Raw genomic sequence first — 57,030 nt, 5'->3', positions numbered from 1 at the left:
CCGAGCAGGTCGGTCCGCTGCTGCCGGGCGGGTCACCGTCTCTGACGATCATCGCCAGCCGTCGTCATCTGAGCGGTATCCCACAGGCGTTGTCGGTCCCGCTCGACGTTCTCTCGAAGGAGGACGCGATCACGCTCTTCTGCGGCTTCGCGGGCGAGGAACGCACCCGCGACCTCGAGGAGACCGCGCGGATTGTGAGCCTGTGCGGTTACTTGCCCCTCGCGATCGAACTGGTGGCGCATCGGTTCCGGGCCCGTACGTCCTGGACGCTGGGTGTCCTTGCCGAGCGCCTCGCGCGAAGTCCCGGGCGACTGGCGGAAATTCGCACCGCGGATCAAGAACAGGAAATGACCCGGGCGTTCGCACTGTCCTACCGGACCCTCACGGCGCAGCAACGCACCGCGTTCCGCCGTCTCGGGCTGCATCCCGGACCTGATTTCACGGCCGACGCGGCGGCTGCCCTGCTGGGCCTGCCGGCGGACACGACGGAGCGATTACTGGAGGGCTTGCTGGCATTTCACCTGCTCAGAGAGCCTGTGCCCGACCGGTATCGCTACCACGATCTACTGCGTGAATATGCCTACGGCCTATCCCATTCGGAGGACAGCGAGCCCGAACGCCGCCAGGCCGTCGCCCGCTTGACGGATTTCTACGTCGCGACGGCCGGCCTCGCGGACCGCGTGGCATATCCCCGACGTATACGCCCGGACGTCCCGGCGCCGCGTCCGTCGACGCCACCGCCACCCCTGCCGGACTCGGCCGCCGCGCGTTCTTGGCTGGCCGCGGAACGCGGAAACCTCCTGGCGGTCGAGGACCACGCCCGACGCGAGGGCGCCTCCGAGCGCGCGGCCCAACTCGCCTGCGCACTGGCGGGATTCCTCGTAGCGGAGTGCTACTGGCGGGACGCCAAGAAGCTCCTGCGGCACGCTGCCGTCCACTGGGACCGAACGGGCAACGAACCGGCGCTCTGCCGCACCCTCATCGACCTGTGCGGGGCGTACGCGAGCATCGGGGACTACGCGGACGCCGCGGAGGCGGGGGAGCGTGCGCTGGAGCTGGCGCGTGCGCTGGGCGACGAACCGGGCGAGGCGGAGGCGCTGCGTGTGCTCGGCGTGCTGAACTGGCACCTCGGCGAGAACCGCAAGGCGCTTGTGCTGCTTCAGAAATCCCTGGCCATCAAGTCGCTATCGGGTGACGTCTGGGACAAGGCGCGCAGCCGAAACAACGTAGCAGTGGCTCTGCTGTTCCTCGGAGAACACGAGCGGGCGCTGGGGCATTTTCGGGGTGCCCTCGAAGGGTTCAGAGAAGCGGGTGACGAGACCGCGTCCGCCCAGACGCTCAACAATATCGGCGAACTGCAAATGGGGGCCGGAGATTTGACGTCGGCCCGGCGTTCGTTCGAGGAATCGCTGTCATTTCTGGAATCCGCCGGAAGTCGATACGACCGTGCGACGGTACGCAGGAATCTGGGCGCAGTCCTCGCGGAGTCGGATGAATCTGCCGCGGCTCTCGCCCTTTTCGGGGAGACGCTTTCGGAGTTTCGGTCCCTTGGTGATCGGAAGAGTCAGGCCGAGGCTCTGATCGGGATCGGCGAGGCGCACTGGCGTCTGGGAAACGCGGAGGAATCCGTCGGGTACCACCTCGAAGCGCTGAAGATCGCGCAAGACATAGGAGCAGCTCGACACGAGGTCCAGGCCCTGCGGCACCTCGGAGGCGCGGACTTCGCCGACGGCCGACTGGCCGACGCGACGGACCGCCTCCAGGCGGCTGTGGCTGTCGCCTCCCGCACCCATGACGTCGACGAAGAATGCGCCGCGCGAATGCTCCTGGCGGAGGTGCAACTCGCGGCGGGAGATGCCAATGAAGCGCGCATGACATTGCGTCAAGCATTCGAACTTGCTCGACATCGAGACACCGTTGTCGCGCGGAGGATCGGGCGTCGCCTGGATGACATCGAACGCGTGGGCGAGGATGGTCGTTCCTTCTTGCGCGACAGATAGGATGCGAACGCTGGCTCGTTTGACGGGCAGGTGTTTGATTTTGGTAGCCTTCCGACTTCGAACTTCGAAGATCACGCGGAAGGACACCCTCGAAAGTGCGGAAAATCCTGACGGTTACCAGCCTCACTGCTTGTTTTGCCGTCATGGGACCAGTGGCGACTATGGATGCTGAGGTGGCATCCCCGAAGGCTGCCACGACGGCAGGAGTCGTGCTGGTAGCCCCGAAAGCCGCCCAGAGCAACGGCTGCATCATGATATGAGCGGCCCGCCGGGGTGACTGTGCGGCCACCCCGGCCCAGGGCCCTCCCCGCCCCTCAGGGCCGGCGGCCGAAGAACTCCACCTCCGCCAAGGCGACCCGGCGGTCCTCCCCCGTGCCGTACGCCGAGTCCACGGTGAGCCGCGCCCGTACCGTGTCCGTGCCCCGCAAGTCGAAGGTCTGCTCGCCCGCCTGGTCGCGCAGGCGGAGAGTCCGAGTCGTCAACTCGCCGTCCTGCGACGTCAGCTGGACGGTGATCCGCGCCGGGCGGGCCTGAGTGAGGAATTCGTCCTTGCGGGCCGAGGTACCCGAGAACACCAGCAGCTTCAGCAGCCGCACCGGCTCGGTGAAGTCGCACTCCAGGAACTCGCCGATGCCTTCCCCGGTCTCCTTTGGCGCCCAGAATCGGTTGTTATAGCCGTCTATGGCAGCACCCGCGGGGTGACCCGACTGCGCGCTGGACGCCCGGCACTCCGCAGGCGGTACAGACTCGGGCTTCCCCGTCTCCTCCTTCGCGAGCCCGAACAGGCCCGACATGTGCGGCAGCGCGAACCAGATACCCACCGCCAGCAGGATCAGCACGATCGGGAGCCCGACCCGTGGCCTGCGCCATCCCCGCCCCGGCCGGGTGCCGGCGACGGGGGACTGCCGGGGGCCGCGGTTGAGGATTCGCCGCCACCAGGGTGGGCGGATCGCCGGGGGCGGGCCCGGGTCCAGGAGGAGGGCGCAGCGGACGCAGAGGGTGCGGTCCGGGGTGTTCTCCGTGCGGCAGTGGGGGCACACGATCGGCGGCCCGGTGACGGTGGGCGCCGTCGCCGGCTCGGTGTCGGGCACATCGGGGAACGCGTCGGGTCCCGGAGCGGGCTGGTCCGCGTCCTCACCCGGGCGGCGCGGCGCGGCAGCGGTCGTCGCGGGTACGGGGGTGGGCTCGGCGGGCACGGACGGTTCCCGCACCGACGGTTCCGGCGCAGGAGGATCCGGCACGGACGGCTCCGATGGTGCCGGCGTCCGTTCCCCCGGCTCCCACGCCAGGAACGCCTCGCACGAAGCGCAGAACTCCCGCCCCGGCGCGTTCCGGTGGCCGCACGTCTCGCAGATCACTCCGCACCACCTCCGGCACCCGCCGACAACAATTCCAGCGTGAATCCGACATGCGCCGGGATCTCCGTGGCGATCAGTTCCTCCAGCCGCACCCGGTCGAACGGCCGGCCCGCACCTGCCCTGAGCCGGATCGTCACCCATGGGACGGCCTCACCCGGCAGCGGAGTGTTGGGAGTTGTCGACCAAATGGCGCCACCGCTCTCGACGATCTCCGGCTCCGTCCCTCCGGTCTCCAGCCGAAGTGCCTCCGCCAGTCCACCGACCGTCCCGCGCCGCGCGTGCCTGGCCACGGCCCCGCGTATCTCGGCCCGCCGTTGGTCGGCGGGGCTGTCCTCGTGCGGCTCCACCGCCACCCAACCCGCCAGCCACTCCAGGAAGTCGTCGGGGGCGCTGCGGTGGTCCAGATACGCGGGCACGTTGTCGATCGTGAGCAGGACCGGGGCGAGCACGTCGTCCAGCGCCGCGAGGAAGCGCCGCAGGAAGTCCTGTTCCAGGTAGAGGGCGGGCAGTTGCTCGATCAGGGGATGCGGGGTCGGCAGGCCGGGAACGTCGGCACGCATCGGGTCAGGCTCCTCTCACCCGGATCTCACCCGGAGTTGGTGTTCATAGCTGAAGACGAGCGCGTGCCGGTCCAGCTGGATCTTCGTGGTCGCGTCGGTGCGTTCCCCGGTGACCGGGTCGGCGCGGTAGAGCCGTACGTCCTCCACCAGGTCCACCCCGGGCACCCGTTGGAGCACGGCGAACGCCTCGCCCGACTGCACCGGCCTGCCGAACGGCCAGCCCTGTCCGCCCGGCCCGCCGGTGAGCGGGTTGAAGTACCCGTACAGGGCGGCCAGTGCCGTCTCGCGCACCTTCTCGGCGACCGCCCCGCGCTCGGTCTGGACCGAAGCGACGACGGTGACGCCCTGGTAGAACGGCGGCTCGACCGCCAGCCGGGTGCCGATCGGCCGCCGCGCGTCCAGATGGTCCTTGATCAGAGCGAGCGTCTGTGCGGGCGGGACGAGTTCGTCGAACTCGATCCGGCCCTGCTCGTCCCCGCGCCCGGCGGGCACGATGAGCAGCCGCACCCCGCCCGCGTCCGAACCGTCGTCCGCACCGGCCCGGATGCAGTGCACGCGCGCCGCGTCCGGTGCGATCTCGCGCGCCAGGAGTTCGTAGTCGTGCGGCACCACCGCCCGGTGCAGCGTGCGCAGTGTCATCGGTCCGCGCACCCGCGCGCTGCCGACGCTCTCGCCGTCGACCCCACCGAGCGCCGGCCGGCGGTTCTCGACCCTGGCCACGTACGGGATCGCGCCGCGCAGGACCCGCAGCGTGGAGCGGGCGACGTTGCCGCGCAGCCCGCCGCCGGTGCGGTAGGACCGCACCCGGACGGTGGCGCCCTTCGCGGGGACCGCGCCGTAGTAGCGGATTCCGCCGTCCCGTTCACGTACGGCGGGACCGAACTCGACCCGCCCGGAGTTCGCGTCCAGGGTGACGTGCCGGTCCTCGGGCCCCGAGTGCGCGAAGTCGTCCACACGGGTCCACCGCTCAGCGTCCGCGCCCGACCCGGGACCGGTCACCTCGACCACGAACTCACCGGGTACGACGGGCGGCCGGGACAGCCCGAACGCCTGGCCGGGCACCCCCTCCGCCTGCCCGAGCACCTCGTCGGTGACGGTCTCCGCGTGCTCGGCCGGGACGGTCGCGCCGATCGTGAACGCGGTGACCCCGCGGACCACCGGCGGCGCCAGGTACGTCGGCTGGCCCGGCTCCGCGGCGATCAGACGGCACCGCACCCAGCCCCCGGTACGCCGTACAACCGCGGCCGGGGCGTGGGCCTTCGGCAGATGCAGGATCAGCTCGCCCGACCGGTTGAAGCCCCCGGTGTCGTCCTTCTCGATCTCGCAGACCGTCCAGGCCGCACCGTCCCACGCCTCCCAGAGCACCGGCGGCCGGCGCGGATCGACGCCGACGCCCTCCACCGTGCAGTCCAGCCGCAGGACGAGAACGCCCGCCGGTACGGCGGCCGACAGGCCCACATACAGGCAGTCGCCGACCGTCGGCGTGGCCCCGAAACAGGGCACGTCCCGGCCGAGCGCCAGCTCCTCGGTTCGGTCGGCCGCCTCCCCGGAGGACGGCCAGGTGGCGAGATGGGCGTAGGCGCACGGCACGATCGACAGGGGTTCGGAGGTCGTGAAGACGACCGCCTCCTCCGTCTCCGTACGGACCGTGGCGATCTCCGTCCCCGCCCGGACCACCACCGGGTCCGGGCGCGGCGCGGAGAGCCGGAACGTCACGTCGGTGTGCGCGGCCGTGGGCGGGTGGAGCCGTACGCCGATGAGATCGAGGAAGGCCAGATAGTTCTTCTCGGGTACCCGGTTCACCCGGTAGACGAGCTGGTCGACCATGGACGCGAACGCCTCGATCAGCGTCACACCGGGATCAGAGACATTGTGGTCGGTCCACTCCGGGCAGCGCTGCTGCACCCGGCGTTTGGCCTCGTCCACCAGGCCCTGGAAAGTGCGGTCGTCCAGATGCGGACCGGGCAGCGTCACGCGCCCGCCTCCTCGTCGTCGGCCGGTTCCTCGGCGTGCTGCGGGATCACATAGAAGGGGAAGACGAGATTGCGGGGGTCGTTCGCGCCCCGGACGGTGTAGCCGATGTCGATATAAAGCACCCCGTTGTCGGCTTCGTCGAACCGGACGACGACCTCGGTGACATCGATCCGGGGCTCCCAGCGCTCCAGCGCCAGCCGTACCTCGTACGCGAGTTGGCCGGCCGTGCCCGCGTCGGCGGGGGCGAACACGTAGTCGTTGATGGCGCAGCCGAACTCCGGGCGCATCGGCCGCTCGCCCGGCGAGGTCGCCAGAATCAGCCGGATCGACTCCTCCAGCGCGTGCCGGCCACGCACCAGGGCGATGGACCCGGTGGCGTCCGTACGCGGCGGGAACGCCCAGCCCGCACCGATGAATTGCTGTCCCATACGGCGCGCTCACCCGCCGATCAGTACGGTCGCGCAGCCCGACACCACCGGTGAGCCGCACCCCGCCAGATCGCCGGCGCGGGCGGCCGGGCTGCCGCCGATCAGCACGCTCGAACTGCCCGGCGGCGCGATCGTCGACGGCGGGTGGGCGGCGGGCGACGCGCAGTTGTGCGCGGTGCCGACCGTCGCGGCGGGCTTCCCGCCGATCAGCACGGACGGCACGCCGGGCGGTCCGACCGTGCCGGGGTGCCCGGTGGGGTCGCCGACCCTCGCTGCCGCGGCTGCTGCTGCCGACATGCGGTCCACTCCTGTTCGTTGCCTTCTTTGCCTTTGTTGCCTGCGTTTCCTGACGTCGCGTCAGTTGAGCTTGATCATGGGGGCGTTGACGGACACCGAGCCGCCGCTCTTGATGTCCGTGCGCCGTGTGCCGTCCACCGTGACCTGGCTGCCGCGCACCTCCACCGAACCGCTGCTGGAGAGCGCGACCTTGCCGTTCCCGCCGTCGACCTCGACACCGCCGCGAGAGGTCAACGTGACTCTGTCCCCGGTGAGTTCGAGTGCTCCGCGGCCGGCGTCCAGCGCGACGCCGCCCGCCGCCTTGATGGAGACCCGCTCCTTGGCCTCGATCGTCACGCTGCCGTCGCTGTTGATGACGACGGCGGTGCTCGTGCGGTCGAGGTCGATCGTCAACTTCCCGTCTCCGGTGCGGAGCCGTACGCCCTGCGGGCCGTTCGCCGCGTCCAGCAGCTCCAGTTGGTTTCCGCTCCGGGACGCGAAGGCGCGCCGGTTCACGGCGCCGCTGGTCGGGTCGACCAGCTCACCGCCACCGCTCGGGGGGCCGGACGCGCTGGACGCGCCGGGAGCGCCGGACACACCCGGAGCGCCCGGCGCGGAACCGCCGCCACCCGAAGCCGCGCCCCCGGCCCCGTCCCCTCCGCCACCGCCGGGTCTGTCCTTCCCGTTGTAAAGCCCAGCCAGTACGAACGGTCTGTCCAGATGCCCGTGCTCGAAGCCGACCAGCACCTCGTCCCCGACCTCCGGGATGAACGCCTCGCCCCCACCCGTCCCGCCCGACTGAGCGGTACGCGCCCAGTCGCTCGCGTACTCGTCCGACAGCCAAGGGAAGCGGACCTTCACCCGCCCCGACCCCTCCGGATCCTGTGTGTCCGTCACCGTCCCGCTGACCAGCCCCGCACACCGCCCGCCCCCAGCCGCACCACCGGATCCCGGACCGCCGCCGGTCAGCCCGAATAGCGAACGCTCCTGCTGCCCCGAGACCGTGATCCACGTCTCGTACCCGCGTACGGCGTCGAAGACATGGCGCGACGATGTGACGGTGTACCGGCCCTCGAACGGCGCGCCCACCGCGTTCAACGCCACCGCGCTGCCCGCCCGGACCGCCGGATTCCCGCGGATCACCGCCTCCAGCTCCGCGAACGACCCGGCGATCCGCTCCGCCAGGGCCTTGGCCGCCTGGTCCACCTGGGCCTGCGTCCCGTACGCCGCGTCCGTCACCACGAACCGCGCCTCGCCGAACGGGGCGGACACCTCCGCCGCCGTCACCCCCAGCTCCAGCGTCGACGACGCCCCCGCCGGGGCCTTGCCCACCAGCGGTTCCTTGGCCTGGACGTCCCAGCCGCGCACCTCCACCTCCGAGACCTGCTCGGCGGCGGACACCCCGGCCCGGCAGCGCAGCAGATTGCCGCCCAGCTCCAGCACGAGGGGATCGCGGTCCGCGCGCGCCGAACCGTCCGGCGCCGAACTCGCCTCCGCGGGCCGGGTGATGTGCAGCGCCCCCTCGCGCACGTACGCCTGGGCACCCGCCTCCTCGGCGAGCCCGCGCACGAACTCCCAGTCGGTCAGGTTGGGTTGGGCGATGTGTTCGAGTACGGGCCCGGCGACGTCCACCGTCCCCGGCTTCAGCCCGGCGCGCTGGGCGACCTGACCGCAGATGTCGGCGAGCGTCATGTTCTGGTAGCTGGCGACCCGCCGTCCCCGGAACAGCCGGTGCGACTCGTCCAGCCCCCGTACGACGGTGAACGTGCCCGTCTCGTCCAGCTCCACCTCCAAGGCGGTGACCACACCGTCGAGCAGCGGTTTCGGCGCCGAGTCCCCGCCCGCGCGGGCCAGCAGCCGGGCCTCGCCGCCGATCTTCAGGCCCGTCTGCTCCAGCAGCATCCGGTCGGGGTCCCGGAAGCGCAGCAGGAACAGGTCGGGCAGCGTACGGCTGTCGTCCACATATCCCTCGACCAGGGTGTTCGCGAACTTCGCCGGGAGCGGTGTGCCGCCGAACTCGACCACCAGCGCGGTGGCGACGCCCTGTTGGGACATCAGCCCCGCCTCCCGAGGGCCGGTGGGACGACGATGCCGGCGTCGTATCCGCCCCGGTCGCGGTCCGTACCGTCCTGGAGCCGGTTCAGCTCGTCCAGGGCAGGCAGCAGGAGCTGTGTGCCGGGGGCGAGGCGCATCGGGTCGTCTATGCCGTTGGCCTCGGCGATCACACGCCAGGCGGCGGCGTCTCCGTACTCCCGGTGGGCCAGCGACGGCAGCGAGTCCCCGGCGTCGACGCGGTGCACGCGGCGGGCGGCCAGCGCGCCTGAGGTCGGGTTCTGCCCCGGAGTCTCCCCGCTGATCTCCTCCATCGTGACCTGGCAGACCGCCCGGATCGGCACCCCGGAGGTGGTGAACAGCGTGTATTTCGCGGCCACTTGGCTGACGTAGCCGGGAAATCCCGTGAGTCCGCCCCAGTGGAAGACCACCCATGGCGGCGACGCCCGCTGCTGTTGCCGCGTCTCGCTCGTCGGCACGCAGCACGCGAAGAGCTGTTCCACCGATGTCACCACGCGGGTGTCCTGGGTGTCGCTGGCGTCGAAGAACATCTCGACGGTGAGCTTGCTGGGCTGCGAGCCCTGGTACTCCGGCGGGCCCGAACTCTTCGCGCCCTTGGCCGGAGTCCGCTTCCAGGACGCGGCCTTGGTGAGGCTCAACTCCTTCGGGTTGAACTGGAAGTCGATCCGCCCGCACGGACCGCCCGGTGTGAGACCGCCACCGGTGGGCGGCGTGCGCAGCTCCAGATAGGCGTGCTCCAGCTTGGGCCGGGCCGATCCGCCCTTCGCGGCCGAGGCCACCCCGGACGTACCGGCGGCGCTGAAAGCGATGGGTCCCGCACCGCTCATGCCGCTCAGCCCTCCATCACATAGCCGTGATGGGCGATCTCGATCGTCTCCATCGCGACCTTCGGCGACTCGGGCGTGAACGAGGGCCCGGTCCACCGGACGGGTACGACCTCAAGCAACCCCCACTGGGCCACCTTCCGCCCGTCACCGGTGCGCGCCTCGATGTGCGCGGTCTTGCGGCTGAACCCGGTCGTCATGGTGGCGAACCAGCGCGCCACCTTCTCGGTCTCGCGGGTGAGCGGCCGTGACAGCTTCACGTTGGAGTACTTCAGTCGGGTCGGCAGCTGCCACACATGCCCGTTGTTGCCGCCCTCCTCGCGGGTTTCGAGCACCACTTCGCAGCCCAGGCCGTCACAGGTGTTGAACGATCCGAGTTCGATGTCGTCGATCGTCACGACGAAGCAGACGCTGACGGCGGGATCGCTTTCCGGGGCGGTGGCCATGACACGTACCTCTCGGTGGCGGGTGCTTCAGTGGCGGGCGGTTCAGTGGCGGGTGTTGATGAGGAATCCGGCGCGTTCGCGTTCCAGCCGGAGGTCGGCCTTGAGGAGCCGGCTGAGGGGTGCGTACAGCGCGCGGACGAGTTCGTCGGTGACGGTGGGGGCGGCGGCTTGGCCGGGGGCGGTGGTGGCCCCGGCGGTGGTGGCGCGGGGTTGGGGGTCGGACGCGGGCTCGGGCTCCTGCTCCGGGTCGCTGTCCGGCGCGGGCTCGGGTGGCGGTGGTTCCTCGCCGAGTTCGGCGTCTCGCTGGACGACGGGCTGCGCGATGCCGGCGGCCGACGAGGAGCCGAAGACGACGCTCCCGTCGGGCATTCGCTGGGCGACTCCGGCGGCCACGGCGAAGGCACCGGCGGTGGGAATCCCGGCGCCACCGCCGGTACGCGCCACGGACCGCGGCATCGGCGGTTCTCCGCGTGGGTGCCGCTGTACGGGGACGGCGGCGGTGGCGGATACGGCAGGGGAAGCGGATCGGGGCGGAGCCGGCTCACGTGCGACGACGGCCGACCGCTGCACGGGCACGGCGGCCGACGCGTTCGGACCGGACGCGGTGGTCCACCGCACAGGCACGGCCGCAGTCGCGGGCGGCGGCGCCGGCTGTGGAGGTTCCCCACCGGCACGCGCGTCACGCGCGTCGCGCTGTACGGCGGTACGGGGGGTCAGCGGCCGGTCACCGAGCAAGGGGACGGTGGGCGTAGGGAGGGGTCGCTGCCCCGCGACGACAACGGACCGCTGAAGAGGCGCACTTGGCGAAGAAGCGTCGCCCCCACCCTCGTGGTCGGACGCCGCACTCACCAACGGGTCGTCGCCGAGCAGCGGAGCGACCGGCGGCGGCACGCCGTCCACTTCGGGAGAGGGCTCGGGCGTCTCCGCCACGACAGGTACTTCGGGCGCTGCGGGCGGACGTACGTCCGGGCCCGGCGCGCCCTCCGGCCTGCCGCTCCCCGGCACGGAGGCCGCGGCCTGCCGCTGCGCCGTCGGCGGCAACCCGGCGAGCGGCGCTCCAAGTCCGGGCGTGCGCCGGGGCGGTGACTCGGGCTCCGGCCCCGACGACGGCTCCGCCGGCTCCTGCGGAGGAGTGGACATGGGTACGAGGGGCCGCTCGCCCACGAGTTGACGTACCGGCAGCTCGGCGACCGCCGACGTACCGGCGGAGGTCATCGCGGAGGACGCGCGCTGTACGGGCACGGCCTCAGGCACGGACACCGAAGCGGGTACAGCGGCAGGCACCGCAGCGGCAGTTGCCATGGCAGGGAGCACCGCGGCAGCGGGCACCGCCAAGCCCGCGGGTGCGCCCTTACCCTCCGACGTCGTCCGCAACGGCATCTCGACGGACCGCTGGGCCGACGGCGCCGGACTGCCCGGCGCGGCACTGGTGATTCCGTGCAGCACTCCGGCAGGCGCGTCAGGACTGACCAGATGCCCGAGCGGCGTACCGAGCGCGGTCGTCTGCCGGGTTGACAACGCCCCTTGAAACCCGGCGGGGTTGATCACGAGGTCCTGTCCGAGGACCGTTCGCTGTATGGGCGCGAGCCGACGCACATCGACGCGGTCGCCCCGATCACCTCGCTCCGGCACGGCGTCAGCGCCGCCCGCCGGGCTCTCCTCGCCCGTCGAACGACCGCCGCGCAACCAGGACATCAGCCCCATGGATCTCCCGTCCCCCCCGCTAGCTCCCGTTGAGACGGGCGACCTGAGCCACGAACCTCAGACGTTCCGGATGTTCCAGGTCCAGCAGGTCGTCCAGTGGCCAGTGGAAGTGATAAGCGAGGTACGCGACTTCCTCGTACAGCAGGTCGGCCGCGTACGTCACGATTCCCCCAGGCGGCCACCGGCGAGATCCACCGTGAACTCCTCCTGGCAGGAAGGGCAGTTGACGGCGGCGCGGGTGTGGCCCTCCGCGTTGATCCGACGGTAGAAGTCCTGGAGGAACGCCAGGTCGGAGGCGAACAGGTCCTCGATGACGCCCGGGTGGATGTCCTCGACGGTGCCGATCCTGGTCACGACCCGGGAGATGAGGACGACCGACAGATACGCGGAGTTCTCCCGCACCCGGTCGTCCCGCAGGGGCACCAGTTCGTCCCGCGCGGTCGCGAGCCGCATCACGCCGTTACGGTGCACGGTGCCCGACTCGTCCACGTACCCACGCGGCAGCTCGAAGCCGAACTCGGTCCGCAGCGGCTCGGGTCGGCGCGTCTGCCCCTGCCCTTGCCCCTGCTGCTGCCCGCCCGCCGGCCCGTGCGCGTCCCGCTCCGGAGCCTGGAAGTGAACGGTGCGGCGCATCAGCCGAGTTCCATGCTCTCGTACGTGATCGCCAGCTTCTCCGTCAGGACCGAGGTGTCACCGGCCTTGAGCGTCCCGATCTCCAGGGACTTCGGCCAGGCGTTGATGAGCGTGTAGCGCTTGATCGGCAGGCCCTCGTAGTCGTAGACGATGACGGCGCCGTTGCGGCGGGCGTTCGTCATACGGCCGAACCGGGAGTCCCTGATCCACTGTTCGAAGCTGTTGTCCTCCGTGAGCCCCCGGGTCACGGTGACCTCGCCGGCCTTGGGGCGGCCGGGCAGCTTCTTGATGGCGTACTTGCCGTCCGCGGTGTTCTGCTTCAGCTCGATGACGTCCTGCTCCATCTTCAGACCGCTGACCTCGGTGATCTGCTTGATGATGACGCTGTCGAATTCGAGGCCGAAGGAATGCCCGACGGAACTGTCGAGATCGGGAAGTGGCACAACAGGCTCCTCACGCCGTGCTCAGAAACGGACCGGGCGGGTCATTCGTCGATCCCGCCGCTGCCGCCGGTCAGTTGGGCGAGCCGGAACACCACGAACTCGGCCGGCTTGACCGGCGCGACCCCGATCTCACAGACGACCTGACCGGCGTCGATGCTCTCGGGCGGGTTCGTCTCCCGGTCGCACTTCACGTAGAACGCCTCTTCCGGTGTGAGCCCGAACAGCGATCCCTTGCGCCATTCGTTCACCAGGAACGCCGAGACGGTACGCCGGACACGCGCCCACAGCGCGTCGTCGTTCGGCTCGAAGACGACCCACTGCGTACCGGCGAGGATCGACTCCTCCAGGTAGTTGAAGAGCCGCCGCACATTCAGATACCGCCAGGCCGGATCAGACGCGAGCGTCCGCGCGCCCCACACCCGGATGCCGCGTCCGGGGAAGGAACGGATGCAGTTCAGCCCGATCGGGTTGAGCAGATCGTGCTCACCCTTGGTGAGTTGGGTCTGGAGCGTGACCGCGCCCCGGACGACCTCGTTCGCCGGGGCCTTGTGCACCCCGCGCGTGTCGTCGTTGCGCGCCCAGACCCCGGCGATGTGCCCGCTCGGCGGTACGAGCGTGGCGCGGCCGGACGCCGGGTCGGCGACGCTGATCCACGGGTAGTAGAGCGTCGCGTACTTCGAGTCGAAGTTCGCCCGGTCCGTACGCCAACTCCGCACCTGCTGCGGCGAGAGCCCCGGCGGCGGGTCCAGAATCGCCACCCGGTCACCCATCAACTCGCAGTGCGATATCAGCCCTTGCTGGACGGCGATCACCGACTCCAGGTCCAGCAGCCCGCGTTGGTAGGCGCTCATCAGGTCGGGGGCGGCGATCATCGTGACCTCCTCGACCGCCTCCAGACCGCCCAGACCCGTCCGGCGGTCGGCGTCGCCGACGTACACCTCGGGGGCGAGCGCACCGGCACCGCCGGCGGCGGGGCCCGCGGGCGCGAGGGCCACGGTCTGCGGCTCGGGCCGGGCGGGGGCGGCGCCGCGCCCCGGGTCGCGTATCTCGATCAGCTCCGACTTGGCGTTGACGCGGGTGGCGACGTTCTCTTTGCTGCGCTTCGTCGTCACGGAGGGGTACGTCTCCGCGACCTGTCCGTCGCGCCGCACGATGAGCTGGAAGGTGTCGGAGGGGGGATCATCGCCCTCGGCCGCGGTGACCTCGACGGTGATCTCACCCGTCACGCCCGGCCTGGGCTTCACGGCGTAGGGCCCGATCTGTACCTCGGCACCCGCCGCCGGCCTGCCGGTCCCGCCGTCGCCCGACTCGTCGCCGACGGAGGTGCCGTCGCCGATCCGTACGACGTAGCAGACGCCGCCTCCGTTGGAGAAGAAGCCGTAGACGGACGAGGCGAGATACGTGCCGTCGACGAAGTCGCCGAAGGTGGTCACGTACTGGGTCCAGTTCGTGATCAGTGTCGGCTCGTCGAACGGCCCCTTCTGGGCGAAGCCGACGAAGGCGGCTATCGAGGTGCCCACCCCTTCGATCGGCCGGGACCCGGACTCGACCTCTTCGACGTAGACGCCGGGGGACAGGTACGACGGCATAAGTGCCTCTCTTCGACGCGCTCCTCGCGCTCCTCGCGCTCCTCGACCGGGGAACGCCGGCCATTCTCGCCACTGCGCCGATCACCCGGAACGGATACTCGGCCGCCCTGCCGTGCACGGACGACTGCCCGAAGAGGCAACGCGACCACTCCCGCCGTGCCGACGAGGTCTGCCCCCACCCCGGTCCGCGCGTCCTGCGCGCGACGGGCGGGGGCCGCACACCCTGACAAGTCACGTCCGGGAAGGCGGCCGGAGGCCGAAGGGGGGCGAACGGATGAAGGCGGTCCCGGAGAAGCCTTCAGCAGCGCCCGCGCGCCACGATGTCCCGCACCGCACGGAGGCGGCACCCCGGTCGCCGGCCCCCGCCCCCGCCCCCGACCGCCGTGGCATCCAGCGGTTGCAGCGAATGGCCGGGAACGCGGCGGTGTCCCGTCTGGTCGCCCAGCGCTACACCGCCCCGGTCAAACCGGCCCCCGCGCAGGCGGCCGGTTTCCGCAAGGTCAAGGCGGATGTGGCGGCGAAGAAGGCACGGGTCGCCACGCACCCGCCGGCGGCCGGTGAGGCGCAGGCGTCGCAAGACGCGGCGGTGGCGCCGCCGGACGACAAGGAAGCCCAGGGCAAGGCCGCGAACGCCGAGAAGATGAACGAGGCGAAGCCCGGCGAGTTCGACAAGAAGGCGTTCGTCGACGCGGTGAACAAGGCGATCGACACGCAGGCGCCGAAGAACCTCGACGAGGCGGACAAGTTCTCCAAGTCGGGCAAGGCGGACCAGGTCAAGGCGGAGGTCGACGGGAAGGTCACGGACGGCAAGGAGTCCTCGGCCAAGGACATCGACACCGCGACGGCGGCCCCGCCGGACACCTCGGCCGCCAAGGAAAAAGAGGTCACCCCCCTCACCCCGGACCAGCCCCCGGCCAACCCGGGCGCCCCGTCGGCGGCGGACGCGATCCCGGCGAAGCAGCCGGCGGCGGTGACGGACTTCTCGGAGGGTCCGGCACAGAACGACCAGGCGATGGCGGACGCGGAAGTCACCGAGGAGCAGTTGGCGAAGGGCAACGAGCCGGAATTCAACGAGGCGCTGGCGGCGAAGAAGACGTCGGAGGCCGACGCGGCAAAGGCCCCGGCGAAGGGGAAAGCGGCGGAGGACCAGCAGTTGGCCGCCGCGAAGGCGGGGGCCGCGGCGTCCGGTACGCAGGCGATGGCGGCGCTGACCGCGAAGCGTGACGCGGCCGGGAAGCAGGTGGACGGCGGCAAGGGCGACACGAAGACGAAGGACGAGAAGAAGCGCGCCGAGGTCACGGCGAAGCTCCAGAAGGTCTACGACGGCACGAAGAAGGACGTCGAGGAGACGCTGTCCGGCCTGGACAAGAAGGTCGACACGGCGTTCACGTCGGGGGAGAAGGCGGCGCGGGACGCGTTCACGGCGGACCACAAGCGCCGGATGAAGAAGTACAAGGACAAGCGTTACTCCGGCCTGATGGGCAAGGGCCGCTGGGTGAAGGACAAGTTCGCGGGGTTGCCCAAGGAGGCGAACGACCTTTACCAGGAGGCCCGCAAGCTCTACGTCTCGAAGATGCAGACGGTCATCTCGTCGGTGGCCGACATCATCGGCGCGGAGCTGGGCCGGGCGAAGGCCCGTATCGCCAAGGGCCGGGCCGAGTTGAAGGCGGAGGTCGACAAACTGCCCGCCGATCTGAAGGCGTTCGGCGAGGAGGCGGCGAAGGACTTCGCGGGCAAGTTCGACGACCTGGAAGCGACGGTCGACGAGAAGTCGGAGCAGCTGGTCCAGGACCTGGCGACGAAGTACACGGCTGCGCTGAACAAGATCGACGAGGAGATCAAGAGGCTCCAGGAGGCGAACCGGGGCCTGATCGACAAGGCGAAGGACGCGATCGTCGGCGCGATCAAGACGATCAACGAGCTGAAGAACCTGCTCCTGGGGATCCTCGCGAAGGCCGCCTCCGCGATCATGAAGATCATCAAGGACCCGATCGGCTTCCTCCGCAACCTGGTCACGGCGGTCGGCGCGGGCCTGAACCTCTTCATCACGAACATCGCGGACCACCTCAAGACGGGTGTCGTGTCCTGGCTGCTGGGCACGGCGGTCAAGGCGGGCCTGGAACTCCCGGCGAGGTTCGACCTCAAGGGCATCATCCAGCTGATCGGCTCCCTGCTGGGCCTGACCTGGGACAACATCCGCACACGCGTGACCCGCAAGGGCGTCCCCGACGAGGCGATGTCGGCGGTCGAGTCGTCGGTCCCGGTGGCCCAGAGCCTGGCCCGCGAGGGCCCGGCGGGCGCGGCGAAGGAGATCCAGGCGGAAACGGGCGACCTGAAGACCACGATCCTCCAGAAGCTCACGAGCTACCTGATCCCCACGGTCCTCATCGCCGGCATCACCTGGATCCTCTCCCTGCTGAACCCGGCGTCGGCCTTCATCAGGGCGGTCAAGGGAATCATCGACATCGTCACGTTCATCGTGACGCAGGGCGCCCAGATCGTGGAGTTCGTGAACGCGGTGCTTGACGCGGTCATCCAAATCGCGAACGGCGGCCAGGCGGGCGTCCCCAAACTGGTCGAGGCGGCCCTGGCGGCCAGCGTCCCACTCCTGATCGGCTTCCTGGCGGCGCTACTGGGCATCGGCGGCCTGGCGAACAAGGTCAGGTCGGTGTTCCAGTCGGTGTCGCGCCCGGTGACTCGTGCCATCGACAAAATAGTCGACTTCATCGCGAAGAAGGGCAAAGCCCTCTGGGGCAAGCTCAAGAGCGACAAGGAAAAGAGAAGTGTTCGGGAATCTGATTCAGTCGGCGAATCGAAGAAGAGTCGAGATGTGAAACAAGAGGCCCGAAGACTGCTGGTCGAGCCGACTTCTTCACCATTTACCCGGCAGGATGAATTGGATGACCTTGTCGCTGGGATCGCTGCTCGGCTACGCCCGAGAGGGTTGAAGTCCCTTCGCGCCGAACCTTCCGCCGGCGACACAGGTGAGATGACCATATATGCGAAGGCCAGCCCGCAGAGCGCAGCAGGGCAAGCGCTCATGCCGAAGATCGACGTGCATCTACCCGCTTATGGGGCCAAATTCTCAGGTGAACTCAAGGATCACTGGTGGGAATCCCAGCTCAGCGAGACCTCGGCTTGGACTGCAAGTGACACGCTCAATGGATTCGAAGCCGAAGCCGTAAATTACCTCAAAGAAGATGCAACCCACAGAAGCCTCCTTGGGTACTTCACGCCGTCCCTGAATGGCGGTGTAACGAGGAGGAAGGGAGCGGATTCCGGGGATTTCAAGCAGTACGCGCTCCATGCCCTGAACCCGAACCCTGCTCATTCTACGCGCTCTGAATTCTATAAGAGAGCCGGCAGGGGGGCGGAAGAGAAGCTAAAAGCGGGCGCCAAGGAAGAGATCAAGGGGAATCCTGAACTCAATTCGAAACTTCTTGGCCTAACCTTCCACGAGGACGGCCAGTACGGTAGGTTCTCGTCCCTACCGGTGCCGAGGCGTGAGGTTGACCCTAAGCTGAAGGCGGAAGCCGGTGGCGGAAGGCTGATCACGTTCCTCAAGAACATGGCAAAATCTCGTCAGTCAGGGGAGGTCAGCCTTGGCGATCTAAAACGCCTTTGGGATGAACCGGGCCTCGGAGAGAATCCTCACCGGAAGTGGCTTAAAGGGGAATTTCGTTCCCTGAAAGATGGGCATCACGAATGGATACCGACCAATCTTATGATCAGGATTCTTGAAGCCGATATGAAGCAAGGCAGCGCGGAGAACTCATACGGCTGGATCCAGCTGCAGCATGACTTGCGTTCACTTACGACCGATGTCATCTGGGAAGTGCGCCTTACGGACAGTGTGGACGTCGTGGCAAGCCACGACATGGACGCGCACGTGGGCGCATTCATGACGGAGGATGGGAATCCCATATATAATGGCCGCGACAAGAAGTGGCACGACAGCCTGCGAGGTTACTTCACCGACTTCATGAGGAACAGTCCGGATGGTAAGCCTGTCGATTTCTTGCAGCAGCTACGGAGGCTGTTGGAAGAAGGGAAACTCATGTGGGACGGAGACACATCTGGGTTCAGTCGGAATCAAAGGAAGCTGAAAATTATGGCGACGTACAAGTCGTTGCATATCGAACCGGATCGAGTGGGGGAAGTCAATCAGCAACGAAAGCCTTTCGACATCGACGAGTTGGGTGCAGCTCAGGAGGTAGCCTTCAATCGCCTCCGTGACACTCTCGACCAGCTCATAGAAACTTACACTACGTGATCTGAGGAAATTGCATGAGCGCCACTATGGATTCCGCTCTTCGCAAGTCACTGGAACGCGCTGTCGGACATGACGCACCTTTCAATGATCATGAATACGAGAATGTGACAGATCTGCACATTCGCTACTCCCGAGATCTTACCGGCTTGGGGAAGTGTGGAAGCCTTCAGGTTCTTACCCTGGTCGCATGCGATCCGGTAGAGCTGAGCCAATTGTCTGGCCTGCGAGTGCTGCGCTCCCTGACGGTCAGGGACAGCGGGATGAGATCACTCACGGGATTTTCTACTTTACCGCTCTTGAGTTGCTACGCACCTCGCAACCTCGTCACTGATCTCACCCCACTGATGAGAGTGTCACGACTCAGAAATCTGGACGTCACTGGGAACCCGCTATCGGAATACTCCTTCAGAAATTTAATCCCTCGACTGACCGATCAAGGGTGTCGCGTACTGGCATCCGATGAACTGGAATGGAAACTCACCCGTCACTTCCATGCGCAGGGAATTCTTGTGTCCTGCTACAGGAAGGGTGAGAACTATCGTCTTTGCCGCCCCGGGTTGCAGCTGACGGATTCGCCGGAGTACGCGCACCCGGTTATCCAGGAGAGTGACGTGGAGTCACTGCTTACCGGAGACCCGCGCAGGGTGCACGAATACTTCGAGGACGGGGGGCTGGTGCCCTTCGCTTGAGTCCGTCTGGCAGCGGCCAGTCAATATCCACTCCGGCCCGACTGTTCACGTACGAGCAACGTCGGGGGTGAGTGCTGTGTTAGCCCTGTACCAGCCCCGGATGCGGCCCGAACTCTGACGCCTGCGTCAGTCGGCCCAGCTTGGTGCTTCCTCTGGATCGCGTGGATCAGCGTCACCGGGGCGCCTGTGTCGGCCGATGTCACCGCTATCGACCGGATGTTGCCGCCCGCCAGCTCGAAGTTGGACGCGCGCAAGTCCAGGTGCAGGTCCGTGCTTCGGGCGGCGTTCCCGGAGCAGGAGGTGCTGTACCGGGTCCGGGACCGGGAAGTTGAACGGTGACCTAAGCGTGAGGCAGCGTTCTCCTAGTCTGTGTATTAGAGTGGGACCATGGGCGACGACGTCAACTACGGGGTCGGTGAAGGCCCCACCGCTAACGTGTCCGTCAGTCTTCACTCGGGCAACATCGCGGCCGTCCGCGCCCGCGTGGGCAAGCGGGGTTTCTCGGCCTACGTGGACGCCGCCGTGCAGCGGCAGATCGAGCGGGACAATCTCGCCGAGCTGACCGCAGCACACGAGGCCGAGCACGGAGCCTTCAGTGATGCCGAGATCGATGCCGCCCGCGCCCTCCTGCGTGGAGACGCCGACGGCGGAGTGGGGAACGCGGCGTGACGAGTCGGTCGGGAACGCTCGTGCTGGACAGCGAGGGGCTTTCCAAGGTGGTGGCCGACGACCGTGAGGTCATGGCCCTGGTGCGTGGTGCCGAGAAGGAGGACATGAGGGTCGTGACCAGCGTCCTCACCCTCATCGAGGCGCATCACTCACGGGTGAAATCCGCTCGGTTCAACTGGGCTGTTTCCCGGCTCAACGTAGAACCCGTTACAGAGGAGATCGGTCGTACGGCGATGGCGTTACTCGTTGACGCGGGCCTTCATGGGCACAAGTACGCGATCGACTCCGTGGTCGCCGCCACCGCGCTCCATGCTCCGAAGCCGGCCATCGTTGTCACCTCCGACCCGGAAGACCTGGCCATGCTCTGCGGGGACCGGGTCCGTATCGTCAAAGTCTGAAGCACGCAGGCGCCCTCACCCCTGCACCAGCCCCAGATACGGCCCGAACTCCGACGCCAGCGTCAACCGGCCCAGTTTTTGGTACTCCCTCTGGGTCGCGTGGATCAGCGTCTCCATCGTCACCGGGGTGGCCGTCTCCGCCGACAGGTACGCCGACGTCACCGCTATCGAGCGGATGTTGCCTCCCGCGAGCTCGAAGTTGGACGCGCAGAAGTTCAGGTCCAGGTCCGTGCCCCGCGGCAGCAGGGGGCCCAGGCAGCGTTCCCACAGCAGGAGGCGCTCCGCCGGGTCTGGGAGCGGGAAGTCGACTACCAGGTCCAGGCGGCGGGTGAACGCGTCGTCCAGGTTGGCGCGGAGGTTCGTCGCCAGGATCGCCAGGCCGTCGAAGGACTCCATCCGTTGGAGCAGGTACGCGCTCTCCACGTTCGCGTAGCGGTCGTGCGCGTCCTTCACGTCGGAGCGTTTGCCGAAGATCGCGTCCGCCTCGTCGAACAGCAGCACGCCGTTCACTCCCGCCGCCTCCGTGAAGATGCGTTCGAGGTTCTTCTCGGTCTCGCCCACGTACTTGTCGATCACCGTCGCCAGATCCACCGTGTAGAGATCCAGGCCCAGATCCGCCGCGATCACCTCCGCCGACATCGTCTTGCCCGTGCCCGAGTCGCCCGCGAACAGGGCCGATACGCCCCGGCCCCTGCCGCCTCCCGGGCGCATGCCCCATTCGCCCAGCACCTGGTCACGGTGGCGGGCGCGGGCCGTGAGTTCGCGGAGTTGGGCCCGGGTGCCGGCGGGGAGGACCAGGTCGTCCCAGGTCACCGTGGGTTCGATACGGCGCGCCAGGCGGTCCAGGCCCGCCGCGTTCTGGGCGCGGGCACCCTGGCGTACATGGTCGGGGGTGAGCCCACCCGCCAGGTGCGCCGTCTGGGCCGCGCTGCGCGCCGCGCCCGTGACCTGTTCCGGCGTGAGGAGGAAGGGAGCGAGCAGACGGCTCGCGTCGATCGCGGGCGGGAGCGCGGCCCCGGCCCACTGTTCGTACGCGTCCGTCCACAAGGCACCCCGCGCCGACGGTTCCACCCGGGGTGCGTGCAGGAGCAGTGGGGGAGAGGTGGACCACGAGGCGTCCCAAGGGGCCCTGCCCACCAGGATCGTCGGCACCTGAGTGGCCGTCAGCAGGCGTAGCAGAGAAGGGTGTTCGCGGAACACGGCGTCCAGCGGGGCGCACACCAACCCGGCCCCGCTCAGCCGCGCCTCCCGCACCAGCGCACGTACCGCGTCCGCCGGCGCCGGATCCTCCGCCAGCCGTGCCAGGTCCAGGCCCAGCACACCGAGGCCGGCGCCAGTCAGCGCGGACGCCGCCAGGGCCGTACCCGCGCCGCCCTGGTCCTCGCGGAGATAGGCCAGTTGGACCCCGTCCGCCAACACCCCGGCGAGCGGGGCCGGGTCGCCGACTCCACGTACCGCGTGCCACGGGGCCAGCAGATCCGCCAGCCGCGGATCCGGGGTGTCGTCGCCCAGCAGATGCGCCGTCACCCGGTCCGGCACCCGCAACGCCCGGCTCAGGAAAGGACGTTCCAGGTCCTCGACCAGGAGCAGTCCACCCGCCCGCAACGGGGAACGGGCAGCCAGCCGAGCACGGGCCGCCTGGTCCGCCGGGGACGAACCGCACAGACCCAGGGCCAGGCCGGCGGACGGACGGCGGCGGGTCACGTCATCGTTCAAGTAGCCGTAGAACGCCTCGAACCGGTCGTCCAGATCCGGTACGAGCGCGATCAGCAGGATCTCGACGTCCAGCGCGGTCAGGCCGAACTCCGCCGCCAGCGTGGTGAGCCGGGAATCCGGAGGGTCGGCCACCAACTGCTCGTCAGGAGGCGGGAACGACCGGGCGCCCTCCTCGTCGAGCAGTCTCGCGACGTTCTCCTCCGTCAGATACAGACCGCGGAACGCGTCGTCCGGGTCCGGGTCGACGCGCTGCCGCGCCTCGACCGCCCGGCGTACGCGCTGCTCCACCGCGACCGCCCGCGCGAGCAGATGCCGCAAGCTCCTCACCCGGGCTCCCGGCGCGGACGGCCGGGCCGCGACCCGTACACCGGTTGCCCCAGCGTCTCGGCCGAGTCCCGCGCGGGCGCGTCCCCGAACCGCGCCTGAAGCCCCTCGTCACCCACCGGCGGGCCCGCCTTGTAGACCGGCGATGACGTCACCGGCACGCTGATCACCAGATCCAGCGAAGGCTTCAACTCCCCGCCCAGCGCGCTCCACACGTCCGCGAACGACCGGTCCTCCGGCGGCGGCAGCGCGATCGACACCGGTACCGCCGCCCCGATCTCCGCCAGGGACCCCGTCAGCCGTTCCGGCGGCAGCGCCTCGTACCGCAGCAGACACGCCAACAGCGATGACAGCAGCCGGTGTTCGTCCTCCGGGCGCTTCGTCCACGCCGTGATCAGGTACGACAGCTTGAAGAAGCGCGGCGGGCGGCGGCGTGCGACGATCGCGCCGCGTTCGTCGTACTCGTTGTGCAGACCACGCTCCCGCCGGCGCATGTCCTCGCGGATGTCGTAGAGATAGAGGTTGACCATCGGCGAATTGACCTTCGCGGCCCACTCCCTCGTCGGCGCGTCGAAGACCACCGCGATCTGGCCGCCTTCGAGGACCTCCGCCCGGATCAGGCTCCGCAGGACGTCGTCCACCTCATGGATCACCCGGACACCCGCCCCATCACGAGCGGCCCGCGAAGTCCGGTGGCTGGAGGTTGCGTTGGACCACCAGGACCGGTTTCTGAAGCCTGGGTAGATCGGATGCGTCCGCCCGCAGCACCCGTGGACCCAGCGTGTCCTTGCGCAGCACCAGCATCTGCACCTCGAAGGTGCCGTCACGGCCCACCCGTACGCCGGACCTGTCGGCCGTGATGCCGAGAGACCAGGTCAGGCGCACGGTCTCGCCCGGCGGATAGTCCTTGCCCCGTGCCAGCACCGGCTGGCCCGGCTTGGCGACGAGCGGGGTCACCTCCAGCGACGGCTTCAGGACGCGCAGCCGGCCGGTGTCCCGGTTGTCGGCCGTACGGCGGTCGGGAAGCGTGCCGCGCACGGTGGCCCGTACGTCGCCGTTGATCGCCGCGCGGTACGTCGCCGTCTGCGCCACCTCGATGCGGCCCCCGGCGGGGATCGTGCACGGCCGGGCGGCCGTACAGCGGTTGAGGGCCGGCAGAGTGCGATCGCCCGCCCGGGACGGCGACGGCCAACTCGCCGTGAGTACGACGCCGGTCGCCGTGTCGGGCCCCGCGTTGGTGACCGTGAACCGGGCGCGGGCAGGGTGGCCGACGTACGTACGGTCCGGGCTGACGTCGATCCGTACCGCGATGTCCGACGACGGCGGTACAGGGGGTTCGAGCACCTCGAACCGCGCCGTGTCCGTACCGGAGTTGCCGGCCGAGTCCGTGGCCGAGCAGGTGACCGTGGTCGTACCGACCGGGAAGAGCGCGCCCGACGCGGGATCGCACGTCACCGGCAGCTCGCCGTCCTGGGCGTCCGTGGCCGAGGCGGTGTATCTGATCCGCGCCCCGTCGTCGTCCTCCGCCCTGACCGTGCGGTCGTCCACAGTGACGACCGGGTCGTTGACGTCGTTCACGGTGATGCTGATCTTCTGCTGGAAGTCCGGATCGGGTACGGCGGCGGGGCCGATCTCCGCCATCCCCGGTACCTGCGCGCCCAGTTGGAGGAACTGCACCGTGCAGGTCAGGGTCGTGCCCTGGGGTGCGTCGGCCGACACGTCGACGTTCTCGGTGAATTGGGCGGTTCCGCCGCTGGTGAGTTCTCTCGTCGGCGGGTCCAGGGTGACGCTCAGACGCGGGTCGCAGTCGCGGAGTTCATGACCAACGGTGGTGGGCAGATTGTCGAAGCCGTCCATGATCGCCTCGGCCGTCTCGTCCGGCTGGATGCCTTCCAGCAGCCGGCCGCCGGTGGCGTTGATGATCCGGGTGGCCTGGCCGGGGGTGGTCGGCGGGTCCTCGATCTGGTCCGGGAAGTCAGGGTTGTTGGCGTTCCCGTTGCCGTTCAGGCCGTCCCCGAGATTGCTGTCCACCTCGATGCCGATCACCCGGACCCCGTTGTCCTGAAGGTCGGCGATCGTGTCGTCGATGGTGTGGCCGTCGCTCGGCGCGTGGCTGGAGGAATCGCTGACCAGGACGACGACAGGGCTCGCGCCCTCACGGAACACCGTCTTGCCGTCAGCGCCGTTGGCGATCTCCCACAGCCCGTTGATCCAGTCCTCCGACGGACCCATGCTGAACCCGCCGAGGTCCGTCTCCAGATTGTTGACACCTGTCTGCACCAGAGCGATGTCGTCCGTCAGCTCCTGGAGCACCTCGAACCCCGCGTTCGGTTCGTCCACCTCCTGGTCGCCGAACGTGGCGACCGCGAAACGTGAATCGGGCTCCTCGGCCAGGATCTTCTCGGTGATGTCGGGCAGATTGTCCTGGACGCTCGTGATCGGCACCTCCATGCTGCCCGTGCCGTCCACCAGCAGCACCACATCCGGTCTCGGCGGGATCGCGGGAGTCCGCACCTGCTTGGTCACACCCGTCGAACCGCCCGGGTCCAGCGCCTCGTCGAGTGTGGCCGGCGTGACCCACGGGACGGGGGGTACGGGAACGGCCGCCGCCCTCCCCGGGCCGCTCCCCGTCGCCGACACCGCCGACGCGGGGACGAGACCGGTGGCCAGCAGGAGCAGGACGAGCGCCGCGGCGCGCGGGGCGCCGCCGTGCCTGGTCCACCCGCGCGACCGCTCTCCCGGCTGAAACCACCGCACAGTCTTCCTCCCCGTCCCCTACGGCCCCGTCCCCGGACACGCCGCGCTTCGGGGCGTGTCCGGGCGTCGGCGCGTCGCCGCGCCCCGCGTACGGTCCCGTACAACTCCCCTACACACAGCGGAAGTCGAGCCACTTCAGCGGGAAGCCGCAGCTGCCCTTTGGGGCAATCCGCCGAGAGGCGAACGGAGATCAGATAAGACCCTGGCGCAGCGCGTACGCCACCGCGTGCGAGCGATTGCGCAATTGCAGCCGGGTCATCACGGAATGCAGCACGTTCTTGATCGTGCGTTCGGAGTAGGCCAGCTTCGTCGCGATGTCAGCGGTGTCATAGCCCTCGGCGACCAGCCGCAGCACGTCCACCTCACGCGCCGCCAGACCGGTGAAGTGCAGCCCGCGCGGCCCGAGCACCTGACCCTGCAGTCTGCCGACCTCTTCGAGGAGACGTCCGAGCAGGTCGGAGGGGAGATGCCCCTCGCCACGCGCCACCGTCCCGATGACGTGCACCAGATGCTCCGGTGTCGACTCCGAGCGTCTGACCACCCCGGCGACGCCGCACTCCGCCGCGCTCACCAGCTTCTGCTCGTCGATGTCCGTCGTGACCAGAACGGTGCGGCAGGCGGTGGTGCGCTGGATGTGCCGCAGCGTGCGCAGCGCGTCCTCGTCGATCGTGTCCACGACGATGACCACCACCTGCGGAGAGACGTCGTCGTCCCACTCCATGACACTGACCTCGGGACGGGCCCTCAACTGACTGGCCACGCCCGCCTGGGATATCGGATCTTGAGCCCGTAAAGCGACAGTGGTGCGCTCCATGCGAATGCTCCCCCTGGGCAACAGCCGGAAGCGTCACAGGAAGACACAGGCCTCACAGCTGTAATGGGTCGCCCCATCCGTTGTGAGGCGGTCTGAAGATTCCCGTGTTACCCGACAAGGAAACTGAAAGGTTGCCACGGGCAGCGAATCTGCCCGAAAGTGTTCCTTCGCGGCCGATGTCCTACCGGATCATCGACTCTACGGTCCGCGGTATGAGTCTCACCGCAAGCCTCGACGAATCGTCCGTCGCCGCCGAACCGGGCGAGGAGACGGCCCTTCCCCTGCGGGTCCTCAACTCCGGTTCGACCGTTGAGGAATACCGCTTCGAGGTGGTCGGCGCGTGCGCCGCCTGGTCGGCGGTGGAGCCCGCTGTCCTGTCCCTGTACCCCGGTGACTCCGGGACCGTGTCGCTCCTGCTGCGCCCGCCCCGCGACTCGACGGTACCGGCGGGCGAGACGCCGTTCGGCGTCCGGGTGGTGCCGGCCGGTGACCGGAGTGGGACGGTCGTGCCCGAAGGGCGGGTGACCGTCCTGCCGTTCACGGAGACGACGGCCGAGCTGGTCCCGCGCAGCTCGCACGGCTCACGGAACGGACGGCACCGGTTCGCCGTCGACAACCGGGGCAACACACCCGTCACCGTACGGCTCGGGGCCCGGCCCGGTACCGAGCTGGTACGGGTGGACTTCGCCGCTCCCGAACTCCGGATCGAGCCGGGCCGCGCCGAGTTCGCGAAAACGCGCGCACGGCCCGCCAAGCGGATGTGGCGGGGCGCCCCGGTCACGCACCCCTTCCAGGTCTCCGCGGCCCCGCAGCCGGTGGTCGAGGGGGAGGAAGCCCCTGAGCCCGTCCTGGTGGACGGCTCCTACCAGCAGGAACCCATCCTGCCGAGCTGGCTGCCCCGGGCACTCGTCGTCGCGGCTGTCGTGCTGATCGCGCTGGTCGGCCTCTGGTACGCGCTGCTGCGTCCGGCGGTGAAGTCGGCGGCCCGGGAGGCGGTCACGCCGGAGGCCGTACGGTCGGCGGTCGAGGCCGACCCGAGCCGGTCGGCGGACGGCGGGGACCCGGGCGGAGCGGACTCGGCGGGCGGCGACTCCGCGGGTGCGGGCACGGACGGCGGGACACCGGGGGCCAGCACCTCACCGAGCCCCAGCCCCTCGGCGGACGACGCCGCGGCGAACGCCCCGACCAGCGCGCAGGTACGGGTCAGCGACGCGGTGGGTGGCGGCGCGAACAGCGGGACGGCCCTGCGGGTACCCGCGGGACAGACCTTCCAGCTCACGGACATCGTGGTGCAGAACCCGCAGGGTGACGCGGGGACGGTCGTCGTCTCGGCCGGGCCCGAGACCCGGGTGCTGAGCCTCGGGCTGGAGAACTTCCGTGACTCCGACTACCACTTCGTGACCCCGATCGTGGTGCCTGCGGGCGGCACGGTCACCATGACCATCGACTGCCGGAGGGTCGGCCGGCCGGTGGGAGCGCCGGCGCCCTCACGGTGCACGGAGTCGCTCTTCCTGGGCGGGACGATGAAGCCGGCAGCCGGAGGCTGAGGGGGGCGGGCGGGGGACGGTCCGGCGCGCGATCAGGCCGGCGCCTCGTCCTCCTCCTCCGGGCTCTTCGACTCGGCCCGCTGGACGAACGAGCCCTGGACGTCCGCCGGTTGTTCCTCCTCGTCCTCGGTCGCCGCCCGTTGTACGGCGGGAGCCGCCGTGGCGGGAGTCGGCGCGGCGACGGGCGGTGCGGACGCCGGTGCCGGTTCGGCCAGTACCCGGTCGGCGTTCGCGACTGCCTCCCGCTCGAACCGGTCCGAGGGGTCGCTGACCCGGATGCCGCCCGGCGCCTCCGTCCCCTCGACCGGCCCCTGGCGCTGCTGGATCACATGGGTCAGCTCATGGGCGAGGGTGGTACGGCCCTGCGGCGACGACGGGTCGTACGCGTCGCGCTGGAAGACCACGTTGTTGCCCACGGTGTACGCGTGCGCGCCGACGCCCTTCGCCGAGTCGTGGGCGGCCGAGTCGTTGTGGATACGCACGTCGGAGAAGTCCGCGCCCATCCGGTTCTCCAGATCCGTACGGGTCTCGGTGTCGAGGGGCGACCCGCCGGACGACACGACCTCGTGCACCGGCGAACGCCGCTCCCCCTCGGCCCGCTCTTCCTCGGCCTGCTCCGGCGAACCGCTCCGGGCACGCTGGATCACCGGGCCGAGCGCTCCGTTGCCGACGGTCCGCTGGAGGAGGCCCATCCCGGCTGTGCCGATCACGTCGGTACGCCCGGTGGCAGCCGCGCGGTAGAGGTGATGGGCCCGCCCGTCCTGGGCGTCGTGGTCCCGTTCGGGGGCCCGTTCCCACTCCCGCTCGTGGTCGTGCTCGCTCTCGTGAGCGTGACCTTGGTCGTGGTCGTGGTCGTGATGGTGGTCGTCGTGATCGTGATCGTGTGCGCTCATCGCCATCTCCCTGACGGCACCGGTCCGGCACTTCACCCTGACCGGCGCGCACGTTCCCCGTCCAGGCCGAGCACCGGCCCGACCGGGGCACCCGCCGGTGCCCCTTCGGGCAGCCCGCGGGGTGCGTCGTCCGAGCGGGCGCATGACACTGGGAACGCGGGGGCGCGCCCCAGTGAGGAGTGCCGTATGAGCCAGAGCGATGACAACAGGGACGAGTACGACGAGGAGGAGACGGAGGTCGTCGCCGCGGAGCCGGCCGGTTACGCCGATGATGACGCGGCCGGCGGAAAGGAGCCGGACGTCTATCTCGACGTACCGGTGCTCAACATCGACGAGATTCAACTGGAAGTGCAGGACCTGCGGGCCCATGTGTCACTTCAGGCGGAAGTCCTCGATCTGCTTAAGCTGAATGTCGGCGCCGATGTCGCGCTCGGTTCTGTCCAGCTCGATATCAAGGGTGTCGAGGCGCAGGCACAGTTGAAAGTCCGTCTGCACAACGTCTCGACCATAGTCAACCGGGTATTGACGACGATCGACCGTAATCCGGAGATTCTGGAGCAGCTCACCAAGCGCCTGGGACAGGCGGTCGAGGACGTCGGTACGGGGGCGGGGCAGGCGGCGGGGGAGATCGGCAAAGGCGCCGGCGGCGCGGCCGAGAGCGTGGGCCAGGGGGCCGGGGCGGCTGTGCGGGATGTCGGACAGGGAGCCGGTGAGGCCGTGGAAGACGTCGGCGAAGGCACCAAGGGAGCCGCCGAGAATCTGGGGGAGAGCGTCGGCGAAGCCACCGAGGACGTCGGCGAAGGCACCAAGGGAGCCGCCGAGAATCTGGGGGAGAGCGTCAGCGAAGCCACCGAGGATGCCGGTAAGGACATCACCGGAGTGGCCAAGAACGCGCGGAAACCGGTCAAGGCTCCCGAGGGGCACAGTGGCGACGGGCACCACCACCGGCGGCGGAGCGCCAGGACAGCCCGGCGTCGTGACGCGTACAAGCGTTGATTTCTCGAATTCTCCCGTGAGCGGTTCACCCGAATGGCGTTCCCGTCATGGGCGGCGCAGAGTTGAACAAGTGGGTGGGGAAACAATTCCGTATGCGATGACCGTCGGCTTCGTGGCTGCGACAGAGTGTAAGAAACCTGGAATGCGTGGGCTGCTTCGGCCGAGACGAGAACCTCGCGAAGGAGGTTGACTCATGCAACAACAGACGAAACTCGCCGTGGCGACTGCCATCGCCGGCGGCTATGTACTTGGCCGGACCAAGAACGGCCGTCTCGCGTTGACGGTGGCCGCCGTGGTGGCCGGGAGAGGGCTCGGACGCGGCCCCCGGGAACTGGCGGCCGAGGGCGCACGCCGGCTGGGGGAAGCGCCGAAGGTCGCGGAGTTGGGGGACCAGTTCCGTGACCAGGGCGTCGAAGCCGCGCGCAACGCCCTGTCGGCCGTCGCCGACCGGGGCATGGGTTCGCTGGCCGACGCGATCGGCGGGCGCGCCACGGCGCTCGGTGAGAAGGGCCTCAAGCCGGACGCCGAGGATGCCGATGGCGCCGCAGCCGATGAAGCCGATGAAGACGACGAGAGCCTGAAGCAGGAAGAGGAGGAAGAGGAGGAAGAGGAGGAAGAGGAGGAAGAGGAGGAAGAGGAGGAAGAGGAAGGCGAGGGGGCGGCGGAAGAGGAACCGCCGACCGCGAAACGCCGGCGCCCCACCCGCGCCACCGGTACGCGCCCGGGACCGAAGAAGAAGGCTCCCGCCAAGAAGAAGGCCGCGCCGTCGAAGAAGGCGGGGAAAGAGACCGCATCGTCCCGCTCCAGCCGTCGGAGGTGATTCCGGATGACCAGCACCAAGGAGGACACCGCCACCGGCACCGCACCCTCGAACGCCGAGAGGCTGCGTGAGGAACTCTCTCACTATGTCTCGTTGACACTGGACCGTGCGGTGGACAAGGTCGGCGGCAAACTGACAGACGTCACGGGCAAGTTGACGGACATCGCGGACAACGGCGGACAGCTGCCCGCCATCGGCTCCCGCATTCTGCACGGCGAATCGCCGCTCGGCTCGGTGGTCTCCGAGAAGGCGAAATCCGTCAAGGACTCCGTGGTGGACAAGGCCAAGGACCTGACGGGCCTCGGCGGGGGCAGGCCGGGCACCGGGGACGTGAAGGTGACGAACCTCGTCGAAGTCCTGGACGTGGGCGTGCCGTTGAGGACCGCGTACGACTACTGGACCGAGTACGAGAAGTTCGCCGAGTACACCAAGGGCGTGGGCAACGTCTCGAAGGACGAGGACGACGACATCACGAGCAAGTGGACGACCAAGGTGGGTCCTTCGACCCGTAACTTCGAGGCCACCGTCCTGGAGCAGATCCCCGACGACCGCATCGTATGGACGTCCGAGGGCTCCAAGGGCACCACTCAGGGGGCCGTCAGCTTCCATGAGATGGCGCCGAACCTGACCAGGATCGTGCTCGTGGTCGAGTACTACCCGTCCGGCTTCTTCGAGAAGACGGGCAACCTCTGGCGGGCCCAAGGCCGCCGTCTGCGGCTCGACTTCAAGAACTTCCAGCGGTACGTGACCCTCACCGACACCGAGCCCGAGGCCTGGCGCGGGGAGATCCGGGACGGCGAGGTCGTCCGGACACACGAAGAGGCCATGGAGGCGGAGAACGACGAGAGCGACGAGAGCGACGAGAACGAGGAGAAGGAAGAGAACGAAGGGGACGAAACGACGTGAGAGGCTCACATCCCGCCGGGACGTGAGCCCCCACGTCTTGTCCGTTGGATCAGACCCCTTGCTGACGCGGAGTCACGAAGTCACTTCGAGTCCCGCTCCGGCATGGGGGAGTAGGTGGTCGGCCCCGGCGCCCTGCCCTCCGGGGGGTAGTCGCAGTCGAGAGTGGACATCTCGTAGTCGTCGCCCTCGTTCTGTTCCTGGTCGACGACCACCGCCGCGGTGCACGCACGGCCGTGCTCGTCGGTGAACGTGATTATCTCGCTGTAATCCGTCGGGGCGCTGCACCCCACGAGCAGCAGTGCCGCCCCCGCGGCCACCGCCACACCGAACCCCCGTACCCGATTCATCTGTTACCCCTCCACGTCCGCTTTCGCCGACCAACTCGGCTGCCGCGTCGAACAGTTGCCGTCAACGACGGTCCGATCATCGTGCCCGGAAGATGGTGGTTCCGGGTATGACCGGAGGGTGATGTCCAGCCGAACATTCTCACCGTGCGCGCGCGTGCCCTCGCTCACGGGCGGTCGCGCCTCGGTGCGCGACGTGATCGCCGAACTGCCCGAGGCGAAGTCGGCCAAGACGCCGACGGTCCCAGGGCTGGTGACGCGCGTCATAGTTCTCAAGGCTCATGGGCGGCGGCGACCGGTACTCGAAACTCAGTAGCGCACTGTCGCAGGACTGACGACGACGGGCCATGGCACTTCCGGACAGCCTGGTGGGGTTCCCGAGAACAGATACGGAGACTCCTTGATGGCGCGCTACTTGCACCGACTGGGCCGATGGGCCTTCCGACGCCGGCGCTGGGTTGCCCTGATGTGGGTGGCTGTCCTCGCTGTTGTCGGCCTCGCCGCCCTCAGCGCCCCGGCCGCACCCGACGACTCGTCCTCCATGCCGGGGATCGAATCCCAGAAGGCCTTCGACCTCCTCAACGAGCGGTTCCCCGGCAGCGAGGCGAACGGCGCGAGCGCGCGAATCGTCTTTGTCGCCCCCGAAGGACGGCAGGTCACCGCCGCCGCCAGCAGGTCGGTCATCGACGACTTCGTCGCCGAGGCCGCCGACGGACCGCAGGTCGCCGATGTGTCGAGCCCGTTCGAAGGGCCGGCGCTGAGCAAGGACAAGACCACCGCGTACGCCACGGTCACCTACCAGGTGAAGGACGACGAGGTCACCGACAGCAGCAAGAAGCAGCTCGAAGGGGCCGTCGAAGAAGTCCGCGGCACCGGTCTCACCGTCGAGGTCGGCGGAAGCGCGTTGGGGTGAGCCCCCGGCCGGTATCGGTGAGATTCTCGGTGTCGGCGTCGGGGCGGTCGTGCTGCTGATCACCTTCGGCTCGCTGGCCGCCGCGGGGCTTCCGTTGATCACCGCCCTCGTCGGCGTCACCATCAGCCTGGCGGGCATCACCGCTCCGGCCAATGCCTTCGGTCTCTCCTCGACCAGCGGTGAGCTGTCCATGATGCTCGGACTCGCGGTCGGCATCGACTACTCCCTGTTCGTCGTCTCCCGCTATCGAGAGGAACGCGGGAAGGGGCACGATCCGCACGAAGCCGTCGGCCAGGCCCTGGGCACAGCTGGGTCCGCCGTCGTGTTCGCCGGACTCACCGTCGTCATCGCACTCGCCGGACTGTCGGTCCTCGGTGTGCCCATGCTCGCGAAGATGGGCATGTCCGCCGCCGGAACCGTCGTCGTCGGTGTCCTCATCGCGCTGACCCTGGTCCCGCACTGCTCGGCTTCTGGCCGAACTCAGTCCTCGCCCGTCAGGTCCGCAAGGGCGGGAGCAGGGCCCGCGCCTCCAGGCGCCGGCTGCCCGTACCCAGGATCCGGATCCCCAAGCTCCGGATTCCGGGGCTCCCGTTCTCCAAGGTCCTGACGCGCCGCCGCCAGGCATCCCACCAGACCCCGGAAGCCGCGGACCTGAGCACCCGCTGGGCGTACTTCGTCCTGCGACGCCCGCTGACGGTGCTGCTGGCCACCGTGATCGGCCTGGGCGCGCTCGCCGTGCCGGCGCTGGACCTGCGGATGGGTATGCCGGGTGATGAGGCCAAGCCCACCTCGACCACGGAGCGCCGCGCATACGACGCTCTCGCCGAGGGGTTCGGCCCCGGCTTCAGCCGGTTCAGCAGATAGTCCGAAAGCGCGTCGAGGCTGGGCGCCTGCGCCAGCACCATCATGTCCCGCGCGCCCGATGTCAGCTTGACGGTGGCCGCCTCGACGTCGGCGGCGAGGATCTCCGCCACGGTCCTCGACCGCCCCGGCGTGCAGGTGATTTCCACCAGCGCGCACGCGGGGGTCGCACAGCCCGCCGGATGCACGGTGACCCAGGCGACTCCTTCGGACTGCATGCGCGATCAGCGCCGGCTGACGGTCGCGGCGTCCACGCCCAGGACGGGCGCCAGGTTCCGCCAGCTGACGCGTGGAGCGGAGCGCACGGCGTCGACGATGGCGATGTCGAGTTCGTCAAAGGCTGAGCTCTGCACGCGCTGCCGTCGTTCCTTTCATACGGAGAAGTGCCTGAATTCAGAGGGGAACGTGCGGCATCGGAGCCCGTTCTCACGGAGACCGTACCGCCCCCGCCCGGCGGTCGGCATCGGCCGCTGTGCGATCTTCGCTGTGGGAGCGTGCGCAGCGGCGCTCGCGGCTATCCGGTGGTCACCGGGCGGGGAAGGTCGATGAAGCTCTGCTTTTTGGTGGAGGAGCAGTACCGCTACGACGGTATGCCGGTTGAGGTGATCGCCCAGCTCAGGGAGTGGGGGCACCATGTGGACGTGCTGCGGCCCGGCAGTTCGCTGCTACGGGTGTCGGACGCCGTACGGGCGGGCAGCCACGACGCCTGGGTGCTCAAGACGGTGTCCGGCGGTCCGGGGCTGACCCTGCTGGAGGCCGCCGCTGCCGTCGGCCTGACGACGGTCAACGACGCGCGATCGGTCCGGGGCGTACGGGACAAGGCGCTGGCGGCTGCGATCGGGCGCAGCGGAGGTCTGCCGGTGCCGAAGACGTACGCGGCGGCCCGCCCGGAGTTACTGGCGGAGATACCGGACGCCGACTTCCCCCTCGTCGTGAAGCCTGCCGACGGGAGCTCCGGCAGAGGAGTGCGGCTGGTCGCGTCGCCGGGACTGCTGGCCGGGATGAAGGAGGAGTTGGCGGCGGATGGGATGCTGATCGCCCAGCCGTACGTGCCCAACTCCGGGGTGGATCTCAAGGTCTACAGCGTCGCGGGCGAACTGTACGCGGCCCAGCGGTCCTCCCCTCTGCATCCCGGACAGACCGCTTTCGAGCGGCGTGTGCCGCTGACCACCGAAGTGGCGGCCGTCGTGGCCGAGGCCGGCGCCGTCCACGGGCTCGATCTGTACGGCGTGGACGTACTGCTGGGGCCGGACGGTCCGGTGATCGTCGACGTGAACGACTTTCCGAGCTTCCGTCAGGTACCGGACGCGAGGGCGCGAGTGGCACGGGCGATACTCGATCTGGCCCGTACGGGCGGGACGGTGGTGCGGCGGCAGGCGGCGTGTTCCGGGGCCGGTGAGGCCGGATGAGGATCGGCCTGATCACTCCCCGCCCCGGCCATCCCCTCCTGGCCGGCATGACGGCGCTTCTGGCGTCCCACCACCGAGTTGAGCCGGTCGATCCGACCGCGGGTGATCAACCCTTCTCCTACGGGCGCGAGTTGGCCGGCCCACTCGCCGACGTCTACCTGCTCAAGGCCAGAACCCCGCAAGCGCTGGCCCTGGCCCGGTCCTTGGAGGAGCGGGGCGCCACCGTGGTGAACTCGGCCGCCGCGACCGGGCTGTGCCAGGACCGTACGGCGATGGCCGCACTGGCGCACGAAGCCGGCCTGCCGTTCGCGAAGACCACGACCCTGGCGACGCTGCGCCAACTCGCCACCCGGGCCGACCTCACCCACCCCTTGGTCGTGAAGAGCCGGCACAGCCGTCGCAACGATCTCGTCGCCCGCGTCGACACCCCCGCCCAACTGCGAACGCTCCGCGTCACGTGGGAGGAGGAACCGGTCGTGGTGCAGCCCTTCACCGAGAACAGCGGCTGGGACCGGAAGCTCTGGGTGATCGCCGACCGCGTCTTCGCCGCGCTCCGCCGCTCGGAGCTGGCGGACGACGACGGCCGGGGGCCGACGCTGCCGCTCGCGCTCGGTGATCTGCCGGACGGCTGGGTCGAACTCACCCGTGCGGTCGGGGCCGTCTTCGCACTGGACGTGTACGGCGTCGACATCATCGACGTCGGCGGCGCCCCGTTGATCGTGGACATCAACGCCTTCCCGGGAATCCGCGGCCAGTTGGGCGCCCCGTCGGCGCTCGCGGCTCTGGCACTGCGGAAGGCGGGGGCCGCCAACGGCGGTTAGGGAACGGCGGGTTGGCCACGCCGTCGGTACGAACGAGTGCCCGGTCGGCTCAGAGCCCGGCGATACCCGGGTGCCAGCCGCCCTCGACGACCGCCTCGCCGATGTCTTCGCCGACTACTCGCCCGACGAGATCGCCGTACTGGGCGACTGGCTGACCCGCAGCGGAGGTCTGTCGGCCGCGTATCTCGCCGAGTTGCGGGAGCAGGGTGACGCCTGACGGCCGGGAACATTCCGGATCTCTCCCGGGCGGGCCGCTCCGATAGGTCATGCTGGTGGCCGCCATGCTCCGGACGACACGTTCCCGCGCCGCGCGACGATTCAGGTCAGGTCCACTGAGCGGCGTGCCGGTGGCCGCTGTGCGCGGCACGGTGTTCAGCGTGGCGAGTACGGTGCTCGCCATCACGGGGCACCATCTCGCCACCGGGCAGCCTGTACCCGGTCGGAGCCCATGGGTCGTCCTCGGGCTGCTGCTCCCGGTGACGCTCCCCTTCTCTCGTCGGCCGAGGTCGCTTCCCACGGTGATGGCGGCCACCGGCGCGGCCCAACTCGCCCTGCACTTCTGGCTCTCACGTGCCCCGGGCCGGCCCGCCGGAAGTCCGCACACGATGAGCGGCCATACCGGTTCGCACGACGTCCACAACGCCTGGCACTCCGGCGGGCACGGCGTGACGATGACAGCGGCCCATATCACCGCGGCTCTCCTTGTCGCCTGGTGTCTCCAACGCGCCGACTCCGCCTGTTCGTTCCTCGGCGAACGCCTCGGCGAGGCCATCGGCTCCCTCGTCGTACTGCTCATCCCGGCGGGAACGGTCCTGCCGGCGCCCCGTCCGCCGCTGCCCGTCGCAGCGCGGGCGAAGTCCCCTCCGTACGACTTCCTGATGCTCGCGTACGTGGTGGTGCGCCGAGGTCCTCCGACGAAGCCCGCTCTCGTCAGCTGACCTGGCGGCCTGCTTCCGCGTGCCGCGAAACCCTTCACCACCATGGGAGTTACCCGTGACCCGTATGACCGGGCGGCGCTTCACCCGCCGTCTGTCCGCCGTTACCGCTGTCACCGCCGTGACCCTGGCGGTCTCGTTCGCTCTCGCCGTACCGGCATCGGCGCACGTCGAAGTCGAGTCCAAGGGCGCCGGCGCACTCGCCGAGAACGTCACCTTGGACTTCAGCGCCGAGACGGAGTCGGACAAGGCCGGAATCGCCAAGCTGGAGGTGGTGCTGCCGAAGGGCATCGAGCCGGCCGACATCACGTACAAGGACGGCCCGGAGGGCTGGAAGCTGGCCGTCACCGAGCGGGGTTACAGCGTGGGCGGCCCGGCGGTCGCCGTCGGTGAGGACGTCGCGTACGCCGTGACCGTACGGCAGCTTCCGGATGCCGATTCGGTGGCGTTCAAGACGCTCCAGACCTACAGCGACGGCCGCGTCGACCGGTGGATCGAACTCGAAGAGCCCGCCGGGGGCGGGCACGGCAACCTCGCGCCCATCCTCGAACTCGCGCCCGCCGAGCCCGGCGCGAAGCCGCTCAGTCCCAGCCCGTCCGCCGAGCCGGCCACCACCCCGACTCCGTCCGCCCCGGCCGAGCCGGCGGACACGGCCACGGACAGCGCCGAGACCGGTGCGGCCGACACGGAGGACGAGGACACCAACACCCTCGCGATCGTGGCTGTCGTCGTGCTCGTCGTCGCGGGCGTGGGCGGCGCTGCCTGGTGGTTCCGGCGCCGTAGCGGCACCGGCACGAGCTGACCCGACTGTACGGTCAACTCACCGTCTGCGGCGGGTCGTTGAGGACGGGGCGGGGCGCCTGCCGGGGTGTCCCGCCCCCCGACGGCGAGGGCGCGCCCGCATCCGCCGCCGCGCGCGTCCAGGCGGACTCGCGGAGCAGGCGCAGGCCGTTGAGGCCCACGATGACGGTTGACCCTTCGTGGCCGAGGACACCGAGTGGCAGTGGCAGGTGCCCCACCAGGTCCCAGACCACCAGGCCGGTGATGAACACCGACGCGATGACGAGGTTCTGCACGACGAGAGTGTGGGCGCGGCGGGAGAGGGCGACGACCGTGGGTACGGTGGCGAGTTCGTCACGGACGACGACCGCGTCCGCGGTCTCCAGCGCGAGATCGGACCCCGCGCGGCCCATCGCGATACCGGTGTGGGCGGCGGCGAGCGCGGGCGCGTCGTTGACTCCGTCGCCGACCACCAGGACCCTGCGCCCGTTCCTCTCCTGCTCCTGGACGGCCGCGACCTTGTCCTGCGGCAGCAGCCCGGCCCGTACGTCTGTGATGCCCACCTCGGCGGCCAGGCGTGCGGCGGCGCGCGGGTTGTCTCCGGTGATGAGCACGGGGGTGCTGCCGGTGAGCTTCGTCAGGGAGGCGACGGTGGCCGCGGCGTCCGGCCGGAGCCGGTCCGCGATACCCAGCACACCGGCCGGCGCACCGTTCACCTGAACCAGTACGGCGGTACGGCCGTCCTCCTCCAGTTCACCCGCCAGAGCGGCGGCCGACGACGTCTTCCGGAGCCCGGTCAGCAGCCGGGAGGGGGCGCCGACGGCGATCGAGTCGCCGCCCACGGTGGCCGTGACGCCGACGCCGGGGGAGGAGCTGAACCCCTCAGTGGCGGGGACCGCGAGGCCGCGGGCACGGGCGGCGTCCACGATCGCGCGCGCGAGCGGGTGCTCGCTGGGGTGCTCGGCCGCCGCCGCGAGCCTGAGCAGGCCGTCCTCGTCCAGACCGGAGCCGTCCAGTGGCCGGATGTCGGTGACACGCGGGGTGCCCTCGGTCAGTGTCCCGGTCTTGTCCAAGGCGACCGAGTCGACCTGGCCCAGCCGCTCCATGACCACGGCGGACTTCACCAGCACGCCGTGCCGGCCCGCGTTGGCGATCGTCGAGAGCAACGGCGGCATGGTGGCCAGCACCACGGCGCACGGCGACGCGACGATCATGAAGGTCATCGCCCGCAGCAGCGAGTCGGCCGGTCCGGCGCCGAAGGCGAGGGGGACCAGGAACACGGCCAGGGTGGCGACGACCATGCCGATCGAGTACCGCTGTTCGGCCTTCTCGATGAACAACTGCGTGGGCGCCTTGGTCTCGGAGGCTTCCTCCACCATTTTCACGATGCGGGCGATCACCGAGTCCGAGGCGTCCTGCCCGACCTCGACCCGCAGCGCGCCGGTGCCGTTCAGGGTGCCGGCGAAGACCTCGTCACCGGTCGTCTTGGCGACGGGGAGAGGCTCGCCCGTGATGGTGGCCTGATCGACCTCGCTCGCCCCGTCGAGTACGCGCCCGTCGGCCCCGATCCGCTCGCCGGGACGGATCACGATGGTGTCCCCGACAGCGAGGTCCTCGGCCGCCACGCTCTCCTCGGTGCCGTCGGCCAGAAGCCGGGTGGCGGTGCCGGGTGCGAGATCGAGCAGTCCGCGCACCGAGTCGGCGGTGCGCGCGGTGGCGATCGCCTCCAGGGCGCCGGAGGTGGCGAAGATGACGATCAGCAGCGCCCCGTCGAGGACCTGCCCGATGGCGGCGGCACCGAGCGCGGCGACCACCATCAGCAGATCCACGTCCAGCGTCTTGTCCTTGAGCGCCTTCAGGCCCTCCCATCCGGGCTCCCAGCCGCCGGTGAGGTAGGTGGCGGCGAACAGCGGTCCCCAGGTCCATGCCGGGGCGCCGAGCAGGTCAAACGGGAGGGCGAACAGGAACAGCGCCAGGGAGACCGCTGCCCAGCGGGCCTCGGGCAGCGCCAGCACGCGGGTGCGCCGCCGGGTGGCGGTGGTGGTGGCGGTGGCATGGGCGGGGCGGGACGGTGCGGGTTCGGTCAGGGTGGAGGCCATGACGGCAGGAGTCCTTCAGGGGAGGAGGTCGTGCCCTCACCGTACAGGAACGCTTGAACAGGTATTCATGTGTTCCTTCCGTAGGATGGAGACCATGGGCCACGGAGCGAACACCCCGGACAGCGACGCGACACCGCGCACCCGGCTGACCGCGGAGAACGCGCCGCAGGTCGCGACCACCCTCCAGGCGCTGGCCACCCCGTCACGTCTGCTGATCCTGGCCCGCCTGCGCGAAGGGCCCTGCGCGGCGACGGAGTTGGCCGCGGCCGTCGGCATGGAGCAGTCGGCCTGCTCCCACCAACTGCGCCTGCTGCGCAACCTCGGCCTGGTCGCCGGCACGCGCCAGGGCCGTTCCGTCGTCTATGCCCTCCACGACAACCACGTCGCGGGCCTCCTCGACCAGGCCCTCTACCACGTGGAACACCTCCGCCTCGGAGTGACCGACCAACCCGCCGAAGCCCTCGCGCCCGGCGTCAGATATGAGCCATGACCTGACGTACCGGCCTGCCGAGCGCGGCGGTCAGCGTGGTCAGCTCCTCGCCGGTGAACCAGTCACGGCCCGGGTTCCAGATCGCTATCTCGAAACGGGCGAAGCCGCACGGCCACTCGTAATCCAGCGTGTCGATCGACAACTCGGCGCCGCAGCAGGGGACTTGGGTCAGCAGCGTGGACAAGCCGGTGTCCCCCCGGGTCTCCAGGAGCTCGGTCCACCAGTTGGGGTCCACGGATCCGGCACACCGCGGGCAGCCGATCCTCTCCAGGTTGGCTCCGCAGTCGACGATCATGATCGCGTCGTGCCAGCTGACCTGGACATCGGCGAAGCCGTCGGTCAGTCCCGGGATCAGCTCGGCCACGACCGCGGCCGTACGGTCGGCAGCCTCGGGGCCGGGCTGCCAATGGGGGTCGGTCGGTATGACCGACAGGATGTTGTCGCTCATCTACGGCCTCGATTCGTCGATGGGAGAACCGGGGGGAGAGGACCGGGGGGATCAGACGATGCAGAACTCGTGACCCTCCGGGTCGGCCATCACCACATGGTCCGGCTTCCCCTTCAACTCGTGTTCCTGTATCACCGTCGCCCCCGCGGCGGTCAGCCGCTCGACCTCGGCGAGGACCCGCGGCCACCGTGTCTCCCAGGGCACATCCCGGCCACCGCCGACCCGGAGATCCAGATGCAGCCGGTTCTTCACCACCTTCGACTCCGGGACCTTGAGGAAGGACAGGGTGGGCCCGACCCCGTCCGGATCCGCCAGATACGCCCCGTCGTCCCACTCCTCCTCCGGGACTCCGTAGTCGATGAGCCACGCCTCCCACGAGGAGAAACCGGCCGGCGGGGGCGGCTCCGCATACCCGAGCGCGAGCGCCCAGAACTCAGCCAGTTTCCCGGGGTGCGCGCAGTCGATCGTCAGGCTCCACTTGGTGGACACGGTGCCTCCTAGTTCGTATGTACGAACCGTATCCGGCACCACTGACAACGCCCCGCGACCGAAGCGCCGCCCCCCTGGAAAAGCATTTCCGCCCGCCCACCCCGACCGATAGCCTCACGCCCCGTGAAGTGGAGCCGCTATCCGACTGGAGGGTCCCGACATGGCCAGTAAGTTCACCGAACTCGCCATCGACTGCGCCGACCCGGAAGGTCTCGCCCGGTTCTGGTGCGCGGTCCTCGACTACGAGGTGCGGGACCAGGACGAGGGAATCGTCATCATCGGCTCCCCCGCGCTCCCTGAGGGCAAGGACCGCCCAGGACCGGTCCCGCCGATGCTGACCTTCGCGAAGGTGCCCGATGGCAAGACCGTCAAGAACAGGCTCCACATCGACGTCAATCCGACCGACAGGGAGCAGGACGCGGAGGTCACCCGTCTGCTCGCCCTGGGCGCCCGCCACACCGACGTCGGCCAGGGCGATGTGAGCTGGGTCGTCCTCGCGGACCCCGAGGACAACGAGTTCTGCGTCCTCTCGGCCCGCCACCCCTGACCGGAGAAGGCGCAGCCCGGAAAGGCGTTCGCGACCATGCCGCGGAACCCCGGTCCATCGGCCGAAGTCTCGGCCGAGTTCACCGACTTCGTGTCCCGGGCCTCCGCGTCGCCCGACGTGCTCGGCCTCGTCCTGAGCGGATCGCGGGCCAGGCGCGGCATGGCGACCGCCCGTTCCGACCACGACGTCTACGTGATCATCGCCGACGACCGCGCGGGCGTCCCGCCCGCCGTCGCCGAGGGCCGGCGCTCGCCCGCGCTGGACGTGATGCCGCTCTCCCTGTCGGAGTTCCGCGCCCATGCCCTGCCCGGAGACACGTACGCCTGGGACCGGTACGCGTTCGTCCACAGCCAGGTGCTGCTCGACCGGCTCGGCGGCACGATCACGCGACTCGTCGGCGAGAAGGCCGTGCTCGACGATCCCGAAGCGCACCAACTGGTCCGCTCCGAACTGGACGCGTACATCAACTCCCTCTACCGGTCCCTCAAGAGCCACCGCGACGGCCGCCCCGACGTCGCACACCTCGACGCGGCGGAGAGCGTCCCGTACCTGCTCACGGTCGTGTTCGCCCTGCACCAGCGGGTCCGGCCGTACAACAAGTACCTGCCATGGGAGCTGGCACACCATCCGCTGGGCGCCCCGCAGTGGGCCGCCGACGCGCTGCTTCCGCGGATACTGCGCGTCGTCGCCGACGGCGACCCCGCCACGCAGCGCGCCCTCTTCGCGACCGTCGAAGACGCCGCCCGGCAGGCCGGTCACGCCTCGGTCATCGACTCGTGGGGCACGGACATCGAGCTCCTGCGCCCCGGCGGCCGGCCCGCGCCCGCCGATCGCGCGGCAGGGGAGAGTAGGGGTTGATCATTGGGGGCGCCTGCATATCCTTGGCAGATGCGCTACTTGCGGGCCCGCCGAGTTCGGAGCGATTACCGGTGACGACCTATGAGATACGTGGCGCGGCGCCGCCCCCCTCCGCTGTCCACCCCACGCCCGGCTCCGCCTCGTCACCGAAGAAGCCCGGACGGCTCGTCGCGACGAGCGATCTGCACATCCGGCACCCGGAGAACCGGAAGATCGCCGACTCCCTGTGGCCCGAGTCGGAGCACGACTGGCTCCTGGTGGCCGGTGACATCGGTGAGCTGGTGTCCGACATCGAGTGGACCCTGCGCACGCTGAGCGAGCGGTTCGCGAAGGTCATCTGGGTGCCCGGCAACCACGAGCTGTGGACCGCCCCCGACGACCCGGTCAAGCTCAGGGGCGACGCGAAGTACCGCCATCTCGTGGAACTCTGCCGCCGCATCGGCGTCGTCACGCCCGAGGACCCCTACCCCATCTGGGAGGGCGAAGGCGGCCCCGCCGTGATCGCGCCGCTGTTCCTCCTCTACGACTACTCCTTCCGGCCCGCCGGCACCGACTCCAAGGCATCCGCCCTCGCGGTCGCCGAGGCAGCCGGAGTCGTCTGCACCGACGAGTTCCTGCTCCACCCCGACCCGTATCCCAGCAGGGAGGCGTGGTGCCGCGCCCGGCTCGCGGCCACCGAGCGCCGACTGGCCGAGATCCCGGCCGAGTTGCCCACCGTCCTGATCAACCACTGGCCCATCGTGCGCGAACCCACGAACGTGCTGTGGCGCCCGGAGTTCGCCCTCTGGTGTGGCACCGAGGCGTCGGCGGACTGGCCGCGCAGGTTCCGGGCGGCGTCGGTCGTGTACGGGCATCTGCACATCCCCCGGCTGATGTGGTGCGACGGGGTGCCTCATCAGGAGGTCTCCCTCGGCTACCCGAGGGAGTGGGGACGGCGCGCGCAGCAGCCGGGCCGCCCCGTACAGATACTTCCACTGCCGATCCGTGAGGAAGCGGGGCAGACGCGGTGATCGAGCGTATCGTGCCCGCCGAGGTGGAGACCGCCGAGGCGTACGGAGACCTCGCCGAGGCCACACTCTTCCCGGAGGAGGCCCTGTTGGTGAAGTCCGCGGTACAGCAGCGCCGAGGCGAGTTCGCCACCGCCAGGCACTGCGCGCGCCAGGCCCTGACACGGCTGGGCGCGCCCGCCGGCGCGATCCTGACCGGCGAGCGTGGCTCCCCGCTGTGGCCGGAGGGCGTGGTCGGCAGCATCACCCACTGCGCGGGTTACCGCGCGGCCGTGGTCGCCCGCCCCGCGCATGTCACCTCGATCGGTGTCGACGCCGAGCCCGCGCTGCCGTTGCCCTCCGGGGTACTGGAGGCGGTGGCCCTGCCCGACGAGCAGATCGCGGTCAAGGAACTCCTGGAGTCCGTGCCCGGGATCCCCTGGGACCGGCTGCTGTTCAGCGCCAAGGAGTCGGTCTACAAGGCGTGGTTCCCGCTGACGAGGCGCTTCCTGGAGTTCGAGCAGGCCCGGCTCGTCTTCGACCCGGTGGGCGGTACGTTCACGGCCCACTTGCTCGCCGGTCCGGCGCGGGCGGGGGACCGGACCCTGCACACGTTCGACGGACGCTGGCTGTCGGAGAAGGGCATCGTGCTGACCTCGGTCACGATCCCGGCCTGATCCGAAGGACACGCCCTGGACGAGGCGTCGGCGCGGCTGACGCGACCGGGCTGTTCCGGCAGCCCGGCCGTACGCGTACGCCCCGCCGTTCAGGCGATCGACGCCGACACGATCGCCGACACCGCGATGTTGCACGACGCCGTGACCCACACCGCCGGGTGCGGCTCAGCCTCGACCAGCGTCGCGCCCAGCTTGCCCGGCGTGACCAGATCCACCACGAGGAACGCCACCGCCATCATCACCAGGCCGAGCACCCCGAACGCGGCCGTCGACGCCAGGCCCTTGCCGAAGTCGTCGTACGTCGTCCAGATGGACGTGAAGACGATGCCGCCGATCCCCAGGAGCGCCGAGCTGAGCAGGAGCGCGGCGTTGCGGTTGCGCTCCTCCCAGATCTGCTTGCCGAGCTTCCCCGGCGTCAGCAGGTCGACGAGGACGATGCCGAGGATCAGAAGGACCACACCGAGCGCGCCGTAGGCGCCGGCCCGGCCAAGTCCGTTGACTATGTCGTTCATTGGGAAGCTCGTCTCCGCTGCTGAAGATGATCGTGGCAAAGGCGTCGCAAAATGTATCGCACGGTGTCCGAGGCGCGAGCGGGAGCGGGAAACCGCAGCCGAACCGCGTCCCGACCGTGGCCGGAAGCTCGTGTTCCCCGCCCGGATTATCGATCAACATGCCTGATCTCCCGCTTTGTCCTGCTGTCCGCGTGGAGCTCGCTCACTACGATCGGTGCGACCGCCGTCGCGGCAGGCGCGCTGGCAGGTGCGTCCCCCGCCACCGGCGGCCCCGCGCCCGCCACCGAGAGGACACGTCGTGCAAGCCGCCACCCCGGCCGACCCGTACCACCGCCCCGTCGCCGAACTGCTCGCCAGGATGACCGAGGACGAGAAGCTCGGCCAGCTCCAGCAGCTCGCCTGGGCGGGAGCCACCGGCCCCGGCGGTACCCAGACCCGGCAGGCCGAAGAGGCCGCCCGTGCGGGCCTGTTGGGCTCCGTACTGAACATCCACGGCGCCAGGGAGAGCAACGCACTCCAGCGGATCGCGGTCGAGGAGTCCCGGCTCGGCATCCCGCTGATCTTCGGCCTCGACATCATCCACGGCTTCTGGACCACCTTCCCGATCCCCCTCGCGCAGGCAGCGAGCTTCGACCCGGCGGTGTCCGAACTCGACGCGTCGGTCTCTGCGGCCGAAGCCCGCTCCAACGGCGTGCACTGGACGTTCGCGCCGATGATGGACGTCACCAGCGAGCCTCGGTGGGGCCGGATCGCCGAGTCCGGCGGCGAAGACCCGTATCTCAACGCCGTGTTGGCGGCGGCCAAGGTACGCGGCTACCAGGGCGGCGACCTGAAGGCGAAGGACCGGATCGCCGCCTGCGCCAAGCACTACGTCGCGTACGGCGGGGCCGAGGGCGGCCGGGACTACAACACCGTCGACGTGTCCGAGGCGCGGCTGCGCAATCACTACCTGCCGCCGTTCAAGGTGGCCGTGGACGCCCAAGTGGCCACGGTCATGGCCGCGTTCAACACCATCAGCGGTGTCCCCGCGCACGGCAACGAGCACACCCTCACCCGAATTCTCAAGCAGGACTGGGGATTTGACGGCTTCGTCGTCAGCGACTGGTCGGGAGTGCAGGAGCTCATCCCGCACGGCTTCGCCGCCGACGGCGCGGACGCGGCCTCACTCGCCGTCAACGCCGGTGTCGACATGGAGATGGTCAGCACGCATGTCACCGACCACGGAAGGAAGTTGCTGAGCGAAGGGCGGATCGACGCGGCGCGGCTTGACGACGCGGTCACCCGCGTCCTGCGCGTCAAGTTCCGCCTCGGGCTCTTCGACGACCCGTACGTGCCGGAGGCGGCCGAGATCCCCGGCCCGACGGAGCGGGCCCGGTCGGCAGCCCGTACGGCCGCCGCGCGCTCCATGGTGCTGCTGAGGAACGAGGGAGCGCTGCCGCTCGCGAAAACGGTCGGATCGGTCGCCGTCGTCGGGCCGTTCGGTGACTCCGACGACCTCCAGGGCACCTGGGCGGGACCCGGTGCGGAGAAGTTCCGGTCCGTCACGGTGCTGGACGGCGTACGCGCCGCCGTACCGGACGCCGAGGTGACCCACGCCCTGGGCATCGACGCCGCCGGGCAGGACACCGGCACGCTCCCGGCCGCCGTCGCGGCGGCGCGGGCCGCCGATGTCACCGTCGTCGTCGTGGGGGAGAGCCCCGCCATCAGCGGCGAGGGGAACTCGCGCAGCGACATCGGACTGCCGGGCCGGCAGGAGGAGTTGATCGCCGCGGTCGCGGCGACGGGCAAGCCGTACGTCGTCGTCCTCGTCAACGGCCGCCCGCTCACCCTCGGCGACTGGGCCGACGACGCCCCGGCCGTCCTGGAGGCCTGGCACCCCGGTATGGAGGCCGGGAACGCGGTCGCCGACGTGCTGTTCGGGGACGTCGATCCCGGAGGCCGGCTCCCGGCGTCCTTCCCCCGTACGGTCGGCCAGATCCCCGTCAACTACAACCACGAACGGACCGGCCGCCCCTACGACCCGGCCGACCCGGACCAGCGCTACGTCTCCCGCTATCTGGACGTGGCCGACGGCCCGCGCTACCCGTTCGGGCACGGTCTGAGCTACACCACCTTCACGCTCACCGAGCCGTCCCTCAGCCGGAGCTCCATCACCGCAGGGTCCCTGAGAGAGGGCGGCAACGTAGAGGTCGCCGTCACCGTACGCAACACGGGGGAGCGCGAGGGGGACGAGGTCGTCCAGCTGTATCTGCGCGACCCGGTCGCGAGCATCGTGCAGCCCGTACGGCGACTGCGCGGATTCCGCCGCGTGACCCTCGCGGCCGGGGCGTCCACCACCGTGCGCTTCAGTCTCGGCGCGGACGACTTCGGCTTCTGGACCAACGATCCGGACGGGCGCTTCGTGGTCGAGGAGGGGACGGTCGACATCATCGTCGGCACCAGCTCGACGGCCACCGCCAAGGACACCCTGACGATCACCTGAGGCACCGGTCCGCCTGGGGTCCACTTGCTTCGGATGGAGGCCCGCCGGATGATTCCGGCGGGCCTCCGCCTCGTACGGAGAGCACGAGAGCACCCGGAGCGTTTTCGCCGACGACCAGGGAGACGGATCAGCCATGGCAGAGACCGACATCCGCGACAACCGGGCACAGGGCCGGCTGGAGGCGTACGAGGGCGACGAGCTCGTCGGCGTCGTCGGCTACTTCGTGCTGGCAGGCGCCCCCGCCGCGCTCGTGGCCGTCCACACCGTGGTGGAGCAGGGCCACGAGAGCAAGGGCATCGCCGGCACGCTGGTGAAGGAGTTCTACGAGATGGCCGGCCGCGAGGGCGTACCCGTCGTACCGCTGTGCCCGTACGCCGCCAGGTGGGCGCAGCGCCACCCTGACGAGGTGACCGTGGCGCCCGCGGCCGACGAGGACACGGTGCGCGCGGCCGAGGCCCGGTTGAAGGCGGACTCCGGGCGCTGGTGAGGCCGGCGGGGGTGATGCGGCGGGCCGGTCATGCGTGGACCCGGCGCGCGTGGGCACGCGCATCGCGAGACATTGGGAACGCACGAGTCCGTACTTTTGGAGGACTGGCATGACCCATCCGTATCCCGACCCCGTACCGCCATCGCCCAAACCCCCGCCGGGCCCGCCCGGCCCCGAACCGGGCCCCGCCCCCGGCCCCGTGCCGGGGCCATCGCCCGTTCCCGGACCCCCGCCGGGCCCCACCCCGGACCCGATCCCCAGCCCTCCGGGCCCCGACCCGGTCCCGGACCCGGAGCCCCAGCCGGGCCCGGTGGGCCAAGGCGCGTCCATGGGATCAGGCCACCCACCCGCCCGAACATGAGACGTACGCACCGGAGCCCTCGACCACGAAGGTCGAGGGCTCCGGCGTCGCCCGGTGAAGACCTACGAGAGCGTCTTACGCGGTGCGATCAGCGGGGCAGTGTGCCCGGCCTCGTCGCCCATGTCGTGTCCGGCTGGTCCGTGAGGGTGAAGGTGAGCGAACCGCCGCGGCGTACCAGCGCGGAGTCGACCCACGAAGCGTCGCGGACCCGGCCGTTCAGCCGGACCTCGTCCACGTACTGGTTCGCGTCCGAAGCCGCCGGAGCCGTGATGGTGATCGCGCGCCGCCCGTCCGCGCCCGCGACCACCGCGCGCGGGAACAGCGGAGCCGTGAGCAGCAGATCGCCCCGGCCGGGTGCCTGCGGGTAGACGCCGAGCGCCGCGAAGACGTACCAGGCGGACATCGTGCCGAGGTCGTCGTTGCCCGGGAGCCCCGAAGGACCGGTCCCGTACACCGTGTCGACGATCTCGCGGACGGTCTCCTGGGTCTTCCAGGGCTGCCCGAGCGCGTTGTAGAGCCAGGGCGCGTGGATGCCCGGCTCGTTCGTGGGGTCGTAGCGCAGGGCGTCGCCGCCGCGGATCGACCAGGAGCCGTCCGGCTTGTGGAAGAAGAGGTCCAGCCGGGCCGCCGCCGTGTCCCGGCCGCCCATCGCCTCGGCCAGGCCCTGTACGTCCTGCGGGACCATCCAGGTGTACGTGGCCGCGCTGCCCTGCGCGAAGCCGCGGTCGGACGCCGGGTTGAAGGGAGTGACCCAGTTGCCGTCCAGGTTCCTGGCCTGGATGTAGCCGGCTCCCTCCGTGGCCTGGGGGTTGAACACGTTCTTCCAGTAGCCGCCTCGCTCACTCAGCTCCCGGTACTCCCGGTCGCGGCCGAGCTCCCGCGCCCACTGGGCGAGCGCGGCGTCAGCGACGGAGTCCTCCAGGGTCTCGGCGGCGCCGCCCCAGCAGTGGCAGGCGTCCTGCGCCGCGTAGTGCGAGTCGAGGTACTGGGCGAGATTGGGCCGCTGTCCCTCGCACTGACCGGGGCAGCCCGCGTCGGAGAGCCCGTCCGGGTGCGGGACGGTGGCCTGCCGGTAGAGGGAGTCGAACGCGCCCTTGGCGTCGAAGTTCCGTACACCCATGGCGTAGAACGTCGCCAGCGTCGCGGCCGTCGGGTCGCCCGTCATCACATGCGTCGCGCCGCTGATGTGCACCCAGCGGTCCCACACACCGCCGTTCTGCTTCGAGAAGTTGAACAGCGACTGGGCGAAGTCACCTGCGACGCGCGGCTCCAGGAGGGCGAGCAACTGCACCTGCGCGCGGTACTGGTCCCAGCCGGAGAAGTTGCTGTACTGCGCCTTCTGACCGTGTGCCACGCGGTGTGTCTCGCGGTCCATCCCGGAGTAGCGGCCGTCCCGGTCGCTGATCAGGTTGGGCTGCTGGAGCGAGTGGTAGAGCGCGGTGTAGAACGCGGTGCGCTGCGCCTCGCTGCCGCCGCTGATCGCGACGTCGCGCAGCTGCCGGTCCCAGGCCGCCCGGCCCTTCGCCGCCACGTCGGCCACGCTCGACCGGGACGGTATCTCCCCGCGCAGGTTGGCCTCGGCGCCGGCGAGTGAGACGTACGAGATGCCGAGCCGCATCCTGACATCGTTGTCCCGTGCGGTGTCGAAGCTGACGTAACCGCCGGAACCCTGACCGGCGCGGTCGGCCCCGGTCTTGTAGCCCTCGCCGCCGTCGGCCGTGGTGGAGCCGGCGGACAGCTGGTCGTTCTTCCACGTGCCGACGCCGGAGAAGGCGCGGTCGAAGGAAGCGGTGAAGTAGAGGCGGTAGTAGCTGTTGCGGTTGTTCACACCGCCGTTGGCGCGCCGCCCGCAGAACGCCCCGGTCTCCACCCAGCCGGTGACCTTGCGCGCCTTCTCGTCGATCTCGACGTGCGCGTCCTCGCTGCCGTTCAGGGAGTTGGAGACCCGGAAGAGCAGATTGGCCGGCTTGTCGGCCGGGAAGCTGAAGTCCGCGACACCGGCTCGCTCGCTGACCGCGAGATCGGCAGCGGCGCCCGAGTTGAGCCCCACTCGGTAACGGCCGGGCTCCGCCTTCTCGTTGTCGTGCGAGAAGTCAGCGGCGTACTTCGCGTCCTTGGTGTCGGCGGACGGTGAGCTGTCGACGTCGCCCACGAACGGCATGATCGGCACGTCACCCGCGGCACCGGGGTGGCACCCGGCGCCATTGACGTGGGTGAGGCTGAGGCCGCGCATCCGGGTCGCGTTGTACGAGTAGCCGTTGGCCGCGCCGGTGTCGGTCTGGTCGCCCCTGGTGCTGGTCGGGGACCAGGCGATCATGCCGAACGGCAGGTTCGCGCCGGGGTAGGTGTTGCCGCCGTTCGCGGACCCGATCAGCGGGTCCACGTACTCCACGGGGTGCCGCACCTGGGCGGCGGAGGGCTCGGCGACGGCGGTGGTACCGGCGGCGAGCGAGGCCACCAGCCCGGCCAGAGCCGCGACCATGCCACCGCCGAACAGAGCCGATCGGCTCCTTCTTCTTCGCTTCTCCCGGAACGCTTCCATCCCGAATCACGACCTTTCGTGTATAGCCACATTGCCTGAAACCGGTGCGACCCTAGGGGCGTTCGGCGGTCCGGTTGCATCCGGTCGGAAGCACAGCCGGTGAACGTTGTGTGAAGCGGCTGCTGGCAATTGACCCGCACCACCGGCGTGTTGCCCCAGTGACCCGCGTGGCGCCACCGTGGTGTCACCGTGGATCTATCGCAAGCCACGTCACTGCCAGCGCGGCGCCATGACGCATGAATTCGAATGCGAAGTCGCAGGTCGAGGCCGCCTCGCCGGAGGGGAGGCCTATCTGGCTCGCAATAGCGCCATTAATGTGCCATGATGGCGTCATGGACCTCACGCCCTACGTCGACAACCTCCGGCAAGAGCTGGCCGTCGCCGCGGACGCCGGCGGCGAAGACGCCCGCGCCCTCGCCGAACGGCTCACCGCTCCCCTGGAATCCGCCGCCCGCCTCACCCTCCTCAACGCACTGTCCGCCGCCATGGGCGAGGTCACGCGGGAGCTCGCGCCGGGCTCGGTCGACGTACGACTCCGGGGACTCGACCCGGAGTTCGTGGTGACGGCGCCGCCCGCCCCCGAGCCGTTCCGGGAGGAGCGGGAGCCGGTCGCGCCTCCCGCCGCGCTCCCGCCGCCACCGCCGCCCGGGGACGGCGACGACGGCGCCGTGGCACGGATCAACTTCCGCCTCCCCGCCCACCTCAAGGCCCGCGCCGAGGCCGCGGCGACCGCGGAGGGCCTGTCGGTCAACGCCTGGCTGGTACGGGCGGTGTCGACCGCACTCGACGGCGGTGAGCGCACGAGCCCGGCGGGCCGCGGCAAGGACTCGGGCGGCCGGGGCTTCACCGGCTGGGTCCGCTGACGCGGCGAGCCAGAGCCTCAACACCCGCCTCAGCAGCGGGATCAACCACCCAAGCCACGAGGACGGTACAGCCATGCCTTCTTTCGAGACCCCCCAACCGATCTCCGTCACCCTGGAGTTGGACTCCGGCACCGCCCGCGTCATCGCGGGCAGGCGCACCGAGACCGTCGTCGAGGTGCTGCCGAGCAACGGATCCGACGACAACGACGTACGTGCCGTGCAGCAGACACAGGTCACCTTCTCCGGCGGCCGTCTCACCGTCAAGACACCCAAGAAGCGGTCCCTGTTCGGCAAGCCGGGCACCATCGAGGTGAGCATCGAGCTGCCCGCCGGATCGGATGTCCGGGCCACCACCTCCCTCGGCGGGTTCTTCTGCGAGGGCCGCCTCGGGGACGTCACGCTCAAGACCTCGCTCGGGGACCTCCAGGTGGACGAGGTGGCCGGCGGCGACCTCAAGACCGACCACGGCGACATCCGTCTGGCCCGCTCGACCGGAGACATCGAGGTCATCGGCGCGGGCCGGGTCGAGATCGGCACCGTCGCGGGCACCGCGACGGTGAAGAACGGTAACGGCGCTACCGAGATCGGCGAGATCACCGGCGGCCTCAAGGCCAACGCGGCCAACGGCGACATCTCCGTCGGCGTCGCCCACAGCGGCGTCGGCGCCAAGTCCGCCAACGGCCGGATCGAGATCGGCGTCGCCCACGCCGGAGCCGAGGTGATGTCCTCCAACGGCCGGATCCGTGTCGCCGACGCCCGCCGGGGCCGGTTCGACCTCCGAACCTCCGTCGGCGACCTCGAAGTCGGCATCCACGAAGGCACCGCCGCCTGGCTCGACGTGAACACCAAGTACGGCACGGTACGCAACTCGCTCGGCTCCTCCAGCGGCCCCGCCGACTCCGACGAGACCGTCGAGGTGCACGCCAGGACCGGGGTCGGCGACATCACGATCCGCCGCGCCTGAGCCACGTCCCCCCCCGGTGTACCCCCAACCCACCACCCTCGAACGGAAGGCCCGCCGGTGCCTTCGTACGGAAGCGGGAACGACCGGACGCCGACGGGGCAACCGCCCGCCGGCGTCCGGTCGTTCGTCAGGCCCCGCTCAGCCGGGACCTGACGGACAGGCTCGCCCCGTCAGCCGGAGACCTCGGTGCGGTCCCCGCCCCACAGGGTGTGGAACGACCCCTCGCGGTCGGTACGCCGGTAGGTGTGCGCACCGAAGAAGTCCCGCTGCCCCTGCGTGAGCGCGGCCGGCAGCCGCTCCGCGCGCAGCGCGTCGTAGTACGAGAGCGCCGCGGCGAAGCCCGGGGTCGGCACACCCTGCCGCACCGCCGTCGCGAGCACCTCGCGCCAGTCGTCCTGCGCCGCGCCGATCTCCTCGGCGAACTGCTTGTCCGCCAGCAGGCTCGGCAGATCGCGCTGCGCGTCGTACGCGCCCCGGATCCGGTCCAGGAACGCCGCCCGGATGATGCAGCCCGCACGCCAGATCGCGGCGACCGAGCCGAGGTCGATGTTCCAGCCGTACTCCTCGCTGCCCGCCTGGATCTGGTGGAAGCCCTGGGTGTACGACACGATCTTCGAGGCGTACAGCGCCTGCTCCACCTGGTCGGCGAAGCGCGCAGCCTCGGCCTCGCTCAGCGCGGTCGCCTTCGGGCCCGGCAGCGTCTGCGAGACGTCCCGCAGCCCGGCGTGCCCCGACAGCGAGCGGGCGAAGACCGCCTCGGCGATGCCGGAGACCGGCACACCGAGGTCGAGGGCGATCTGCACCGTCCAGCGCCCGGTGCCCTTCTGCTCGGCCTGGTCGACCACGACGTCGACGAAGGGCTTCCCCGTCTCGGCGTCCTGGTGGGCAAGCACCTCGGCGGTGATCTCGATCAGATACGAGTCGAGCCGCCCGGTGTTCCAGGTCCGGAACGTCTCCGCGATCTTCTCGGGGGAGTAGCCGGCGACCGCGCGCAGCAGGTGGTACGCCTCGGCGATCAGCTGCATGTCGGCGTACTCGATGCCGTTGTGCACCATCTTCACGAAGTGACCGGCGCCGTCGGGGCCGATGTGCGCGACCGTCGGGGCGCCGTCCGGAGCCTTCGCGGCGACGCGCTCCAGCAGCGGGCCGAGGGACGCGTAACTCTCCGTGGAGCCGCCCGGCATGATGCTCGGTCCGTGCAGCGCGCCCTCCTCGCCGCCGGAGATGCCCACGCCCACGAAGTGGATACCGCGCTCGCGCAGTTCCTTCTCGCGGCGCCGGGTGTCCGCGAAGTGCGCGTTGCCGCCGTCGATGATGACGTCGCCCTCTTCGAGCAGGGGCGCGAACTCCTGGATCACGGCATCGGTCGGGTCGCCGGCCTTCACCATGATGACGAGACGGCGCGGGCGCTCCAGCGCCGCGACGAACTCCTCGGCCGAGTCGGCGGGTACGAAGACGCCCTCGTCGCCGAACTCGTCGACCAGGGCGTGGGTCTTCGACGCTGTGCGGTTGTGCAGGGCGACGGTGAAGCCGTTGCGGGCGAAGTTCCGGGCGAGATTGCGGCCCATCACCGCGAGCCCGGTGACGCCGATCTGGGCAGTACCACTCATGCGTGTGTGCTCCTGGGTCTCCGTCGGATGTGCCTCGTCCGGCGGTAGAGGTGTACGTACCGGCGGACGAGGCTGTTCATCGATGTTCAAGCCGCCCCGCATTCTTCCGCATTCCGGGTCGGGCGCGTCGATTCCGTTCACCTCTTGGGCGGAAGTGGGGTCCGTACGGGTCATCGTTCACCAACTCTTGACACTCTCTCAGCGGCGGCGTAACACTGGCCTGGCTTTGGAGAGCGCTCTCCCGCAGTGATTCCGGCGATCGAGATGTGATCGCGGTGATCTTGACGGTCCTTCGGATCCGGGAGCCGCTCCCCGCGGTGCACCGTCCAGTACCACTCTCTCCCCCCACCGCATACGACGCGTATGCGGACGAAGAGCGGCATGGAGGTCCGCATGGCCGAAAGATTCCGCAGAACCACCCTGGTGTCCGCGTTGCTCGTCTTCACCGCCCTGGCCCTGGTGGCCATGGGTCTGACCGCGATCACGGACACCGCCACCGCCGACCCCGGGAACGGCCGCGGCACCACGGCCGCGTCCCACGCGGGACACAAGATGCCCCCGGCCGTCCCCGTACCCTCGGGCGACGACCCCGACGGCGACGGCTACATACCGGCGAACCCGCCGGTCACCGGCGTCGTACCGTCGGACGAACTGCCGCCGCACCGCTACTTCCACGAGTTCCAGGCCAACTGCGAGGTCACCCACACCAGGCCGGACGACCCGATCGTCTATCCGGGGCAGCCGGGTGCCTCGCACGACCACACCTTCATGGGCAACAGGACCACCGACGCCAACAGCACCACGGCCTCGCTGGACGCCGGCACCACCGGGTGCAAGGCGCCGGGCGACCGGTCCGCGTACTGGATGCCGACCCTGCTCAACGGGGACACGCCGGTACGGCCCATTGGCCCGCAGGTCATCTACTACAAGGCGGGAGTCACCGACTACCGCACCGTCCGGCCGTTCCCGAAGGGCCTGCGGTTCGTGGTCGGCAGCCCGACGCAGACGGCCGACGAGTTCCGCGACCACCCGGGCTGGGTGGAGGGCTGGGAGTGCGGAAACTCGTTCAACAACACCGAGATCCCGCTCAGTTGCCCGGACACCCGTGATGTCCAGCTCAACCTCCGCTTCCAGGCGCCCAGTTGCTGGGACGGAAGGTATCTGGACACCCCGGACCACAAGAGCCATATGGCCTATCCGCTGGTCCAGGGCGCCAACCAGGACGTCTGCCCGACGTCGCACCCGGTGGCGCTGCCGATGGTCGAGTTCAAGATGGCCTGGCCGGTGAACGGGGACATGTCCAAGGTGAGACTCGCCAGTGGAACGGGACATTCCTTCCACTACGACTTCTTCAACGCCTGGGACAACGCCACGCTGGCCGCCATGGTCAACCACTGTGTCGTGGGCGGCCTCCAGTGCGACGCGCGCGGCTACGACCAGAACAATCCCGGGGCCGGTGCGGCCCTGAACGAGGACTACGAACTGCCGTGACCGAAGGCGCTCTTCCGCCGGGGTGGAGAACGCCCCGGTGGGAGAGCGCTCTCCCACTCCGCGTTGCGCGCCTCCCATATCCCTCCGCCCGCACTCTCCCCACAGGTGACTCATGAGCGATTCACGACTCTTTCCGAGATCCGCGCCAGGCCGCCTCCGTACGCTGGCGTCGGTCGCCGCCACCACCCTTCTCGCGGCCATCGCCGTGACCGTCCCGGCCGCCGCTCCCGCGCAGGCGGCGGGCAGCGTCGTCAAGGTCACCGGGTCCCAGGGTGCCTGGCAGCTGACCGTCGACGGAGCGCCGTACCAGGTCAAGGGCCTGACCTGGGGCCCGGCCGTAGCCGACGTCGGCACCTACATGCCCGATGTGGCCTCCATGGGCGTCAACACCGTCCGGACCTGGGGCACCGACGGCACCACCAAGCCGCTCCTCGACTCCGCCGCCGCCAACGGCATCAAGGTCATCGCCGGCTTCTGGCTCCAGCCCGGCGGCGGCCCCGGCAGCGGCGGCTGCGTCAACTACCTCACCGACACCCAGTACAAGAACGACATGCTCGCCGAGTTCCCGAAGTGGGTGGAGACCTACAAGGACCACGCGGGTGTGCTGATGTGGAACGTCGGGAACGAGTCCGTACTCGGCCTCCAGAACTGCTACAGCGGCGACGCGCTGGAGCAGCAGCGCAACGCGTACACGACCTTCGTCAACGACATCGCCAAGAAGATCCACTCGGTCGACCCGAACCACCCCGTGACCTCGACCGACGCCTGGACCGGAGCCTGGCCCTACTACCAGCGCAACTCGCCCGACCTCGATCTGTACGCGGTCAACTCCTACGCCGACGTCTGCAACATCGAGGAGACCTGGAACGCCGGCGGCTACACCAAGCCCTACATCGTCACCGAGGGCGGTCCCGCCGGTGAGTGGGAGGTGGACGACGACGTGAACGGTGTGGCGTCGGAGCCCGCCGACACGGCGAAGGCCCAGGGCTACAAGGACGCGTGGAACTGTGTCGTCGGCCACGAGGGGGTCGCGCTCGGAGCGACGCTCTTCCACTACGGCACCGAGTACGACTTCGGCGGTGTCTGGTTCAATCTGCTGCCCGCGGGCCAGAAACGCCTCTCCTACTACGCGGTGAAGGAGGCGTACGGCAGGAGCACCGCCGGTGACAACAAGCCACCGGTGATCTCCAACATGGCCGTCGACGGCGCGACTTCCGTACCGGCCGGACGTCCCTTCAAGGTCACGTCGGACATCACGGACCCGGACGGTGACGCGCTGAGCTACGAGGTGCTGGTCAACAGCAAGTACATCGACAACAGCGGCCAGTTGACCCCGGCGCGGTTCACCGCCGAGGGCAACGGGGACTTCACCGTGACCGCGCCGGACCGGCTCGGGGTGTGGAAGGTCTACATCAAGGCGTCCGACGGCAAGGGCAACGTGGGGATCGAGACCAAGTCCTTCAAGGTCGTGCCGCCGCCCGTCGACGGCACCAACGTGGCCAGGGGGAAGCCGGCCACGGCGTCGTCCTTCCAGCCCGGCAGCGTCGGCTGCCCGTGCCCGGCGGCCAACGCCGTCGACGGCGACTTCGGCAGCCGGTGGGCCAGTGACTGGTCCGACCCGCAGTGGATCCAGGTCGACCTGGGCGCGCGGACCGACTTCAAGCACATCCAGCTCGCCTGGGAGGCCGCGTACGCCAAGAGCTACACCGTCCAGACGTCCGACAACGGGCAGGACTGGAGCACCCTGCGGACCGTGACGGGGGGTGACGGGGGCATCGACGACATCGCGGTCACCGGCGCGGCCCGGTACGTACGGGTGAACGGGACCGAGCGCGGCACCGCGTGGGGCTACTCGCTCTACGAGTTCGGGGTCTATCGCTGACCGCGCCGCGCCGCGCTCTCCCCGCCGGCGGCGCGGTGGTCCCGCGGCGGGTCACGGAGTCCGTCTCCC

51 protein-coding genes and 1 pseudogene (1 of these 52 only partly in view) are annotated in these 57,030 nt (G+C 69.8%); 26 read left to right on the top strand and 26 right to left on the bottom strand.

The annotated features are described in order from the left end of the window. On the top strand, window positions 1–2,000 hold the 3' portion of the coding sequence (locus tag ACFWV8_RS27550) for a tetratricopeptide repeat protein (RefSeq protein WP_384209195.1). The gene continues 1,231 nt to the left of window position 1, outside the view; only the last 2,000 of its 3,231 coding nucleotides appear in the window; its start codon lies off the left edge, out of view; its stop codon occupies window positions 1,998–2,000. 314 nt (window positions 2,001–2,314) lie between these two features. On the opposite strand, the gene ACFWV8_RS27545 is transcribed toward ACFWV8_RS27550, so the two are convergent. The 13 genes from ACFWV8_RS27545 to ACFWV8_RS27485 form a co-directional block, all read right to left on the bottom strand. Then, a complete protein-coding gene (locus ACFWV8_RS27545; protein WP_384209192.1) occupies window positions 2,315–3,196 on the bottom strand; it encodes an NADase-type glycan-binding domain-containing protein in 882 nt (293 codons plus the stop codon). Window positions 3,197–3,354: 158 nt separating this feature from the next. Beyond that, window positions 3,355–3,918, bottom strand: a complete 564-nt coding sequence (locus ACFWV8_RS27540; RefSeq protein WP_384209189.1) for a phage tail protein — start codon at window positions 3,916–3,918, stop codon at window positions 3,355–3,357. 15 nt (window positions 3,919–3,933) lie between these two features. Next, window positions 3,934–5,892, bottom strand: coding sequence for a putative baseplate assembly protein (locus ACFWV8_RS27535; RefSeq protein ID WP_384209187.1), 1,959 nt, complete (start codon window positions 5,890–5,892; stop codon window positions 3,934–3,936). Beyond that, complete coding sequence (locus tag ACFWV8_RS27530) at window positions 5,889–6,320, bottom strand: GPW/gp25 family protein (protein ID WP_384209184.1); 432 nt, start codon at window positions 6,318–6,320, stop codon at window positions 5,889–5,891. The genes ACFWV8_RS27535 and ACFWV8_RS27530 overlap by 4 nt, the downstream gene beginning before the upstream one ends. Before the next feature lie 9 nt (window positions 6,321–6,329). After that, complete coding sequence (locus ACFWV8_RS27525) at window positions 6,330–6,617, bottom strand: PAAR domain-containing protein (protein ID WP_384209181.1); 288 nt, start codon at window positions 6,615–6,617, stop codon at window positions 6,330–6,332. Window positions 6,618–6,677: 60 nt separating this feature from the next. Beyond that, window positions 6,678–8,651, bottom strand: coding sequence for a VgrG-related protein (locus tag ACFWV8_RS27520; protein WP_384209179.1), 1,974 nt, complete (start codon window positions 8,649–8,651; stop codon window positions 6,678–6,680). After that, window positions 8,651–9,496, bottom strand: a complete 846-nt coding sequence (locus tag ACFWV8_RS27515; protein WP_384209176.1) for a peptidase M23 — start codon at window positions 9,494–9,496, stop codon at window positions 8,651–8,653. The genes ACFWV8_RS27520 and ACFWV8_RS27515 overlap by 1 nt, the downstream gene beginning before the upstream one ends. Before the next feature lie 5 nt (window positions 9,497–9,501). Then, entirely contained in the window at window positions 9,502–9,939 is a 438-nt protein-coding gene (locus tag ACFWV8_RS27510; RefSeq protein WP_384209173.1) for a phage tail protein, read from the bottom strand. 42 nt (window positions 9,940–9,981) lie between these two features. Then, window positions 9,982–11,199 carry a hypothetical protein gene (locus tag ACFWV8_RS27505; protein ID WP_384209170.1) on the bottom strand — a complete coding sequence of 406 codons (1,218 nt, stop codon included), beginning with the start codon at window positions 11,197–11,199 and terminating at the stop codon, window positions 9,982–9,984. 463 nt (window positions 11,200–11,662) lie between these two features. Next, window positions 11,663–11,806: a DUF6760 family protein gene (locus ACFWV8_RS27500; RefSeq protein WP_329378430.1), complete on the bottom strand. Its 144-nt coding sequence runs from the start codon at window positions 11,804–11,806 to the stop codon at window positions 11,663–11,665. Continuing rightward, complete coding sequence (locus tag ACFWV8_RS27495) at window positions 11,803–12,276, bottom strand: hypothetical protein (RefSeq protein WP_384209166.1); 474 nt, start codon at window positions 12,274–12,276, stop codon at window positions 11,803–11,805. Before ACFWV8_RS27495 ends, ACFWV8_RS27500 begins: the two co-directional genes overlap by 4 nt. Beyond that, entirely contained in the window at window positions 12,276–12,719 is a 444-nt protein-coding gene (locus ACFWV8_RS27490; protein ID WP_329378426.1) for a phage tail protein, read from the bottom strand. The genes ACFWV8_RS27495 and ACFWV8_RS27490 overlap by 1 nt, the downstream gene beginning before the upstream one ends. Window positions 12,720–12,760: 41 nt before the next feature. Further along, window positions 12,761–14,308, bottom strand: a complete 1,548-nt coding sequence (locus ACFWV8_RS27485; RefSeq protein WP_384209162.1) for a phage tail sheath family protein — start codon at window positions 14,306–14,308, stop codon at window positions 12,761–12,763. Window positions 14,309–14,310: 2 nt separating this feature from the next. On the opposite strand from ACFWV8_RS27485, the gene ACFWV8_RS27480 reads away from it, so the two are divergent. The 4 genes from ACFWV8_RS27480 (at window position 14,311) to ACFWV8_RS27465 (ending at window position 20,337) form a co-directional block, all read left to right on the top strand. After that, window positions 14,311–14,535: a hypothetical protein gene (locus ACFWV8_RS27480; RefSeq protein ID WP_384209159.1), complete on the top strand. Its 225-nt coding sequence runs from the start codon at window positions 14,311–14,313 to the stop codon at window positions 14,533–14,535. 197 nt (window positions 14,536–14,732) lie between these two features. Then, complete coding sequence (locus ACFWV8_RS27475) at window positions 14,733–18,581, top strand: hypothetical protein (protein WP_384209154.1); 3,849 nt, start codon at window positions 14,733–14,735, stop codon at window positions 18,579–18,581. 1,076 nt (window positions 18,582–19,657) lie between these two features. Further along, window positions 19,658–19,939 (top strand): hypothetical protein, encoded by a 282-nt coding sequence (locus ACFWV8_RS27470; protein ID WP_384209151.1) that lies wholly within the window; start codon window positions 19,658–19,660, stop codon window positions 19,937–19,939. A 20-nt stretch (window positions 19,940–19,959) separates the two neighbouring features. Beyond that, entirely contained in the window at window positions 19,960–20,337 is a 378-nt protein-coding gene (locus ACFWV8_RS27465) for a DNA-binding protein (protein WP_384209147.1), read from the top strand. Between the two features lie 15 nt (window positions 20,338–20,352). Here the strand turns inward: ACFWV8_RS27465 and ACFWV8_RS27460 are convergent, their stop codons facing one another. The 4 genes from ACFWV8_RS27460 to ACFWV8_RS27445 form a co-directional block, all read right to left on the bottom strand. Next, window positions 20,353–22,380: an ATP-binding protein gene (locus ACFWV8_RS27460; protein ID WP_384209143.1), complete on the bottom strand. Its 2,028-nt coding sequence runs from the start codon at window positions 22,378–22,380 to the stop codon at window positions 20,353–20,355. After that, window positions 22,377–23,030, bottom strand: coding sequence for a DUF4255 domain-containing protein (locus ACFWV8_RS27455; RefSeq protein WP_384209138.1), 654 nt, complete (start codon window positions 23,028–23,030; stop codon window positions 22,377–22,379). The genes ACFWV8_RS27460 and ACFWV8_RS27455 overlap by 4 nt, the downstream gene beginning before the upstream one ends. A gap of 16 nt (window positions 23,031–23,046) precedes the next feature. Next, complete coding sequence (locus ACFWV8_RS27450; protein ID WP_384209135.1) at window positions 23,047–25,134, bottom strand: VWA domain-containing protein; 2,088 nt, start codon at window positions 25,132–25,134, stop codon at window positions 23,047–23,049. A 190-nt stretch (window positions 25,135–25,324) separates the two neighbouring features. After that, window positions 25,325–25,948: a response regulator transcription factor gene (locus tag ACFWV8_RS27445; RefSeq protein ID WP_329378407.1), complete on the bottom strand. Its 624-nt coding sequence runs from the start codon at window positions 25,946–25,948 to the stop codon at window positions 25,325–25,327. A 212-nt stretch (window positions 25,949–26,160) separates the two neighbouring features. Here ACFWV8_RS27445 and ACFWV8_RS27440 point away from each other — a divergent pair, with 212 nt between their 5' ends. Continuing rightward, window positions 26,161–27,495, top strand: coding sequence for a hypothetical protein (locus ACFWV8_RS27440; RefSeq protein WP_384209132.1), 1,335 nt, complete (start codon window positions 26,161–26,163; stop codon window positions 27,493–27,495). Window positions 27,496–27,527: 32 nt separating this feature from the next. On the opposite strand, the gene ACFWV8_RS27435 is transcribed toward ACFWV8_RS27440, so the two are convergent. Beyond that, the gene (locus ACFWV8_RS27435) at window positions 27,528–28,394 is read right to left on the bottom strand and encodes a DUF4157 domain-containing protein (RefSeq protein WP_384209129.1); all 867 of its coding nucleotides are present in this window, start codon (window positions 28,392–28,394) and stop codon (window positions 27,528–27,530) included. Window positions 28,395–28,574: 180 nt separating this feature from the next. Here ACFWV8_RS27435 and ACFWV8_RS27430 point away from each other — a divergent pair, with 180 nt between their 5' ends. From ACFWV8_RS27430 to ACFWV8_RS27420, 3 genes are all read left to right on the top strand, one after another. Beyond that, the gene (locus ACFWV8_RS27430) at window positions 28,575–29,384 is read left to right on the top strand and encodes a hypothetical protein (RefSeq protein WP_384209126.1); all 810 of its coding nucleotides are present in this window, start codon (window positions 28,575–28,577) and stop codon (window positions 29,382–29,384) included. A 193-nt stretch (window positions 29,385–29,577) separates the two neighbouring features. Further along, the gene (locus ACFWV8_RS27425) at window positions 29,578–30,204 is read left to right on the top strand and encodes a histone protein (protein WP_384209124.1); all 627 of its coding nucleotides are present in this window, start codon (window positions 29,578–29,580) and stop codon (window positions 30,202–30,204) included. Window positions 30,205–30,210: 6 nt separating this feature from the next. After that, entirely contained in the window at window positions 30,211–31,110 is a 900-nt protein-coding gene (locus ACFWV8_RS27420) for an SRPBCC family protein (RefSeq protein WP_384209121.1), read from the top strand. A gap of 80 nt (window positions 31,111–31,190) precedes the next feature. Here ACFWV8_RS27420 and ACFWV8_RS27415 read toward each other — a convergent pair whose 3' ends face one another. After that, window positions 31,191–31,457 (bottom strand): hypothetical protein, encoded by a 267-nt coding sequence (locus ACFWV8_RS27415; RefSeq protein ID WP_384209118.1) that lies wholly within the window; start codon window positions 31,455–31,457, stop codon window positions 31,191–31,193. A gap of 400 nt (window positions 31,458–31,857) precedes the next feature. On the opposite strand from ACFWV8_RS27415, the pseudogene ACFWV8_RS27410 reads away from it, so the two are divergent. Continuing rightward, a pseudogene (locus ACFWV8_RS27410) lies at window positions 31,858–33,216 on the top strand (MMPL family transporter); the annotation flags it as partial. Between the two features lie 236 nt (window positions 33,217–33,452). Here the strand turns inward: ACFWV8_RS27410 and ACFWV8_RS27405 are convergent. Next, window positions 33,453–33,581 (bottom strand): AsnC family protein, encoded by a 129-nt coding sequence (locus ACFWV8_RS27405; RefSeq protein WP_384209115.1) that lies wholly within the window; start codon window positions 33,579–33,581, stop codon window positions 33,453–33,455. Between the two features lie 192 nt (window positions 33,582–33,773). Here ACFWV8_RS27405 and ACFWV8_RS27400 point away from each other — a divergent pair, with 192 nt between their 5' ends. The 5 genes from ACFWV8_RS27400 to ACFWV8_RS27380 all read left to right on the top strand — a co-directional run bounded on the left by ACFWV8_RS27400 (window position 33,774) and on the right by ACFWV8_RS27380 (window position 37,195). Then, on the top strand, window positions 33,774–34,637 hold the full coding sequence (locus ACFWV8_RS27400) for a RimK family alpha-L-glutamate ligase (protein WP_384209112.1): 864 nt from the start codon (window positions 33,774–33,776) through the stop codon (window positions 34,635–34,637). Further along, window positions 34,634–35,458 carry a RimK family alpha-L-glutamate ligase gene (locus ACFWV8_RS27395; protein WP_384209109.1) on the top strand — a complete coding sequence of 275 codons (825 nt, stop codon included), beginning with the start codon at window positions 34,634–34,636 and terminating at the stop codon, window positions 35,456–35,458. Before ACFWV8_RS27400 ends, ACFWV8_RS27395 begins: the two co-directional genes overlap by 4 nt. Before the next feature lie 70 nt (window positions 35,459–35,528). Beyond that, a complete protein-coding gene (locus ACFWV8_RS27390; RefSeq protein ID WP_384209106.1) occupies window positions 35,529–35,675 on the top strand; it encodes a hypothetical protein in 147 nt (48 codons plus the stop codon). Between the two features lie 124 nt (window positions 35,676–35,799). Next, entirely contained in the window at window positions 35,800–36,396 is a 597-nt protein-coding gene (locus tag ACFWV8_RS27385; RefSeq protein ID WP_384209103.1) for a hypothetical protein, read from the top strand. Between the two features lie 64 nt (window positions 36,397–36,460). Next, window positions 36,461–37,195 carry a DUF1775 domain-containing protein gene (locus ACFWV8_RS27380; RefSeq protein ID WP_384209205.1) on the top strand — a complete coding sequence of 245 codons (735 nt, stop codon included), beginning with the start codon at window positions 36,461–36,463 and terminating at the stop codon, window positions 37,193–37,195. 13 nt (window positions 37,196–37,208) lie between these two features. Here ACFWV8_RS27380 and ACFWV8_RS27375 read toward each other — a convergent pair whose 3' ends face one another. Then, window positions 37,209–39,272 (bottom strand): heavy metal translocating P-type ATPase, encoded by a 2,064-nt coding sequence (locus ACFWV8_RS27375; RefSeq protein ID WP_384209099.1) that lies wholly within the window; start codon window positions 39,270–39,272, stop codon window positions 37,209–37,211. A 94-nt stretch (window positions 39,273–39,366) separates the two neighbouring features. Between ACFWV8_RS27375 and ACFWV8_RS27370 the strand changes: the two genes are divergently transcribed. Next, the gene (locus ACFWV8_RS27370) at window positions 39,367–39,762 is read left to right on the top strand and encodes an ArsR/SmtB family transcription factor (protein ID WP_384209096.1); all 396 of its coding nucleotides are present in this window, start codon (window positions 39,367–39,369) and stop codon (window positions 39,760–39,762) included. Here the strand turns inward: ACFWV8_RS27370 and ACFWV8_RS27365 are convergent. Continuing rightward, window positions 39,746–40,210, bottom strand: a complete 465-nt coding sequence (locus ACFWV8_RS27365; protein WP_384209094.1) for a hypothetical protein — start codon at window positions 40,208–40,210, stop codon at window positions 39,746–39,748. The two genes, ACFWV8_RS27370 and ACFWV8_RS27365, sit on opposite strands and share 17 nt — an antisense overlap. Window positions 40,211–40,261: 51 nt before the next feature. Then, the gene (locus tag ACFWV8_RS27360; protein WP_384209090.1) at window positions 40,262–40,699 is read right to left on the bottom strand and encodes a VOC family protein; all 438 of its coding nucleotides are present in this window, start codon (window positions 40,697–40,699) and stop codon (window positions 40,262–40,264) included. Between the two features lie 160 nt (window positions 40,700–40,859). Between ACFWV8_RS27360 and ACFWV8_RS27355 the strand changes: the two genes are divergently transcribed. The 4 genes from ACFWV8_RS27355 to ACFWV8_RS27340 all read left to right on the top strand — a co-directional run bounded on the left by ACFWV8_RS27355 (window position 40,860) and on the right by ACFWV8_RS27340 (window position 43,767). After that, window positions 40,860–41,246 carry a VOC family protein gene (locus ACFWV8_RS27355; RefSeq protein WP_384209084.1) on the top strand — a complete coding sequence of 129 codons (387 nt, stop codon included), beginning with the start codon at window positions 40,860–40,862 and terminating at the stop codon, window positions 41,244–41,246. A gap of 36 nt (window positions 41,247–41,282) precedes the next feature. Continuing rightward, window positions 41,283–42,104 (top strand): hypothetical protein, encoded by an 822-nt coding sequence (locus ACFWV8_RS27350; protein ID WP_384209078.1) that lies wholly within the window; start codon window positions 41,283–41,285, stop codon window positions 42,102–42,104. Window positions 42,105–42,175: 71 nt separating this feature from the next. Further along, window positions 42,176–43,114 carry a metallophosphoesterase family protein gene (locus ACFWV8_RS27345; protein WP_384209075.1) on the top strand — a complete coding sequence of 313 codons (939 nt, stop codon included), beginning with the start codon at window positions 42,176–42,178 and terminating at the stop codon, window positions 43,112–43,114. Next, the gene (locus ACFWV8_RS27340) at window positions 43,111–43,767 is read left to right on the top strand and encodes a 4'-phosphopantetheinyl transferase (protein WP_384209072.1); all 657 of its coding nucleotides are present in this window, start codon (window positions 43,111–43,113) and stop codon (window positions 43,765–43,767) included. The genes ACFWV8_RS27345 and ACFWV8_RS27340 overlap by 4 nt, the downstream gene beginning before the upstream one ends. Before the next feature lie 89 nt (window positions 43,768–43,856). Here ACFWV8_RS27340 and ACFWV8_RS27335 read toward each other — a convergent pair whose 3' ends face one another. Further along, window positions 43,857–44,279 carry a DUF350 domain-containing protein gene (locus ACFWV8_RS27335; RefSeq protein ID WP_329378370.1) on the bottom strand — a complete coding sequence of 141 codons (423 nt, stop codon included), beginning with the start codon at window positions 44,277–44,279 and terminating at the stop codon, window positions 43,857–43,859. 358 nt (window positions 44,280–44,637) lie between these two features. Between ACFWV8_RS27335 and ACFWV8_RS27330 the strand changes: the two genes are divergently transcribed. Both ACFWV8_RS27330 and ACFWV8_RS27325 read left to right on the top strand, forming a co-directional pair. Beyond that, complete coding sequence (locus ACFWV8_RS27330) at window positions 44,638–46,761, top strand: glycoside hydrolase family 3 N-terminal domain-containing protein (protein WP_384209202.1); 2,124 nt, start codon at window positions 44,638–44,640, stop codon at window positions 46,759–46,761. 133 nt (window positions 46,762–46,894) lie between these two features. After that, window positions 46,895–47,248 (top strand): GNAT family N-acetyltransferase, encoded by a 354-nt coding sequence (locus ACFWV8_RS27325; protein ID WP_384209065.1) that lies wholly within the window; start codon window positions 46,895–46,897, stop codon window positions 47,246–47,248. Between the two features lie 449 nt (window positions 47,249–47,697). On the opposite strand, the gene ACFWV8_RS27320 is transcribed toward ACFWV8_RS27325, so the two are convergent. Continuing rightward, a complete protein-coding gene (locus ACFWV8_RS27320) occupies window positions 47,698–50,091 on the bottom strand; it encodes a GH92 family glycosyl hydrolase (protein ID WP_384209061.1) in 2,394 nt (797 codons plus the stop codon). Window positions 50,092–50,483: 392 nt separating this feature from the next. On the opposite strand from ACFWV8_RS27320, the gene ACFWV8_RS27315 reads away from it, so the two are divergent. Next, entirely contained in the window at window positions 50,484–51,014 is a 531-nt protein-coding gene (locus ACFWV8_RS27315; protein WP_384209057.1) for a toxin-antitoxin system HicB family antitoxin, read from the top strand. A 73-nt stretch (window positions 51,015–51,087) separates the two neighbouring features. Then, window positions 51,088–51,978, top strand: coding sequence for a DUF4097 domain-containing protein (locus tag ACFWV8_RS27310; protein WP_384209050.1), 891 nt, complete (start codon window positions 51,088–51,090; stop codon window positions 51,976–51,978). A 170-nt stretch (window positions 51,979–52,148) separates the two neighbouring features. Here the strand turns inward: ACFWV8_RS27310 and gndA are convergent, their stop codons facing one another. Beyond that, window positions 52,149–53,588 (bottom strand): NADP-dependent phosphogluconate dehydrogenase, encoded by a 1,440-nt coding sequence (gene gndA, locus ACFWV8_RS27305; protein WP_384209045.1) that lies wholly within the window; start codon window positions 53,586–53,588, stop codon window positions 52,149–52,151. Between the two features lie 393 nt (window positions 53,589–53,981). Between gndA and ACFWV8_RS27300 the strand changes: the two genes are divergently transcribed. After that, window positions 53,982–55,079: a DUF1996 domain-containing protein gene (locus tag ACFWV8_RS27300; protein ID WP_384209041.1), complete on the top strand. Its 1,098-nt coding sequence runs from the start codon at window positions 53,982–53,984 to the stop codon at window positions 55,077–55,079. A gap of 112 nt (window positions 55,080–55,191) precedes the next feature. Further along, a complete protein-coding gene (locus ACFWV8_RS27295; protein ID WP_384209038.1) occupies window positions 55,192–56,961 on the top strand; it encodes a discoidin domain-containing protein in 1,770 nt (589 codons plus the stop codon). Window positions 56,962–57,030 lie beyond the last annotated feature (69 nt).

Source organism: Streptomyces sp. NPDC058665, assembly GCF_042714995.1.
In the GTDB taxonomy this organism is placed as follows: Bacteria; Actinomycetota; Actinomycetes; order Streptomycetales; family Streptomycetaceae; genus Streptomyces.
The sequence above is the reverse complement of the archived record's forward strand: the minus strand, read 5'-3'. Positions and strand labels throughout refer to the sequence as shown.

Bases quoted from the DNA above. Each gene is read 5' to 3' on its own strand.
- ACFWV8_RS27370 (WP_384209096.1), top strand. From the start codon at position 39,367: ATGGGCCACGGAGCGAACACCCCGGACAGCGACGCGACACCGCGCACC.
- ACFWV8_RS27355 (WP_384209084.1), top strand. From the start codon at position 40,860: ATGGCCAGTAAGTTCACCGAACTCGCCATCGACTGCGCCGACCCGGAA.
- ACFWV8_RS27520 (WP_384209179.1), bottom strand. From the start codon at position 8,651: ATGTCCCAACAGGGCGTCGCCACCGCGCTGGTGGTCGAGTTCGGCGGC.
- gndA (WP_384209045.1), bottom strand. From the start codon at position 53,588: ATGAGTGGTACTGCCCAGATCGGCGTCACCGGGCTCGCGGTGATGGGC.
- ACFWV8_RS27530 (WP_384209184.1), bottom strand. From the start codon at position 6,320: ATGGGACAGCAATTCATCGGTGCGGGCTGGGCGTTCCCGCCGCGTACG.
- ACFWV8_RS27330 (WP_384209202.1), top strand. From the start codon at position 44,638: ATGACCGAGGACGAGAAGCTCGGCCAGCTCCAGCAGCTCGCCTGGGCG.
- ACFWV8_RS27515 (WP_384209176.1), bottom strand. From the start codon at position 9,496: ATGAGCGGTGCGGGACCCATCGCTTTCAGCGCCGCCGGTACGTCCGGG.
- ACFWV8_RS27420 (WP_384209121.1), top strand. From the start codon at position 30,211: ATGACCAGCACCAAGGAGGACACCGCCACCGGCACCGCACCCTCGAAC.
- ACFWV8_RS27525 (WP_384209181.1), bottom strand. From the start codon at position 6,617: ATGTCGGCAGCAGCAGCCGCGGCAGCGAGGGTCGGCGACCCCACCGGG.
- ACFWV8_RS27295 (WP_384209038.1), top strand. From the start codon at position 55,192: ATGAGCGATTCACGACTCTTTCCGAGATCCGCGCCAGGCCGCCTCCGT.
- ACFWV8_RS27510 (WP_384209173.1), bottom strand. From the start codon at position 9,939: ATGGCCACCGCCCCGGAAAGCGATCCCGCCGTCAGCGTCTGCTTCGTC.
- ACFWV8_RS27375 (WP_384209099.1), bottom strand. From the start codon at position 39,272: ATGGCCTCCACCCTGACCGAACCCGCACCGTCCCGCCCCGCCCATGCC.
- ACFWV8_RS27540 (WP_384209189.1), bottom strand. From the start codon at position 3,918: ATGCGTGCCGACGTTCCCGGCCTGCCGACCCCGCATCCCCTGATCGAG.
- ACFWV8_RS27395 (WP_384209109.1), top strand. From the start codon at position 34,634: ATGAGGATCGGCCTGATCACTCCCCGCCCCGGCCATCCCCTCCTGGCC.
- ACFWV8_RS27300 (WP_384209041.1), top strand. From the start codon at position 53,982: ATGGCCGAAAGATTCCGCAGAACCACCCTGGTGTCCGCGTTGCTCGTC.
- ACFWV8_RS27435 (WP_384209129.1), bottom strand. From the start codon at position 28,394: ATGGCGATGAGCGCACACGATCACGATCACGACGACCACCATCACGAC.
- ACFWV8_RS27425 (WP_384209124.1), top strand. From the start codon at position 29,578: ATGCAACAACAGACGAAACTCGCCGTGGCGACTGCCATCGCCGGCGGC.
- ACFWV8_RS27350 (WP_384209078.1), top strand. From the start codon at position 41,283: ATGCCGCGGAACCCCGGTCCATCGGCCGAAGTCTCGGCCGAGTTCACC.
- ACFWV8_RS27400 (WP_384209112.1), top strand. From the start codon at position 33,774: ATGAAGCTCTGCTTTTTGGTGGAGGAGCAGTACCGCTACGACGGTATG.
- ACFWV8_RS27315 (WP_384209057.1), top strand. From the start codon at position 50,484: ATGGACCTCACGCCCTACGTCGACAACCTCCGGCAAGAGCTGGCCGTC.
- ACFWV8_RS27320 (WP_384209061.1), bottom strand. From the start codon at position 50,091: ATGGTCGCGGCTCTGGCCGGGCTGGTGGCCTCGCTCGCCGCCGGTACC.
- ACFWV8_RS27485 (WP_384209162.1), bottom strand. From the start codon at position 14,308: ATGCCGTCGTACCTGTCCCCCGGCGTCTACGTCGAAGAGGTCGAGTCC.
- ACFWV8_RS27380 (WP_384209205.1), top strand. From the start codon at position 36,461: ATGACCGGGCGGCGCTTCACCCGCCGTCTGTCCGCCGTTACCGCTGTC.
- ACFWV8_RS27470 (WP_384209151.1), top strand. From the start codon at position 19,658: ATGGGCGACGACGTCAACTACGGGGTCGGTGAAGGCCCCACCGCTAAC.
- ACFWV8_RS27325 (WP_384209065.1), top strand. From the start codon at position 46,895: ATGGCAGAGACCGACATCCGCGACAACCGGGCACAGGGCCGGCTGGAG.
- ACFWV8_RS27415 (WP_384209118.1), bottom strand. From the start codon at position 31,457: ATGAATCGGGTACGGGGGTTCGGTGTGGCGGTGGCCGCGGGGGCGGCA.
- ACFWV8_RS27495 (WP_384209166.1), bottom strand. From the start codon at position 12,276: ATGCGCCGCACCGTTCACTTCCAGGCTCCGGAGCGGGACGCGCACGGG.
- ACFWV8_RS27440 (WP_384209132.1), top strand. From the start codon at position 26,161: ATGAGTCTCACCGCAAGCCTCGACGAATCGTCCGTCGCCGCCGAACCG.
- ACFWV8_RS27335 (WP_329378370.1), bottom strand. From the start codon at position 44,279: ATGAACGACATAGTCAACGGACTTGGCCGGGCCGGCGCCTACGGCGCG.
- ACFWV8_RS27445 (WP_329378407.1), bottom strand. From the start codon at position 25,948: ATGGAGCGCACCACTGTCGCTTTACGGGCTCAAGATCCGATATCCCAG.
- ACFWV8_RS27430 (WP_384209126.1), top strand. From the start codon at position 28,575: ATGAGCCAGAGCGATGACAACAGGGACGAGTACGACGAGGAGGAGACG.
- ACFWV8_RS27310 (WP_384209050.1), top strand. From the start codon at position 51,088: ATGCCTTCTTTCGAGACCCCCCAACCGATCTCCGTCACCCTGGAGTTG.
- ACFWV8_RS27365 (WP_384209094.1), bottom strand. From the start codon at position 40,210: ATGAGCGACAACATCCTGTCGGTCATACCGACCGACCCCCATTGGCAG.